The 57,396-nt window shown below is 71.0% G+C and carries 54 protein-coding genes (2 of these 54 cut by a window edge); 7 read left to right on the top strand and 47 right to left on the bottom strand.

Features of this window, described 5'->3' with window-relative positions:
• Positions 1-614, bottom strand: partial view of a methionyl-tRNA formyltransferase gene (gene fmt / locus LWJ43_RS28190; RefSeq protein ID WP_277334989.1) — the 5' portion only. 319 nt of this gene lie to the left of the window's left edge; the window shows 614 of its 933 coding nt (coding positions 1-614); its start codon is at positions 612-614; the stop codon falls past the left edge of the window.
• Between the two features lie 268 nt (positions 615-882).
• Between fmt and LWJ43_RS28185 the strand changes: the two genes are divergently transcribed.
• Complete coding sequence (locus LWJ43_RS28185; RefSeq protein WP_277334988.1) at positions 883-1,395, top strand: hypothetical protein; 513 nt, start codon at positions 883-885, stop codon at positions 1,393-1,395.
• Between the two features lie 108 nt (positions 1,396-1,503).
• Here the strand turns inward: LWJ43_RS28185 and LWJ43_RS28180 are convergent, their stop codons facing one another.
• From LWJ43_RS28180 to pyrR, 14 genes are all read right to left on the bottom strand, one after another.
• A complete protein-coding gene (locus LWJ43_RS28180; RefSeq protein WP_277334987.1) occupies positions 1,504-3,648 on the bottom strand; it encodes a primosomal protein N' in 2,145 nt (714 codons plus the stop codon).
• 115 nt (positions 3,649-3,763) lie between these two features.
• The gene (gene metK / locus LWJ43_RS28175) at positions 3,764-4,987 is read right to left on the bottom strand and encodes a methionine adenosyltransferase (RefSeq protein ID WP_277334986.1); all 1,224 of its coding nucleotides are present in this window, start codon (positions 4,985-4,987) and stop codon (positions 3,764-3,766) included.
• A 240-nt stretch (positions 4,988-5,227) separates the two neighbouring features.
• Positions 5,228-6,430 carry a bifunctional phosphopantothenoylcysteine decarboxylase/phosphopantothenate--cysteine ligase CoaBC gene (gene coaBC, locus LWJ43_RS28170; protein ID WP_277334985.1) on the bottom strand — a complete coding sequence of 401 codons (1,203 nt, stop codon included), beginning with the start codon at positions 6,428-6,430 and terminating at the stop codon, positions 5,228-5,230.
• 176 nt (positions 6,431-6,606) lie between these two features.
• Positions 6,607-6,879, bottom strand: coding sequence for a DNA-directed RNA polymerase subunit omega (gene rpoZ / locus LWJ43_RS28165; protein ID WP_003970369.1), 273 nt, complete (start codon positions 6,877-6,879; stop codon positions 6,607-6,609).
• A 108-nt stretch (positions 6,880-6,987) separates the two neighbouring features.
• The gene (gmk, locus tag LWJ43_RS28160) at positions 6,988-7,605 is read right to left on the bottom strand and encodes a guanylate kinase (protein ID WP_277334984.1); all 618 of its coding nucleotides are present in this window, start codon (positions 7,603-7,605) and stop codon (positions 6,988-6,990) included.
• A 38-nt stretch (positions 7,606-7,643) separates the two neighbouring features.
• A complete protein-coding gene (locus LWJ43_RS28155; protein WP_014157387.1) occupies positions 7,644-7,967 on the bottom strand; it encodes an integration host factor in 324 nt (107 codons plus the stop codon).
• Positions 7,968-8,212: 245 nt separating this feature from the next.
• The gene (pyrF, locus tag LWJ43_RS28150; RefSeq protein ID WP_277334983.1) at positions 8,213-9,052 is read right to left on the bottom strand and encodes an orotidine-5'-phosphate decarboxylase; all 840 of its coding nucleotides are present in this window, start codon (positions 9,050-9,052) and stop codon (positions 8,213-8,215) included.
• Positions 9,049-10,158, bottom strand: coding sequence for a quinone-dependent dihydroorotate dehydrogenase (locus LWJ43_RS28145; protein WP_277334982.1), 1,110 nt, complete (start codon positions 10,156-10,158; stop codon positions 9,049-9,051). Before LWJ43_RS28145 ends, pyrF begins: the two co-directional genes overlap by 4 nt.
• A gap of 60 nt (positions 10,159-10,218) precedes the next feature.
• A complete protein-coding gene (gene carB, locus LWJ43_RS28140) occupies positions 10,219-13,527 on the bottom strand; it encodes a carbamoyl-phosphate synthase large subunit (protein WP_277334981.1) in 3,309 nt (1,102 codons plus the stop codon).
• On the bottom strand, positions 13,520-14,662 hold the full coding sequence (gene carA / locus LWJ43_RS28135) for a glutamine-hydrolyzing carbamoyl-phosphate synthase small subunit (RefSeq protein WP_277334980.1): 1,143 nt from the start codon (positions 14,660-14,662) through the stop codon (positions 13,520-13,522). Before carA ends, carB begins: the two co-directional genes overlap by 8 nt.
• Positions 14,659-15,273 carry a PH-like domain-containing protein gene (locus tag LWJ43_RS28130; RefSeq protein WP_277334979.1) on the bottom strand — a complete coding sequence of 205 codons (615 nt, stop codon included), beginning with the start codon at positions 15,271-15,273 and terminating at the stop codon, positions 14,659-14,661. Before LWJ43_RS28130 ends, carA begins: the two co-directional genes overlap by 4 nt.
• On the bottom strand, positions 15,270-16,556 hold the full coding sequence (locus tag LWJ43_RS28125; protein WP_277334978.1) for a dihydroorotase: 1,287 nt from the start codon (positions 16,554-16,556) through the stop codon (positions 15,270-15,272). Before LWJ43_RS28125 ends, LWJ43_RS28130 begins: the two co-directional genes overlap by 4 nt.
• A gap of 2 nt (positions 16,557-16,558) precedes the next feature.
• Complete coding sequence (locus LWJ43_RS28120) at positions 16,559-17,575, bottom strand: aspartate carbamoyltransferase catalytic subunit (RefSeq protein WP_277334977.1); 1,017 nt, start codon at positions 17,573-17,575, stop codon at positions 16,559-16,561.
• A gap of 91 nt (positions 17,576-17,666) precedes the next feature.
• Complete coding sequence (pyrR, locus tag LWJ43_RS28115) at positions 17,667-18,251, bottom strand: bifunctional pyr operon transcriptional regulator/uracil phosphoribosyltransferase PyrR (RefSeq protein WP_277334976.1); 585 nt, start codon at positions 18,249-18,251, stop codon at positions 17,667-17,669.
• A 221-nt stretch (positions 18,252-18,472) separates the two neighbouring features.
• On the opposite strand from pyrR, the gene bldD reads away from it, so the two are divergent.
• Complete coding sequence (bldD, locus tag LWJ43_RS28110; RefSeq protein ID WP_014157378.1) at positions 18,473-18,973, top strand: transcriptional regulator BldD; 501 nt, start codon at positions 18,473-18,475, stop codon at positions 18,971-18,973.
• Between the two features lie 160 nt (positions 18,974-19,133).
• On the opposite strand, the gene nusB is transcribed toward bldD, so the two are convergent.
• The 14 genes from nusB to LWJ43_RS28040 form a co-directional block, all read right to left on the bottom strand.
• Positions 19,134-19,565: a transcription antitermination factor NusB gene (gene nusB / locus LWJ43_RS28105; RefSeq protein WP_277334975.1), complete on the bottom strand. Its 432-nt coding sequence runs from the start codon at positions 19,563-19,565 to the stop codon at positions 19,134-19,136.
• Positions 19,566-19,567: 2 nt separating this feature from the next.
• Positions 19,568-20,134 carry an elongation factor P gene (gene efp / locus LWJ43_RS28100; RefSeq protein WP_014157376.1) on the bottom strand — a complete coding sequence of 189 codons (567 nt, stop codon included), beginning with the start codon at positions 20,132-20,134 and terminating at the stop codon, positions 19,568-19,570.
• 73 nt (positions 20,135-20,207) lie between these two features.
• On the bottom strand, positions 20,208-21,314 hold the full coding sequence (locus LWJ43_RS28095) for a M24 family metallopeptidase (RefSeq protein ID WP_277334974.1): 1,107 nt from the start codon (positions 21,312-21,314) through the stop codon (positions 20,208-20,210).
• An 89-nt stretch (positions 21,315-21,403) separates the two neighbouring features.
• Positions 21,404-22,228: a Pro-rich N-terminal domain-containing protein gene (locus tag LWJ43_RS28090; protein WP_277334973.1), complete on the bottom strand. Its 825-nt coding sequence runs from the start codon at positions 22,226-22,228 to the stop codon at positions 21,404-21,406.
• A 107-nt stretch (positions 22,229-22,335) separates the two neighbouring features.
• Positions 22,336-22,779, bottom strand: a complete 444-nt coding sequence (gene aroQ / locus LWJ43_RS28085) for a type II 3-dehydroquinate dehydratase (protein WP_277334972.1) — start codon at positions 22,777-22,779, stop codon at positions 22,336-22,338.
• A complete protein-coding gene (gene aroB, locus LWJ43_RS28080; RefSeq protein ID WP_277334971.1) occupies positions 22,776-24,422 on the bottom strand; it encodes a 3-dehydroquinate synthase in 1,647 nt (548 codons plus the stop codon). Before aroB ends, aroQ begins: the two co-directional genes overlap by 4 nt.
• The gene (aroC, locus tag LWJ43_RS28075; protein ID WP_277334970.1) at positions 24,419-25,603 is read right to left on the bottom strand and encodes a chorismate synthase; all 1,185 of its coding nucleotides are present in this window, start codon (positions 25,601-25,603) and stop codon (positions 24,419-24,421) included. Before aroC ends, aroB begins: the two co-directional genes overlap by 4 nt.
• A gap of 176 nt (positions 25,604-25,779) precedes the next feature.
• The gene (locus LWJ43_RS28070) at positions 25,780-26,235 is read right to left on the bottom strand and encodes a serine/threonine protein kinase (RefSeq protein WP_277334969.1); all 456 of its coding nucleotides are present in this window, start codon (positions 26,233-26,235) and stop codon (positions 25,780-25,782) included.
• A gap of 106 nt (positions 26,236-26,341) precedes the next feature.
• The gene (locus LWJ43_RS28065) at positions 26,342-27,172 is read right to left on the bottom strand and encodes a shikimate dehydrogenase (RefSeq protein ID WP_277334968.1); all 831 of its coding nucleotides are present in this window, start codon (positions 27,170-27,172) and stop codon (positions 26,342-26,344) included.
• Positions 27,169-28,971: an endolytic transglycosylase MltG gene (mltG, locus tag LWJ43_RS28060; RefSeq protein WP_277334967.1), complete on the bottom strand. Its 1,803-nt coding sequence runs from the start codon at positions 28,969-28,971 to the stop codon at positions 27,169-27,171. Before mltG ends, LWJ43_RS28065 begins: the two co-directional genes overlap by 4 nt.
• 100 nt (positions 28,972-29,071) lie before the next feature.
• Positions 29,072-29,536, bottom strand: coding sequence for a Holliday junction resolvase RuvX (ruvX, locus tag LWJ43_RS28055; protein ID WP_277336014.1), 465 nt, complete (start codon positions 29,534-29,536; stop codon positions 29,072-29,074).
• Between the two features lie 17 nt (positions 29,537-29,553).
• Entirely contained in the window at positions 29,554-32,223 is a 2,670-nt protein-coding gene (gene alaS / locus LWJ43_RS28050) for an alanine--tRNA ligase (protein WP_277334966.1), read from the bottom strand.
• Positions 32,223-32,519, bottom strand: a complete 297-nt coding sequence (locus tag LWJ43_RS28045; RefSeq protein WP_277334965.1) for a DUF6167 family protein — start codon at positions 32,517-32,519, stop codon at positions 32,223-32,225. Before LWJ43_RS28045 ends, alaS begins: the two co-directional genes overlap by 1 nt.
• A 7-nt stretch (positions 32,520-32,526) precedes the next feature.
• Entirely contained in the window at positions 32,527-32,976 is a 450-nt protein-coding gene (locus LWJ43_RS28040; RefSeq protein WP_277334964.1) for a DUF948 domain-containing protein, read from the bottom strand.
• Positions 32,977-33,217: 241 nt separating this feature from the next.
• On the opposite strand from LWJ43_RS28040, the gene LWJ43_RS28035 reads away from it, so the two are divergent.
• Positions 33,218-35,443 (top strand): ATP-binding protein, encoded by a 2,226-nt coding sequence (locus LWJ43_RS28035; RefSeq protein WP_277334963.1) that lies wholly within the window; start codon positions 33,218-33,220, stop codon positions 35,441-35,443.
• A gap of 12 nt (positions 35,444-35,455) precedes the next feature.
• On the opposite strand, the gene rpsD is transcribed toward LWJ43_RS28035, so the two are convergent.
• A complete protein-coding gene (rpsD, locus tag LWJ43_RS28030; protein ID WP_014157362.1) occupies positions 35,456-36,070 on the bottom strand; it encodes a 30S ribosomal protein S4 in 615 nt (204 codons plus the stop codon).
• 188 nt (positions 36,071-36,258) lie between these two features.
• On the opposite strand from rpsD, the gene LWJ43_RS28025 reads away from it, so the two are divergent.
• A complete protein-coding gene (locus LWJ43_RS28025; protein WP_277334962.1) occupies positions 36,259-36,960 on the top strand; it encodes a DUF2470 domain-containing protein in 702 nt (233 codons plus the stop codon).
• A gap of 10 nt (positions 36,961-36,970) precedes the next feature.
• On the opposite strand, the gene LWJ43_RS28020 is transcribed toward LWJ43_RS28025, so the two are convergent.
• The 4 genes from LWJ43_RS28020 to LWJ43_RS28005 all read right to left on the bottom strand — a co-directional run bounded on the left by LWJ43_RS28020 (position 36,971) and on the right by LWJ43_RS28005 (position 41,433).
• Complete coding sequence (locus tag LWJ43_RS28020; RefSeq protein ID WP_277334961.1) at positions 36,971-38,344, bottom strand: replication-associated recombination protein A; 1,374 nt, start codon at positions 38,342-38,344, stop codon at positions 36,971-36,973.
• 44 nt (positions 38,345-38,388) lie between these two features.
• Complete coding sequence (locus tag LWJ43_RS28015; RefSeq protein WP_277334960.1) at positions 38,389-39,024, bottom strand: vitamin K epoxide reductase family protein; 636 nt, start codon at positions 39,022-39,024, stop codon at positions 38,389-38,391.
• 444 nt (positions 39,025-39,468) lie between these two features.
• Positions 39,469-40,731, bottom strand: a complete 1,263-nt coding sequence (gene hisS, locus LWJ43_RS28010) for a histidine--tRNA ligase (protein WP_014157358.1) — start codon at positions 40,729-40,731, stop codon at positions 39,469-39,471.
• 15 nt (positions 40,732-40,746) lie between these two features.
• On the bottom strand, positions 40,747-41,433 hold the full coding sequence (locus LWJ43_RS28005; RefSeq protein WP_277334959.1) for an MBL fold metallo-hydrolase: 687 nt from the start codon (positions 41,431-41,433) through the stop codon (positions 40,747-40,749).
• Between the two features lie 149 nt (positions 41,434-41,582).
• On the opposite strand from LWJ43_RS28005, the gene LWJ43_RS28000 reads away from it, so the two are divergent.
• The 3 genes from LWJ43_RS28000 to LWJ43_RS27990 all read left to right on the top strand — a co-directional run bounded on the left by LWJ43_RS28000 (position 41,583) and on the right by LWJ43_RS27990 (position 44,428).
• Positions 41,583-42,371, top strand: coding sequence for a peptidylprolyl isomerase (locus LWJ43_RS28000; RefSeq protein ID WP_277334958.1), 789 nt, complete (start codon positions 41,583-41,585; stop codon positions 42,369-42,371).
• Between the two features lie 189 nt (positions 42,372-42,560).
• A complete protein-coding gene (locus tag LWJ43_RS27995; protein ID WP_277334957.1) occupies positions 42,561-43,790 on the top strand; it encodes a DUF349 domain-containing protein in 1,230 nt (409 codons plus the stop codon).
• 179 nt (positions 43,791-43,969) lie between these two features.
• The gene (locus LWJ43_RS27990; RefSeq protein WP_277334956.1) at positions 43,970-44,428 is read left to right on the top strand and encodes an ALF repeat-containing protein; all 459 of its coding nucleotides are present in this window, start codon (positions 43,970-43,972) and stop codon (positions 44,426-44,428) included.
• Positions 44,429-44,480: 52 nt separating this feature from the next.
• Here LWJ43_RS27990 and LWJ43_RS27985 read toward each other — a convergent pair whose 3' ends face one another.
• The 13 genes from LWJ43_RS27985 to LWJ43_RS27925 all read right to left on the bottom strand — a co-directional run.
• Positions 44,481-47,138, bottom strand: coding sequence for a RelA/SpoT family protein (locus tag LWJ43_RS27985; RefSeq protein WP_277334955.1), 2,658 nt, complete (start codon positions 47,136-47,138; stop codon positions 44,481-44,483).
• Positions 47,139-47,306: 168 nt separating this feature from the next.
• The gene (locus LWJ43_RS27980) at positions 47,307-47,864 is read right to left on the bottom strand and encodes an adenine phosphoribosyltransferase (protein ID WP_277334954.1); all 558 of its coding nucleotides are present in this window, start codon (positions 47,862-47,864) and stop codon (positions 47,307-47,309) included.
• Positions 47,861-48,961: a protein translocase subunit SecF gene (gene secF / locus LWJ43_RS27975; protein ID WP_277334953.1), complete on the bottom strand. Its 1,101-nt coding sequence runs from the start codon at positions 48,959-48,961 to the stop codon at positions 47,861-47,863. The genes LWJ43_RS27980 and secF overlap by 4 nt, the downstream gene beginning before the upstream one ends.
• 1 nt (position 48,962) lies before the next feature.
• Positions 48,963-50,723: a protein translocase subunit SecD gene (gene secD, locus LWJ43_RS27970; protein ID WP_277334952.1), complete on the bottom strand. Its 1,761-nt coding sequence runs from the start codon at positions 50,721-50,723 to the stop codon at positions 48,963-48,965.
• Positions 50,724-50,870: 147 nt separating this feature from the next.
• Positions 50,871-51,347, bottom strand: coding sequence for a preprotein translocase subunit YajC (gene yajC / locus LWJ43_RS27965; protein WP_277334951.1), 477 nt, complete (start codon positions 51,345-51,347; stop codon positions 50,871-50,873).
• 167 nt (positions 51,348-51,514) lie between these two features.
• Positions 51,515-52,600 (bottom strand): Holliday junction branch migration DNA helicase RuvB, encoded by a 1,086-nt coding sequence (ruvB, locus tag LWJ43_RS27960; protein ID WP_014157349.1) that lies wholly within the window; start codon positions 52,598-52,600, stop codon positions 51,515-51,517.
• A gap of 105 nt (positions 52,601-52,705) precedes the next feature.
• A complete protein-coding gene (gene ruvA / locus LWJ43_RS27955; protein WP_277334950.1) occupies positions 52,706-53,332 on the bottom strand; it encodes a Holliday junction branch migration protein RuvA in 627 nt (208 codons plus the stop codon).
• Positions 53,329-53,862: a crossover junction endodeoxyribonuclease RuvC gene (ruvC, locus tag LWJ43_RS27950; RefSeq protein WP_147962341.1), complete on the bottom strand. Its 534-nt coding sequence runs from the start codon at positions 53,860-53,862 to the stop codon at positions 53,329-53,331. Before ruvC ends, ruvA begins: the two co-directional genes overlap by 4 nt.
• Before the next feature lie 115 nt (positions 53,863-53,977).
• Complete coding sequence (locus tag LWJ43_RS27945) at positions 53,978-54,730, bottom strand: YebC/PmpR family DNA-binding transcriptional regulator (RefSeq protein WP_277334949.1); 753 nt, start codon at positions 54,728-54,730, stop codon at positions 53,978-53,980.
• A 61-nt stretch (positions 54,731-54,791) separates the two neighbouring features.
• Positions 54,792-55,424 (bottom strand): pyridoxal 5'-phosphate synthase glutaminase subunit PdxT, encoded by a 633-nt coding sequence (pdxT, locus tag LWJ43_RS27940; RefSeq protein ID WP_277334948.1) that lies wholly within the window; start codon positions 55,422-55,424, stop codon positions 54,792-54,794.
• 6 nt (positions 55,425-55,430) lie between these two features.
• Positions 55,431-56,351, bottom strand: a complete 921-nt coding sequence (pdxS, locus tag LWJ43_RS27935) for a pyridoxal 5'-phosphate synthase lyase subunit PdxS (RefSeq protein ID WP_277334947.1) — start codon at positions 56,349-56,351, stop codon at positions 55,431-55,433.
• A gap of 194 nt (positions 56,352-56,545) precedes the next feature.
• Complete coding sequence (locus tag LWJ43_RS27930) at positions 56,546-57,091, bottom strand: hypothetical protein (protein ID WP_277334946.1); 546 nt, start codon at positions 57,089-57,091, stop codon at positions 56,546-56,548.
• Between the two features lie 100 nt (positions 57,092-57,191).
• Positions 57,192-57,396, bottom strand: partial view of a glycosyltransferase family 4 protein gene (locus LWJ43_RS27925; protein WP_277334945.1) — the final stretch only. 956 nt of this gene lie beyond the right edge of the window; the window shows 205 of its 1,161 coding nt (coding positions 957-1,161); the start codon falls outside the window, past its right edge; the stop codon is at positions 57,192-57,194.

Below are 57,396 nucleotides of genomic sequence, written 5' to 3'. Positions count from 1 at the left end.
ATCTTGGGCGCCAGGGTGACGCCCTCGGCGGGCTGCGGGACGGCGTGCAGGGTGCCGTCCTCGATGCCGTCCATGGTCGCCGCGAGCAGCCCTGCTCCGGCGAAGGCGAGGCGGGTGAGCAGATCGCCGCTGGTGTCGGTGGGCCGGACCTCCTCGGTCAGGACGCCGTACACCGGTCCCGAGTCCAGGCCCTCCTCGATCAGGAAGGTCGACGCGCCGGTGACCTCGTCGCCGGCCATCACGGAGTGCTGCACGGGCGCGGCGCCGCGCCAGGCGGGCAGCAGCGAGAAGTGCAGGTTGACCCAGCCGCGCGCGGGGACGTCGAGCGCCACCTTGGGAAGCAGGGCGCCGTAGGCGACGACGGGGCAGCAGTCCGGCGCGATCTCCCGCAGCCGTGCCAGGAACTCCTCGTCGCGCGGCTTGGCCGGCTTGAGGACCTCGATGCCCGCCTCCTCGGCCCGTTCGGCCACCGGGCTGGCGACCAGCCGGCGCCCCCGTCCGGCCGGGGCGTCGGGGCGCGTCACCACGGCGGCCACCTCGTGGCGGCCGGAGGCGATCAGGGCGTCCAGGGCGGGAACGGCGACCTCGGGGGTGCCTGCGAAGACGAGCTTCATGGGTGGCGGACTGCCTCTCGGGCGGAACGTACGTGGCGAGCAGCACACCAGTCTAGGGGTGCCCCCGCTCTCCCGCCCGGCCCGCCCCGGCTGTCCGGGCCCGGCGGACAGGGGGCGTACGCAGGTCCGCGCGCCCCCGCCCGGACGCGCATACGCCCCTCATGCGTGACCACATGGCCGGGTGACGCGTTGGTCAAGTGAGATTGACCGAAGTGGACCGCCCCCGTGCGATCCGATCCCTTTCAACGCCGGTTCGAAAGGCTTGTTCATGGCCGACCACGCAACCCACGACGCCCAAGCGCGTGCCAGCCTGCACCTGTTGGTGCGGGACATCGAGCGCGTCCGGCGGCAGGTGGACGCGCTGCGTACCCTCACCGCGCAGCTGGGCAACGTCTACCGTCCCCGCCGCACGGGCCCTTCCGCGGGCTTCGTCGTCTACGGCAGGGCGCCCGCCCCGACGGTCCGGCTCGCCCAGGAACTGCGCGACAGCGTCGAGACGCTGGTCACGGCCGCGGTGGACTTCGACCGCTCGCTGGGCTTCTCGTGGGACGCGGTGGGCTCCGCCCTCGGGGTCACCAAGCAGGCGGTGCACCGCCGGTACGGCGCCCGCCGCGCCACTCCTCAGCCGGCGACGGCCGACGCGGCGCCGGACACCACGACCCGCTCGGTGCCGACGGCTCCGGACTCCGCCCCGGCGGTGCCCGTCGTGCCCGCTGCCCGCTCGATGCCACCGCAGCCGTCGGACCGTCCCGGCGCGTTCCCCGGTCCGCGCAACGGCTGAGGACGGCGACGGAGACCTTTGCCGGGCCCGTCCGGCGGCCGAGGACGCTCGGCCGCCGGACGGGCCCGTTCTCCGCCGCGTTCCCTGCGCCCGTCCCGCTCGGCGGTGTCAGCCGATGTCCGGCGGATCGATCCTGATCCGGACGGGGTCCCCGGTGCCCCTGGCCGTCCGTGCCGCCTGCGCCGCCTTCAGCGCGGAGGCCAGCGCCGCTCCCCGCCCCGGCGGGACCCTGACCAGCGCCCGCTCCCAGGTCTCACCGGGTGGGGCGTCCCCCTGTCTGCGGGGCCTGCCCGGGGTGCCTGCCGGTACCGGCACCGGGCCGAGCACCTGCGCCTCCGGCGGCAGGTCCGCACCGGCGAGGTAGGCGGCCACCGCCTCCGGGGGCCCGGTCACCGAAGCCATCCTGGACACCGGCGGGAATCCGAGCTCCGCGCGCTCGGCGAGTTCACGGCGGGCGTGGCCGACCGGGTCCCAGCGGACCAGTGCCTGCACCGGCGCCAGCGTCGGCTCGGCCATGATCACCACCGTGCCGCCCTCCGGCCGGCCACGCACCAGTGCGGCGGCGGCCGTCCAGCGCCGCAGCGCCTCCTCCCCGGCCCGAAGGTCGGGGCGGCCGACCATCGCCCAGCCGTCCAGCAGCAGCGCCGCCGCGTAACCACCCTCGGCGACCGGCTCGGCGCCGGGGGTGCTGACGACCAGGGCGGGCGCGCCGGGCACGGAGTCCAGCACATGGTCCCGGCCGGACGTCCGCACCGGGACGGCGGGAAACGCCCGTCCCAGCTCCTCGGCGGTCCGCCGGGCTCCGACGATCCGGGCCCGCAGCCGTACGCCGCCGCAGGCAGGACAGTTCCATGCCGTCTCGGCCCGCCCGCACCAGGCGCAGTTGAGGTCCTGCTGGTCAGGGGCCTGCAGCGGCCCCGCGCAGTGCCGGCACCGGGCGGGCTCACGGCACCGCTCGCAGGACAGCCTGGGTGCGTAACCCCGGCGAGGCACCTGCACGAGGACGGGACCGCTGCGCAGGCCGTCCCGGACGGTCTGCCACGCCAGGCTGGGCAGGCGCGCCGAGCGTGCCGCGCCGTCCCGCGCGAGCTCCCCGTCGCCGACGGTGCGCACGAGGGGTGCGGCGATCCGCAGCTGCTCCCGGTCCGCCCGCAGGGGCAGGGCCCAGCCGTTCTCGACCAGCTGGGCGGCCTCCACCGTGCAGTTCGTGCCGCCCAGCAGGAAGCCGCAGCGACCGTGCGCCGCCCGCAGTTCCAGGACCTCCCTGACGTGTGGGAAGGGCGCGTTGTCGTCGCTGTGGCTGGAATCACCGTCGTCCCAGAGGGCCACGAGGCCCAGATCGGCGACCGGGGCGAACATCGCGGCCCTGGTCCCCACCACCGCGCGCACGGAGCCGCGCCGGACCGCCAGCCACTGCCGGTAGCGCTTCTCGGGCCCGGAGTCGGCGGTCAGCAGCGCGTGCCGCCCCTCCCCCAGCACCTCGGTGAGAGCCGCGTCGACCCGCCCGGCGCTCCGGCCGTCCGGTACGACGACGAGCGCGCCCCGGCCCGAGGCCAGGGTCGCGGCCATGGCACGGGCGATCTCCTCGGGCCAGTGCGGTCCGGGGAGCGCGGTCCACACGGCGCGTGGCGCGCCGCCCTCCGCCAGCGCACGCAGGAATCCGGGGCCTTGGGCGTACCGCTCCCACGTGCCGGGCGAGGGGGCGGGGGGCGGAGGCAGGGGGGCGGGCGACGGCTTGCCCTCGGCGCGTCCGTTCCGCGGGGGCACGGCGAGCTGCAGTACGTCGGCGAGACTGCCGGCGTAGCGGTCGGCCACGGCCCGCGAGAGCTCCAGCAGCTCCGGGCCGAGCACCGGCTCGGGCGAGACGACGTAGGCGAGGGCCGCCAGGGCTCCCTGGTAGTCCGAGGAGGCACGGCGCTCGATCAGGAAGCCGTCGATCAGCCCGCCGCCCTCGCGCCTCCCGCCGCGGACCTGACGTCCTCCGGCCCCGAACCGCACCCGGACGCGGACGCCCGGCCGGGCCTCCGCGTCGAGTTCCTCGGGGACGGCGTAGTCGAAGTACTGGTCGAGGTGGAGCGCGCCCTTGTTCACCAGGACACGGGCGACCGGCAGGTCCTCGGCGAGGGGGGCGCCCCGCCAGGTGCGCGGCTTGGCCCGCGGGACCTTGGCCCGGCGCACCGTCTCCCGGATGAGCGCAAGCTGCTCCGGCGCCCCGGACCCGGGCTCCTCGGACTGCTCGTCGTCGCTGCTCACAGCCACATTCCTACCAGACACCACTGACACGCCCCGGGCCTCCGCAAGGGCGCACACGCCGGGGCCCGGACACCTCGTACGGTGTCCGGGCCCCGGCGTGAGAACTTCCGGCGTGCTACAGCCCCGCCGCCTCGCGCAGCGCGTCCACGCGGTCGGTCCGCTCCCAGGTGAAGTCGGGGAGCTCGCGGCCGAAGTGCCCGTACGCCGCGGTCTGGGCGTAGATCGGGCGGAGCAGGTCGAGGTCGCGGATGATCGCGGCCGGGCGGAGGTCGAAGACCTCGCCGATGGCGTGCTCGATCTTCTCCGTGTCCACCGCGGCGGTACCGAAGGTCTCGACGAAGAGGCCCACCGGCTCGGCCTTGCCGATCGCGTAGGCGACCTGGACCTCGCAGCGCGTGGCGAGCCCGGCCGCGACGACGTTCTTGGCGACCCAGCGCATGGCGTAGGCGGCCGAGCGGTCGACCTTGGACGGGTCCTTGCCCGAGAAGGCGCCGCCGCCGTGGCGGGCCATGCCGCCGTAGGTGTCGATGATGATCTTGCGGCCGGTGAGGCCGGCGTCGCCCATCGGGCCACCGATCTCGAAGCGGCCGGTCGGGTTCACCAGCAGGCGGTAGCCCTCGGTGTCCAGCTTGATGCCGTCCTCGATGAGCTGGTTCAGGACGTGCTCGACGACGAACTCGCGGATGTCGGGCGCGAGCAGCGAGTCCAGGTCGATGTCGGAGGCGTGCTGCGAGGAGACGACGACCGTGTCGAGGCGGACGGCCTTGTCACCGTCGTACTCGATGGTGACCTGGGTCTTGCCGTCGGGGCGCAGGTAGGGGATGGTCCCGTTCTTGCGGACCTCGGAGAGCCGGCGCGAGAGGCGGTGCGCGAGGTAGATCGGGAGGGGCATCAGCTCGGGCGTCTCGTCGCAGGCGTAGCCGAACATCAGCCCCTGGTCGCCGGCGCCCTGCTTGTCGAGCTCGTCCTCGGCTTCCCCTCGCGAGGCGCCCTCGACGCGCTTCTCGTACGCGGTGTCGACGCCCTGGGCGATGTCCGCGGACTGCGCGCCGATGGACACCGAGACCCCGCAGGAGGCTCCGTCGAAGCCCTTCTTGGAGGAGTCGTAGCCGATCTCCAGCACCTTGTTGCGCACGAGGTTGGGGATATCGGCGTAGGCCTTGGTCGTGACCTCACCCGCGACATGCACCAGACCGGTGGTGATCAGGGTCTCGACGGCGACGCGCGAGGTGGGGTCCTCGGCCAGGAGGGCATCGAGAATCGTGTCGCTGATCTGGTCAGCGATCTTGTCGGGGTGGCCCTCGGTGACGGACTCCGAGGTGAAGAGGCGGCGGGACACATCGCTCCCTGGGGTTGCAGCGGCTGCTGGCTGATCATTGATGGAACTCCGGGAGCTGCGCCCGGCACATTCCGTCGACCAGTTTATCGGTCAGTTCCGGTGATTGGGTCACGCGTCTCGCCCCTTGGGAGGTCTGTGACCTGCGGCACTGTTGACGGCGGTACGACAATCACCCCATTTCCGGTAGTGAGACACGGCCGTTCGTCGTGAGGCCTCCCGTTTGAGCGGCGCCTACGCAATCTAACGGAAACGTGCCGCCGCCAGGTCCCATACGGTGTCGGCGAGTGCTTCCTTGGGTCCGTACGGCACAGCGGTCTCGCCGCCGTCGGCGCCGAGCACGACCGCCTCGTTCTCCTCGGACCCGAAGGTCTTGCGCTCCCCCACCTCGTTCACGACGAGAAGATCACATCCCTTGCGGCGGAGCTTCTCGCGTCCGTTGGCGAGGACGTCGTCGGTCTCGGCGGCGAATCCGACGACGATCTGGCCGGGCCGGGCCCGGTCGGCGGCGACCTCGGCGAGGATGTCCGGGTTGCGGACGAGTTCGACGGGAGCCGGCTCCTGGCCGTCCTTCTTCTTGATCTTCCCTGCCGCGTAGGCGGCGGGCCGGAAGTCGGCGACCGCCGCCGCCATCACCACCACGTCGGCGTCGGCGGCCGCCTTCAGCACGGCCTCGCGCAGTTGGACGGCGGTTCCGGCACGCACGACGTCGGCGCCCGCGGGATCGGGGAGCCCCGTGTTGGCCTCGATCAGCGTCACCCGGGCGCCACGCGCGACGGCGGTACGGGCGAGGGCGTAGCCCTGCTTGCCCGAGGACCGGTTGCCCAGGTAGCGCACCGGGTCGAGCGGCTCGCGGGTGCCACCCGCGCTGATCACCACGTGCCGGCCCACGAGGTCGGGGGCGACGGGACCGCGGGTGAGCACCCGCCGGCAGACCTCGAAGATCTCCCCGGGGTCCGGCAGCCTGCCCTTGCCCGTGTCCACACCGGTGAGCCTGCCGACGGCCGGCTCGATGACGACGGCACCGCGGCGGCGCAGGGTGGCGACGTTCTCCTGGGTGGCGGGGTGCTCCCACATCTCGGTGTGCATCGCGGGCGCGAAGACGACCGGGCAGCGCGCGGTGAGCAGGGTGTTGGTGAGGAGGTCGTCGGCCAGGCCGTGGGCGGCCTTGGCGAGCATGTCCGCGGTGGCCGGGGCGACCACGACGAGATCCGCCGCCTGCCCGATCCGGACGTGCGGCACCTCGTGCACGCTCTCCCACACCTCGGTCGACACGGGGTTCCCGGAGAGGGCCGACCAGGTGGCCGCCCCGACGAAGTTCAGCGACGCCTCGGTCGGTACGACCCGTACGTCGTGGCCGGACTCGGTCAGCCTGCGGAGCAGTTCGCACGCCTTGTACGCGGCGATGCCACCGCTGACCCCCAGGACGACCTTCGGCTTCTCCACTGCGTCTCCCCGCACTCGTGTCTCCGCGCACTCGCGTGCGGCCTCATGACGTACGCCCCCATGCTGCCTCACCGTCGCGGATCCGTTCCGGCGGGCCCGGGACCGGACACACCACAGGCCCGGCGGTCGCGGCCGCCGGGCCTGTGGTGAAGGTGCTTTTCCTGCGTGCCGCCTGCTTACTGCGCGGGGCCCTCGATGGCCTCGGAGGTCAGCAGACCCGCGTTGATCTCGCGGAGCGCGATCGAGAGCGGCTTCTCGTGCACGTGGGTGTCGACGAGCGGACCGACGTACTCGAGGAGGCCTTCACCGAGCTGCGAGTAGTACGCGTTGATCTGGCGCGCGCGCTTGGCCGCGTAGATCACGAGGCTGTACTTCGAGTCGGTGGCCTCGAGGAGCTCATCAATCGGCGGGTTGATGATGCCCTCGGGCGTGGTGATGGAAGAGGACACTCTCTGCCTTCCGAAGGGGATAGAGATCAAAGAGATCTTTGATCATGCTGGTTCCGCAGTGGTGCTCTGCGTCCGCGGAGGTGTGTGGACCGTCTGGACCCGTTGAGGTCAGCCGTCACTGCCGCGGAGGCCGGAAGCCTGCAGCATCAACGTTAGCAGCTCGCGTGCGACGTCCTCGACGGAGGTGTTGACGAGCGTCGTGTCGAACTCCGACTCGGCGGCCAGCTCGACCTTCGCCGCCGCGAGTCGGCGCTCGATCACGTCGGGCGCCTCCGTCCCGCGACCGGTGAGCCGGCGCACCAGCTCGTCCCAGCCGGGCGGCGCGAGGAAGACGAGCTGCGCCTCGGGCATCGACTGGCGGACCAGTCGCGCGCCCTGCAGGTCGATCTCCAGCAGCACCGGCTCGCCCGCCTCCAGGCGGTCGAGCACGGCCCGGCGGGGCGTGCCGTAGCGGTTGCCCGCGAACTCGGCCCACTCCAGCAGCTCGCCGTTGGCGACCAGCTTGTCGAACTCCCCGTCGTCCACGAAGAAGTAGTGGACGCCGTTGCGTTCGCCGGGGCGCGGCTTCCGGGTCGTCGCCGACACCGAGAGCCAGACCTCGGGGTGAACCGTGCGCATATGAGCGACGACCGTGCTCTTGCCGACCCCGGAGGGGCCGGAGAGCACGGTCAGCCGCGGACGTACGTCCGGGGGTACGGGGGACGTCCCCCGGGATGTTGCAGCCATGGGGCGATTATCCCCGTTCTCAGGAGTGCCTGAGAACGTCAGGCGGCGCTGCCGCCGAACTCACGCTCCAGGGATGCGATCTGGTTGGAGCCGAGACCCCGGACCCGGCGGCTCTCGGAGATGCCGAGCCGCTCCATGATCTGCTTGGCGCGGACCTTGCCCACGCCCGGCAGGGACTCGAGAAGAGCGGAGACCTTCATCTTGCCGATGACGTCGTTCTCCTGGCCCTGCTTGATGACCTCATGGAGCGAGGCGCCGGAGTGCTTGAGTCGATTCTTGACCTCGGCCCGCTCCCGGCGAGCCGCGGCGGCCTTTTCGAGCGCGGCTGCGCGCTGTTCAGGGGTAAGGGGCGGAAGAGCCACGCCTACGTCACCTCGGATGTCGATCTGTCGGATACGGACCGGCGCGGAGCCTGGATGGCTCCACACCTGGTGAGCAACGAACAACGTGTACTCGTTGGCTCTCGACGGAGACTAGCGGCCAAGGCCGCCTGAGTCAGCGAGAACAGACGAAAAGTCCTGGTCAGCTGACACCGACCCGGACATTTGACGCATAACAACCCGGTTTTCTGGTCAGGATTCCGTCAACAGGCTGTTACGTGGCATGGTCAGCTATCCGGGACGGCCGTTCGGACCTCGTCCGCGAACCGTCCGGCGGCTTCGCGCAGCCCTGAAGCGTCCGGTCCGTGACGCAGCACGCCCCGGCTCACGCTCGGCACCACGTTGCGCACCGCGGCGCCGAAGACCCGGGGAAGATCCGCGGGCGTGGCGCCCTGGGCGCCGATGCCGGGTGCGAGGAGCGGACCGTTGATCGACAGGTCGGCTCCCGTGTCCCCGAGCGTGGCGCCGACCACGGCCCCGACGGAGCCGAGCGGGGTCGCGCCCGCGTTCTCGGCGGCCATGTGGTCGAGCATCAACTGGGCCAGCGAGCGCCCGTCGGCGGCGGTGGCCCGCTGGACCTCCGCGCCCTCCGGGTTGGAGGTCAGGGCGAGCACGAAGACACCGGCCCCGGAGGCCTCGGCGGCGTCCAGCGCCGGGCGCAGCGAGCCGAAGCCGAGGTACGGCGAGACGGTGACCGCGTCGGAGAACAGCGGCGAGTCCTTGTCGAGGTACGTGGCGGCGTAGGCGCCCATCGTGGAGCCGATGTCGCCCCGCTTGGCGTCCATGAGCACGAGGGCCCCGGCCGCGCGGGCCTCCTCGACCGCCTTCTCCAGGACCGCGACGCCCCGCGAGCCGAAGCGCTCGAAGAACGCGGACTGCGGCTTGAGCACGGCGACCCGGTCGGCCAGCGCCTCGACGACCGTACGTGTGAAGCGTTCGAGGCCGGCGACGTCGTCGTTCAGGCCCCAGGAGCTGAGCAGGGAGGCGTGCGGGTCGATGCCGACGCAGAGCGGCCCGCGGGTGTCCATGGCGTGGCGCAGACGTGCGCCGAAGGGTTCAGGGGTCACTGCATGACCTTCCGTGTCTCGGCGCCGACGGCCTCGGAGAGGGTGGCGTACGGCGAGGCGGCCAGCCGGGCGGCCAGTCCCTTGTGGATCGCCCGGGCGTAGAACGGGCCCTCGTAGATGAAGGCGCTGTAGCCCTGTACGAGCGTGGCACCGGCCAGGATGCGCTGCCAGGCGTCCTCGGCGTTCTCGATGCCCCCGACGCCCACCAGGGTGATCCGGGTCCCCACGCGGGCGTACAGGCGGCTCAGGACCTCCAGGGAGCGCTCCTTGAGGGGCGCGCCGGAGAGCCCGCCGGTCTCCCGGACCAGGTCGGCGGGGGACCTCAGGCCGAGGCCGTCGCGGGCGATGGTGGTGTTGGTGGCGATGATGCCGTCCAGACCGAGCTCGACGGCGAGGTCGGCGACCGCGTCGACGTCCTCGTCCGCGAGGTCCGGGGCGATCTTGACCAGCAGCGGGACGCGCCGGTCGGTGACGGTGCGGTCGGCGGCCTCGCGCACGGCGGTGAGCAGCGGGCGCAGCGCCTCGGTCGCCTGGAGGTTGCGCAGACCGGGCGTGTTGGGCGACGAGACGTTCACCACGAGGTAGTCGGCGTGGGCGGCGAGCCGCTCGGTGGACTTCACGTAGTCGCCCACGGCCTCGGTCTCGGGGACCGTCTTGGTCTTGCCGATGTTGACGCCGACGGTCGTGCGGAAGACGGGGGTGCGGGCGGCGAGGCGCTCCGCCACGGCCGCCGAGCCCTCGTTGTTGAAGCCCATGCGGTTGATCAGCGCACGGTCCGCGACCAGGCGGAACAGCCGCTTCCTGGGGTTTCCGGGCTGCGGCTCGCCGGTGACCGTGCCGATCTCGATGTGGTCGAACCCGAGCATGGACATGCCGTCGATGGCGACGGCGTTCTTGTCGAAGCCGGCGGCGAGACCGAAGGGGCCGTGCATCCGCAGCCCGAGGGCCTCGGTGCGCAGCTCCTCGTGGCGGGGGGCGAGCGCGGCGGCGACGAAGGTGCGCAGCACGGGGGTGCGGGCGGCGAGGCGGATCCACCGGAAGGCCAGGTGGTGGGCCTGCTCCGGGTCCATCCGCTTGAAGACCAGCTGGAAGAAGAGTTTGTACATCACGGTGTCCTCATGAAGAGGGGGACACCGTTTCCGGTGTCCCCCTGCTGGGCCTGGCTGCTAGTCGCGGGCCGCGGTCAGATGTTCCGCGTGTTCCTGGAGGGAACGTACGCCGACACCGCCGTGGTTCAGCGCGTCGATGCCCTGGACGGCGGCGGCGAGCGCCTGGACCGTGGTCAGGCACGGCACGGACCGGGCGACGGCCGCGGTGCGGATCTCGTAGCCGTCGAGCCGGCCGCCCGTCCCGTACGGCGTGTTGACGATGAGGTCGACCTCGCCGTCGTGGATCAGCTGGACGATCGTCTTCTCGCCGTTCGGGCCCTCGCCCTCGGAGAGCTTGCGCACGACCGTGGCGTTGATGCCGTTGCGCTTGAGGACCTCGGCGGTGCCGGAGGTGGCCATCAGCTCGAAGCCGTGGGCGACCAGCTCGCGGGCCGGGAAGATCATCGTGCGCTTGTCCCGGTTGGCGACCGAGATGAAGGCACGGCCCTTGGTGGGCAGCGGTCCGTAGGCGCCGGCCTGCGACTTGGCGTACGCCGTGCCGAAGACGGAGTCGATGCCCATGACCTCACCGGTGGAGCGCATCTCCGGGCCGAGGACCGTGTCGACGCCGCGGCCCTGGATGTCGCGGAAGCGCGACCAGGGCATGACGGCCTCCTTGACGGAGATCGGCGCGTCCAGCGGCAGGGTGCCGCCGTCGCCGGTCTTCGGCAGCAGGCCCTCCTCGCGCAGCTCGGCGACGGTGGCGCCGAGCGAGATGCGGGCGGCGGCCTTCGCGAGCGGGACCGCGGTCGCCTTCGAGGTGAAGGGGACGGTCCGGGAGGCGCGCGGGTTGGCCTCGAGGACGTAGAGGATGTCTCCGGAGAGCGCGAACTGGATGTTGATCAGTCCGCGGACCCCGACTCCCTTGGCGATGCCCTCCGTGGAGGCCCGCAGCCGCTTGATGTCGTAGCCGCCGAGCGTGATCGGGGGCAGCGCGCAGGCGGAGTCGCCGGAGTGGATGCCGGCCTCCTCGATGTGCTCCATGACGCCGCCGAGGTAGAGCTCGGTGCCGTCGTAGAGCGCGTCGACGTCGATCTCGATCGCGTCGTCGAGGAAGCGGTCGACCAGGACCGGCCGGGTGGGGCTGATCTCGGTGGACTCCTCGATGTACGAGGAGAGGCGGGTCTCGTCGTAGACGATCTCCATGCCGCGGCCGCCGAGCACGTACGACGGGCGTACGAGGACGGGGTAGCCGATCTCGTCGGCGATGGCCTTGGCCTCGGCGAAGGTGGTGGCGGTGCCGTGCTTCGGGGCCGGCAGCCCGGCCTCGGCGAGCACGCGGCCGAAGGCGCCGCGGTCCTCGGCGGCGTGGATCGCCTCCGGGGGCGTCCCCACGACGGGAACACCGTTGTCCTTGAGCGCCTGCGAGAGGCCGAGCGGGGTCTGGCCGCCGAGCTGGACGACGACGCCGGCGATCGGGCCCGCCAGCGACTCGGCGTGCACGATCTCCAGGACGTCCTCGAGCGTGAGCGGCTCGAAGTAGAGCCGGTCGGAGGTGTCGTAGTCCGTGGAGACGGTCTCGGGGTTGCAGTTGACCATCACGGTCTCGTAGCCCGCGTCGTGCAGGGCGAACGAGGCGTGGACGCACGAGTAGTCGAACTCGATGCCCTGGCCGATGCGGTTCGGGCCGGAGCCGAGGATGATCACCGCCGGCTTGGTGCGGGGCGCGACCTCGCTCTCCTCGTCGTAGCTGGAGTAGAAGTACGGCGTCTTCGCGGCGAACTCGGCGGCGCAGGTGTCGACCGTCTTGTAGACCGGGCGGATTCCGAGGGCGTGCCGGACCTCGCGTACGACGTCCTCGCGCAGGCCGCGGATCTCACCGATCTGGACGTCGGAGAAGCCGTGCCGCTTGGCCTCGGCGATCAGCTCGGCGTCCAGGCGCTCGGCGGCGGCCAGCTCGTCGGCGATCTCCTTGATCAGGAAGAGCTGGTCGACGAACCAGGGGTCGATCTTCGTGGCGTCGAAGACCTCCTCCTGGGTGGCGCCGGCGCGGATAGCCTGCATCACGGTGTTGATGCGGCCGTCCGTGGGGCGGACCGCCTCGGCGAGCAGCTCGGCCTTGTCGCCGGGCTCGCCGGTGAAGGCGAACTGCGAGCCCTTCTTCTCCAGGGAGCGCAGCGCCTTCTGCAGGGCCTCGGTGAAGTTGCGGCCGATCGCCATGGCCTCGCCCACCGACTTCATGGTGGTGGTGAGGGTGGAGTCGGCGGACGGGAACTTCTCGAAGGCGAAGCGGGGCGCCTTGACGACGACGTAGTCGAGGGTCGGCTCGAAGGAGGCCGGTGTCTTCTCGGTGATGTCGTTCGGGATCTCGTCGAGCGTGTAGCCGACGGCCAGCTTGGCGGCGATCTTGGCGATCGGGAAGCCGGTGGCCTTGGAGGCGAGCGCGGAGGAACGGGAGACGCGCGGGTTCATCTCGATGACGATGACCCGGCCGTCGGTGGGGTCGATGGCGAACTGGATGTTGCAGCCGCCGGTGTCGACCCCGACCTCGCGGATGATCGCGATGCCGACGTCGCGCAGCCGCTGGTACTCACGGTCGGTGAGCGTCATCGCCGGGGCGACGGTGATCGAGTCACCGGTGTGGACGCCCATCGGGTCGAAGTTCTCGATGGAGCAGACGACCACGACGTTGTCGTTCTTGTCGCGCATCAGCTCCAGCTCGTACTCCTTCCAGCCGAGGATGGACTCCTCCAGGAGCACCTCGGTGGTCGGCGAGAGCGTGAGGCCCTGTCCGGCGATGCGGCGCAACTCCTCCTCGTCGTGGGCGAAGCCGGAACCGGCGCCGCCCATGGTGAAGGAGGGGCGGACGACGACGGGGTAGCCACCGAGGGTGTCGACACCGGCGATGACGTCGTCCATCGTGTGGCAGATGACGGAGCGGGCGGACTCGCCGTAACCGATCTTCGCCTTGACGGCCTCGACGACGCCCTTGAAGAGGTCGCGGTCCTCGCCCTTGTTGATGGCCTCGACGTTGGCGCCGATGAGCTCGACGCCGTACTTCTCCAAGACACCGTTCTCGTGCATGGAGATCGCGGTGTTCAGCGCGGTCTGGCCGCCCAGGGTGGGGAGCAGCGCGTCGGGGCGCTCCTTGGCGATGATCTTCTCGACGAACTCGGGGGTGATCGGCTCGACGTATGTGGCGTCGGCGATCTCCGGGTCGGTCATGATCGTCGCCGGGTTGGAGTTCACCAGGATGACGCGCAGGCCCTCGGCCTTGAGCACGCGGCACGCCTGGGTGCCGGAGTAGTCGAACTCGGCGGCCTGCCCGATGACGATCGGGCCGGAGCCGATGACCAGGACGGACTGGATATCGGAGCGCTTAGGCACGCTGGCCCTCCATCAGGGTGACGAAACGGTCGAAGAGGTACGCGGCGTCGTGCGGGCCCGCGGCTGCTTCGGGGTGGTACTGGACGCTGAAGGCCGGCTGGTCGAGCAGCTGGAGTCCTTCGACGACCTGGTCGTTCAGGCATACGTGGGAGACCTCGGCGCGGCCGAACTCCGTGTCGGAGACCTTGTCGAGCGGAGCGTCGACGGCGAAGCCGTGGTTGTGCGCGGTGACCTCGACCTTGCCGGTCGTGCGGTCCTGCACGGGCTGGTTGATGCCGCGGTGGCCGTACTTCAGCTTGTAGGTGCCGAAGCCGAGCGAGCGGCCCAGGATCTGGTTGCCGAAGCAGATGCCGAAGAGCGGGGTCTTCCGCTCCAGGACGCCGCGCATGACGGAGACCGGGTGGTCGGCGGTGGAGGGGTCGCCGGGGCCGTTGGAGAAGAACACGCCGTCGGGCTCGACCGCGTACACGTCCTCCAGGGTGGCGGTGGCGGGCAGGACGTGCACCTCGATGCCGCGCTCGGCCATGCGGTGCGGGGTCATGCCCTTGATGCCGAGGTCGATCGCCGCGACGGTGAACCTCTTGGTGCCGACGGCGGGGACGACGTACGTCTCCTTGGTGGCGACCTCGGCCGCGAGGTCCGCGCCGCTCATCTCGGGCGCCTGGCGCACCTTGGCGAGCAGTATGCCCTCGTCCTGGACGGCGTTGCCGGAGAAGATGCCGACGCGCATCGCGCCGCGCTCACGCAGGTGGCGGGTGAGCGCGCGGGTGTCGATGCCGCTGATGCCGACGACGCCCTGGCTCGCGAGCTCCTCGTCCAGCGACCGGCGGGAGCGCCAGTTGGACGGCACCCGGGCGGGGTCGCGCACGACGTAGCCGGAGACCCAGATGCGGCCCGACTCGGGGTCCTCGTCGTTCACGCCGGTGTTGCCGACGTGCGGGGCCGTCATGACGACCACCTGGCGGTGGTAAGAGGGGTCGGTCAGCGTTTCCTGGTAGCCGGTCATACCGGTCGAGAACACCGCCTCGCCGAAGGTCTCCCCCACGGCCCCGTAGGCGCGGCCGCGGAAGGAGCGGCCGTCCTCCAGGACGAGTACGGCGGGAGCTTTTCCGGCTCCCCGGGTGGAGATCGTCATCGTGCGGTGCCTTCCGTCGTGCTGGTGGTGGTGCTGGTGAGGTGGTCGCCGGCCGTGCCGGCGAGGTGGTTGACGGCGTCGACCCACGCCTGGTGCCCGGCCGCGTGGTCGGAGCGGAAGCCCGAGTCGATCAGCTGGTCGCCGTGCGCCCAGGTGATGACCAGCAGGCCGCCCTCGGGGAGGACCTTGCCGGCGAGCGCCTTGTCGAGCCTGGCCTCGCGCAGGGCGGCGGCCGGCACGAAGAAGTCGGCCGCGCCGGGGCGTACGACGTCGAGGCCCTGCGCGGTGAGGGTCAGCTCGACGCGGCTGCGGGTGCCGAGGCCGTGGGCGACGATCCGGTCGAGCCACTGCCCGGCCGTGGTCGAGGCGTGGTAGCGGCCGGTCAGTGTGAGCAGGGTCTCGCCGTCCGTGAACCCCTCCGGGGTGGCGGGGAGCTCAGGGAGCCCGGACTGGAGGCTTCCGCGCCACTTCCATCCCTGGCGCATCAGCCAGTAGACGAAGGCGATGAAGACGAGCAGTCCGACGACCCAGCTGATGCGGGCGGACCAGTCCGTCACGTCGGCCGACTTCTGCTCGGCGGCCAGTAGGTACAGGGAGTTGAGAGTTGTCACGCGAGCTTCCCGTCGACGACCGTGGCACGGCCCCGCAGGAAGGTGTGGGTCACTCGGCCGGGCAGCTCGCGACCCTCGTACGGAGTGTTGCGGCTGCGGGAGGCGAAGCCCGCGGGGTCCACGGCTCCACGGTATGCCGGATCGACCAGAGTGAGGTTGGCGGGCTCACCCGCCGAGACGGGCCGGCCGTGTCCCTCGAGCCTGCCGATGGCCGCGGGGCGGCGGGACATGCGGTCGGCGACGCCCGCCCAGTCGAGGAGCCCGGTGTCCACCATCGTCTGCTGGACCACGGAGAGCGCGGTCTCCAGGCCCACCATGCCCATGGCCGCGGCGGCCCACTCGCAGTCCTTGTCCTCGTGCGGGTGCGGCGCGTGGTCGGTGGCCACGCAGTCGATGGTGCCGTCGGCGAGGGCCTCGCGCAGGGCCATGACGTCGGCCTCGGTGCGCAGCGGCGGGTTCACCTTGTAGACCGGGTTGTAGGTCCGCACGAGTTCGTCGGTGAGCAGCAGGTGGTGCGGGGTCACCTCGGCGGTGACGTCCCAGCCCTTGGACTTGGCCCAGCGCACGATCTCCACGGAGCCGGCGGTCGACAGGTGGCAGATGTGCACGCGGGAGCCGACGTGGGCGGCGAGGAGCACGTCGCGGGCGATGATCGACTCCTCGGCGACCGCGGGCCAGCCGCCGAGACCGAGCTCGGCCGAGACGACGCCCTCGTTCATCTGGGCGCCCTCGGTGAGGCGGGGCTCCTGGGCGTGCTGGGCGACGACCCCGTCGAAGGCCTTCACGTACTCCAGCGCGCGGCGCATGATCACCGCGTCGTCGACGCACTTGCCGTCGTCGGAGAAGACCTTCACCCCGGCGGCGGAGTCGTGCATGGCGCCGAGCTCGGCGAGCTGCTTGCCCTCCAGGCCGACGGTGACGGCGCCGACGGGCTGCACGTCGCAGTAGCCGGACTCCTTGCCGAGCCGCCAGACCTGCTCGACGACGCCGGCGGTGTCGGCGACGGGGAAGGTGTTGGCCATGGCGTGGACGGCGGTGAAGCCGCCGACGGCGGCCGCCTTGGTGCCGGTGAGGACGGTCTCGGAGTCCTCGCGTCCGGGCTCACGCAGATGGGTGTGCAGGTCCACGAGGCCGGGCAGCAGGACCTGGCCGGCCGCCTCGATCACGGTGGCGCCCTCGGCGTCGAGCCCGGTGCCGGTGGCGACGATGTTCTCGCCCTCGATGAGGACGTCCTGCGGCTCTCCGCCGAGGACCTTCGCGCCGCGGATAAGGATCTTGCTCATGGTTACTTGTTCTCCTCGGTACGGGCGGCGGCGGACGGCAGGGCGGTCTCGGAACCGCCCAGCAGCAGGTACAGGACGGCCATGCGGGTGGAGACGCCGTTCGCGACCTGCTCGACGGCGGTGCAGCGGTCGGAGTCCGCGACCTCGGCCGTGATCTCCATGCCGCGGACCATCGGGCCGGGGTGCATCACGATGGCGTGCTCGGGCATCCTCGCCATGCGCTCGCCGTCCAGGCCGTAGCGCCGGGAGTACTCACGCTCGGTCGGGAAGTAGGCGGCGTTCATCCGCTCACGCTGCACACGGAGCATCATGACCGCGTCCGACTTCGGCAGCACGTCGTCGAGGCGGTAGTTGACGTCACAGGGCCACTGCTCGACGCCGACCGGCACGAGGGTGGGCGGCGCCACCAGGGTGACGTGCGCCCCGAGCGTGTGCAGCAGGTGGACGTTGGAGCGGGCGACGCGGCTGTGCAGGATGTCGCCGACGATCGTGATCCGGCGGCCTTCGAGGTCGCGGCCGATCCCCGCGTCGGGCCCGACCAGCCGGCGGCGCATCGTGAACGCGTCGAGGAGCGCCTGGGTGGGGTGCTCGTGCGTGCCGTCACCGGCGTTGACGACCGCGCTGTCGATCCAGCCCGAGGTCGCGAGGCGGTACGGGGCACCGGAGGCGCCGTGCCGGATGACGACGGCGTCGGCGCCCATGGCCTCCAGGGTCAGGGCGGTGTCCTTGAGGGACTCGCCCTTGGAGACGGACGAGCCCTTGGCGGAGAAGTTGATGACGTCGGCGGAGAGGCGCTTGGCGGCGGCCTCGAAGGAGATCCGCGTCCGGGTCGAGTCCTCGAAGAAGAGGTTGACGACCGTTCGTCCACGCAGGGTGGGGAGCTTCTTGATCGGCCGGTCCGCGACCCTGGCCATCTCCTCGGCGGTGTCGAGGATCAGGACGGCGTCGTCGCGGGTGAGGTCTGCGGCCGAGATCAGGTGACGGGGGGTTCGGGGGGTGTCCCCGGGAGGGCGCAGCATCTGAGTGTCTCCGTGAAGGGTGGAGGGATCAGGCAGGCGGGCGTGCCGGAGCAGCCGTGCGGCCGGAGGGCGCGCACGGGACGGGACTCGGCTACTGCTCGCCCGCCGGAACGGTCTGCTTGACACCGAGCAGCACGGCGTCGCGGCCGTCCTCCTCGGCGAGCTGGACCTTGACCGTCTCCCGCAGCGACGTGGGGAGGTTCTTGCCGACGTAGTCGGCACGGATCGGCAGTTCGCGGTGGCCGCGGTCGACGAGGACCGCGAGCTGCACGGCACGCGGACGGCCGATGTCGCCGAGCGCGTCGAGTGCGGCGCGGATCGTGCGCCCGGAGAAGAGCACGTCGTCGACCAGGACGACGAGACGGTTCTCGATGCCCTCACCGGGGATGTCGGTGCGTGCGAGGGCGCGCGCCGGGCGCATCCGCAGGTCGTCGCGGTACATCGTGATGTCGAGTGACCCGACCGGCGTCTTCCGGCCGGTGATCTCCTCGAGCTTTTCGGCCAGCCGGCCGGCGAGGAAGACCCCCCGTGTGGGGATGCCGAGCAGCACCACGTCGTCGGCGCCCTTGGCGCGTTCGACGATCTCGTGGGCGATTCGGGTCAGTGCCCGGGCGATGTCGGGAGCCTCGAGAACGGGGCGTGCCGCATTGCCGGTGTGGTCATGCTGTGCGTCCATAAGAAACGGACCTCCTTCTCCGCCTCACTGGACGGACGTTAAAGGACGTCGAAATTGCGTCATCCACGTTACCAGGGCTTGCGTGAGGCCCTGGCCCCGCCCCCAGGAGGTGGCAGCCCGGACCTTTCGGCTTGACGCAGCCATGTAACGCTGCGTAACCTCACAGTGAGTTACCAGCCACGCGGCCCAGCCGCAGAATGTTCCAGCGTCCGGGGAGCCTTATGTCCAGCGAATACGCAAAGCAGCTCGGGGCCAAGCTCCGCGCCATCCGCACCCAGCAGGGTCTTTCCCTCCACGGCGTGGAGGAGAAGTCGCAGGGCCGCTGGAAGGCCGTCGTGGTCGGTTCCTACGAGCGCGGGGACCGCGCCGTGACCGTGCAGCGCCTTGCCGAGCTGGCCGACTTCTACGGCGTCCCGGTGCAGGAGCTGCTGCCCGGCACGACCCCCGGTGGCGCCGCGGAGCCGCCGCCGAAGCTGGTCCTCGACCTGGAGCGCCTGGCCCACGTGCCGCCGGAGAAGGCCGGACCGCTGCAGCGCTACGCCGCGACGATCCAGAGCCAGCGCGGTGACTACAACGGCAAGGTGCTCTCGATCCGCCAGGACGACCTGCGCACCCTCGCCGTCATCTACGACCAGTCGCCGTCCGTGCTCACGGAGCAGCTGATCAGCTGGGGCGTGCTGGACGCCGACGCGCGTCGCGCGGTCGCCCACGACGAGGGCTGACCGGCACCGCGAAGAGACGTACCGCCGGGTCGGCGGGGCCTCGGGCCCCTGCCGGCCCGGCGTTTTCGTGTCCCGGCGCACCCGGCCCCACGGTCCGGACACGCCGAAGGCCCACGGTCGGTACGACCGTGGGCCTTCGTGCGGCTCGACGCCGCCGGGATCACTGCTCCCGGCGGAGATTCGCCTTGAGGTCCTTGAACCGGGCCAGCAGGCCGTTCACGAAGGCCGGGGAGTCGTCCGTCGAGAACTCCTTGGCCAGCTGGACCGCCTCGTCGATCACCACGGCGTCCGGGGTCGAGTCCATCCAGATCAGCTCGTACGCGCCGAGCCTCAGGATGCTCCGGTCGACGACCGGCATGCGGTCGATCTCCCAGTCCACGGCGTAGGTGACGATGAGGTCGTCGATCCGGTCCGCGTACTGCGCGTACCCCTCGACCAGCTCCATCGTGAATTCGCCGACCGGCGGCTGACGGTCGTCGGTCCGCGAGAGCCGTACCCAGTCCGCGAGGACCGTCTGCACGGACTCGCCGCGCTGGTCGGCCTCGAAGAGGATCTGGAAGGCGCGCTTGCGGGCCTTGTTCCGGGCAGCCACGGTTAGCTGTTCACCCGGCCGAGGTAGTCGCCCGAGCGGGTGTCGACCTTGATCTTCTCGCCGGTGGTGATGAAGAGCGGGACACCGATCTCGTAGCCGGTCTCCAGGGTGGCGGGCTTGGTGCCACCGGTGGAGCGGTCGCCCTGCACACCCGGGTCGGTGTGCTGGATGGTCAGCTCGACCGCGGCGGGCAGCTCGACGTAGAGCACCTCGCCCTCGTGCTGGGCGACGGAGGCGGTGAAGCCCTCGATCAGGAAGTTGGCGGCGTCGCCGACGGACTTGCGGTCGACCATGAGCTGGTCGTACGTGTCCATGTCCATGAAGACGAAGTACTCGCCGTCCATGTACGAGAACTGCATGTCACGGCGGTCGATGGTGGCCGTCTCGACCTTCACGCCGGCGTTGAACGTCTTGTCGACGACCTTGCCGGAGAGCACGTTCTTGAGCTTGGTGCGCACGAAGGCAGGGCCCTTGCCGGGCTTGACGTGCTGGAACTCGACGACGGACCAGAGCTGGCCTCCGTCGAGCTTGAGCACCAGGCCGTTCTTGAGGTCGTTCGTGGAAGCCACGGTTGCGGAATCTCCTGGACTGAAGCTGGTGGACGACAAAGGATGCGCGCCGGAGTCCCCGTCAAGGGTTCTCCTACAGCGCGAGCAGCTCCTTGGTCGTAATGGTGAGTAGCTCGGGTCCGCCGTCCGCCTCGGGGCGCACGACGAGCGTGTCATCGATCCGGACACCGCCCCGGCCCGGGAGGTGGACCCCCGGTTCGACGGTGACCGGCACGCAAGCGTCCAGTTTACCCATGGCTGTCGGTGCCAACTGCGGGTCCTCGTCGATTTCGAGTCCGACACCGTGCCCGGTGCTGGGCGGGAGGCCGTCCGAGTGGCCCGCCGAGTCGAGGAGATGGCGGGCCGCGCGGTCCACGTCGCGGTAGGCGGCTCCGGGGAGCAGGGCCTCCCGTCCGGCCCTCTGAGCGGCGAAAACAAGGTCGTAGAGCTCGATCTGCCAGTCCGCGGGGCTGGTGCCGATGACGAACGTCCGGCCGATCTCGCAGCGGTATCCGCGGTAGTTGGCACCCAGGCAGACGGAAAGGAAATCACCTTCCTCGACCCTGCGGTCGGTGGGCCTGTGACGGCCCTGCCCCGAGTGGGGGCCCGTGCCGACGGAGGTGGGGAAGGCGGGGCCGTCCGCACCGTGGTCCACCAGCCGGCGCTCCAGTTCCAGGGCGAGGTGGCGTTCGGTGCGCCCCACCAGGATGGATTCGAGTAGCTCGCCGAGGGCCTGGTCGGTGATCTCCGCGGCGATCCGCAGGCAGGCGATCTCCTCCTCGTCCTTCACGAGGCGCAGCTGCTCGACGGTGCTGCCGAGGTCGCCCAGTCGCAGGCCCGGGGCGACGGCGGTCATCGCGCGGTGGCGGGCGACCGTCAGGTCGTGCTCCTCGACCGCCAGGGAGTCGGTGTGCAGGCCGCCGGCGAGGCCGGCCGCCGCGACGACCGGGTCGCCGTCGGTCTCCGGCAGGACGGTCAGTCGCAGCTGTTCGTCGGGGCGCCCGTGGGCGGGGTCCCCGACCGGTGCCCGGGGGCAGAGCAGGACGTCCTCGCCGGGGCCGAGCAGCAGCACGGCTCCGGGCGGTGCCCCGCCCGCGAGATAGCGGACGTTGGCGGGGCGGGAGACCAGGGCGGCCGCGGATCCGGCGGCGGCGAACCGGTCCCGCAGCAGCCCGCGTCGGACGGCGTACACCTCTGACATGTTTCCGAGCCTACGAGCGCGTGCCGGGCCCCGCCCGGTCAGCGCACCCGACCGGGAACGGTGGGCCCCGGCCGGGAACGGTCGGGCCGCTACCAGGCGGGCGGGCTGGCTATGGAGCGGGCCAGCACGTCGTCGAGGACCCGGGCGGTCGTCTCGACGTCGTAGGTGGAGTTGTCGATGATCGGCAGGCCGGAGCCGTACCAACCGGCCATGCGGCCGTGGATCCGGGCGACCTCCTCGTCGGAGAGCCTGCGGTTCCCGCTGCGGGCCGCGTTGCGCTCCAGGACGACCTCCAGACCGGGCAGGAGGACCACGGGCAGGAGCCCGGGGCCCACATGGCGCTTCCAGCCGCCGAGACCGACGACGGGCCGGTCGGGGAAGACCGCGTCGTCGAGGATGCAGGAGATGCCGTTGGCGAGGAAGTTACGGGCGGCGAAGCCGCAGGTGCGCCGGGCCAGCCGGTACTGGGCCTCGGAGTGGTCGTTCCACCCGGCCTGGGGATCGGCGAAGCCGGAGCAGACCCACTCGCGGACGTCGTCCAGGGACACGTGCGCGGTGGGGACGCGGCGGCGGCCCGCCCAGAGCTTGGCGACCGTGGTCTTGCCCGCTCCGGCGGGACCGATGAGGAGCACGGCCAGGGTCGCGGCGCCGGTGCCGGGCTCCGCGGGGGGCGCGGGCAGCGGGACGGGGCCGCCGGGCGGCAGCTGGACGTGCCCGGTGGTCTCCCTGGAGGGCGGGAGCGGGACCTGCTGAGGACCGTGCGGCCGGTGCGCCGGCGGCTGATGGCCGGGCGCCATGGGCGGAAGGGGCGGCCCCGCGGGGCCGGGGTTGCCTGAGTGCTGGGCCTGCGTCGTCCACGGCCCGTTCCCGGAACCCCGGGGCGGCGGCAGCGGGGCCCCCACAGCGTGCTGCATCCGGTGCCACTCCGTCTCGTACAGGCATTTGGCGCTGATCGACGGCAACCGTACCTTCCCCGGCCGCCACGCGGTGAACGGGCGGGGAAGGTACGCAGTGCCCGGTGTCAGTCCGTCAGTTCGTCGGCGAGGGCCCGCAGGGCGAGCCGGTAGGAACCGATCCCGAACCCCGCCACGGTGCCGGTGGCCACCGGGGCGACCACCGAGGTGTGGCGGAATTCCTCCCGTGCGTACGGGTTCGAGATGTGCACCTCGATCAGCGGGGCGGTGCGCTGGGCCGCCGCATCGCGCATCCCGTACGAATAGTGCGTGAAGGCGCCCGGGTTGAGGACGACCGGAATCGAACCGTCTGCCGCCTCGTGGAGCCAGCGGATCAGTTCGCCCTCGTCGTTGGTCTCGCGGACCTCGACGTCGAAGCCGAGCTCCTTGCCGAGGGCCTGGCAGGTGTCCACGAGACCGGCGTAGGAGGTCGCCCCGTACACGTCGGGCTCGCGGGAGCCGAGACGGCCGAGGTTCGGTCCGTTGAGCACGAGGACCCTGCGGGCCGTCATGCGGAGACCTCCCCGTAGGCGGCGAGCAGGACGGCCGGGTCGGGGCCCTCCAGGACGGTGGGCTTGCCGATGCCGTCCAGGACGATGAAGCGCAGCAGGTCGCCCCGGGACTTCTTGTCGACCTTCATGTTCTCCAGGAGCTTGGGCCACTGGTCACCGCGGTAGGTGAGCGGCAGCCCGACGGACTCCAGGACGGCGCGGTGCCGGTCGGCGGTGGCGTCGTCGAGACGTCCGGCGAGCCGGCCCAGCTCGGCGGCGAACACCATGCCGACGGAGACGGCCGCGCCGTGGCGCCACTTGTAGCGCTCGTTCTTCTCGATGGCGTGGGCGAGGGTGTGCCCGTAGTTGAGGATCTCCCTGAGTCCGGACTCCTTGAGGTCGCTGGAGACGACCTCGGCCTTGACCCGGATGGAGCGCTCGATCAGCTCCGCGGTGTGCGGTCCGGCGGGCGAACGCGCGCCTTCCGGGTCCGCCTCGACGAGGTCGAGGATCACGGGGTCGGCGATGAAACCGGCCTTGATGATCTCGGCCATGCCGGAGACGTAGTCGTGGACGGGCAGCGAGTCCAGCGCGGCGAGGTCGCAGAGCACCCCGGCGGGCGGGTGGAAGGCACCGACGAGGTTCTTGCCCTCGGCGGTGTTGATGCCCGTCTTCCCGCCGACCGCCGCGTCGACCATGGCGAGCACGGTCGTCGGGACGGCGATCCAGCGGACCCCGCGCAGCCACGACGCGGCGACGAAGCCGGCGACGTCGGTGGTGGCGCCGCCGCCGACGCCGACGATGACGTCGGTGCGGGTGAAGCCGGTCTGGCCGAGTGCCTTCCAGCAGTAGGCGGCGACCTCGACGGTCTTGGCCTCCTCGGCGTTCGGCAGCTGGATCGCGATGGCCTCGTAGCCCTGGGCCGCGAGGTCCTCACGGACCGCCTCACCGGTCTCGGCGAGGGCCTCGGGGTGCAGGACGGCGACCCGCTTGGCCCGGTCGCCGATGAGGTTCGGCAGCTCGCCGAGGAGTCGGCGGCCGACGAGCACCTCGTACGGGTCGGTGCCTGCCGTGCCGGCGATCTGGATACGGGTGGTGCCCTGCTCGGTCATCGTGTGGTTCTCCTGGCCGTCCGGCACGGTCGCGGCCGTCCGCTCCGGCAGTCCTGTTGCGTCGAGGACCGCCTGGGCGACCTCTTCGGGGGTGCGTTCGTCGGTGGCCACGGTCGCCCCGGCCACTTCCTCGTACAGATGGCGCCTGGCGTCCATGAGTTCCCGCCACTGCCGCCTCGGGTTGACGGCGAGCAGGGGGCGGGCGGTGTTCAGCCCGACCCTCCTGACCGCCTCGTCGACGTCCATCGACAGGTAGACGACCCGGTGGCCGGCGAGGAGCCCGCGGGTGGATTCGTCGAGCACGGCGCCGCCGCCGAGCGCGAGGACGCCTGGGTGCCCGGCTACCGCGTCCCGTACGGCCTCGCGCTCCAGGGCGCGAAACCGCTCCTCGCCCTCGTCGAAGAAGATGTCCGCGATCGACTTGCCGGCCGTGGCCACGACGTCCGCGTCGGTGTCGCGGTAGGTGGTCCCGAGCCGGTCGGCGAGGAGTTCGCCCACGGTCGACTTGCCGACCCCCATCGGGCCGACCAGGACGATCAGCGGGGCGCTCACCGGATCTGGAGGTGGGAGAGGTACGACTGCACGTTGCGGTGGGTCTCGGCCACGCTGTCGCCGCCGAACTTCTCCGCGACCGCGTCGGCCAGCACCAGGGCGACCATCGCCTCGGCGACGATCCCGGCCGCCGGGACGGCGCACACGTCGGAACGCTGGTGGTGCGCCTTGGCCGCCTCGCCGGTCACGACGTCGACGGTGGCGAGCGCGCGGGGCACGGTCGCGATGGGCTTCATGGCGGCGCGGACCCTCAGCAGCTCACCGGTGGTCAGCCCGCCCTCGGTGCCGCCGGAACGGCCGGAGGTACGCCTGATGCCGTCCGGGGTGGCCACGATCTCGTCGTGCGCCTTGGAGCCGGGCACCCGGGCGAGGTCGAAGCCGTCGCCGACCTCGACGCCCTTGATGGCCTGGATGCCCATGAGAGCGGCGGCGAGGCGGGCGTCGAGCCTGCGGTCCCAGTGGACGTGCGAGCCGAGACCGACGGGGACGCCGTAGGCGAGCACCTCGACGACTCCCCCGAGGGTGTCGCCGTCCTTGTGGGCCTGGTCGATCTCCTCGACCATCGCCTTCGACGCGTCGGCGTCCAGGCAGCGCACCGGGTCGGCGTCGAGCCGCTCGACGTCGGAGGGCTTCGGGTAGACACCGTAGGGCGCCTTGGCCGCGGCCAGCTCGACGACGTGGGAGACGATCTCGATGCCCGCGGTCTCCTTGAGGTAGGAGCGGGCGACGGCGCCCAGGGCGACGCGGGCGGCGGTCTCCCGGGCGCTGGCGCGCTCCAGGACCGGGCGGGCCTCGTCGAAGCCGTACTTCTGCATGCCCGCCAGGTCGGCGTGACCGGGGCGGGGACGGGTCAGCGGGGCGTTGCGCGCCTGCTCGGCCAGCACGTCGGGGTCGACCGGGTCGGCCGACATCACCTGTTCCCACTTGGGCCACTCGGTGTTGCCCACCATGACGGCGACGGGCGATCCCATGGTCAGGCCGTGCCGGACACCGCCGAGAAAGGTGACCTCGTCCCGCTCGAACTTCATCCGGGCGCCGCGCCCGTAACCGAGCCGTCGCCTGGCGAGCGCGTCCGCCACCATCTCCGTGGTGACGGGGATACCGGCGGGAAGACCCTCCAGCGTCGCCACCAGTGCGGGGCCGTGCGACTCTCCGGCGGTCAGCCAGCGCAACCTGCTCAACGGTGCTCCTCATGCTCGCGCCTGTAACTGCGACGGCGCGACCGGGTGCGCGGCCCTGGCCCGCCGCCCCCGATCCTCCCACGATCAGGGACGATTCCCTGCCGCCGGTCCAGGGGGCGGACGCCGCGGTCCCGTCTCCCGAGGCTGGGAGACGGGACCGGAGCCGGTGCGGATCGTCAGCCGCAGTTCGAGTAGGTGCTGGTGTGGTACCAGTCGCGGATGCTGGAGGCGCCGATCTCCTGGTAGTGCGCCCAGAAGCGGACGCACTTGCCCGGGGCGTTCAGATACACCGGACCCGCGTGGTACTTGTAGTCGTTGTCGTCCTTCTTCAGCGAGCCGCCCTCGGCCTGGATGCCCGCGCCGAGCCCGGTCGCCGTGCCGTAGTAGGCACCCGCGTTCTCGTGCTTGACGGTGACCACGCAGTTGTTGCCGGTGGACGAGCTGTACAGCAGGAAGACCGTTACGTTCTGCCCCAGGCCGAGCGAATACTGCCGCTGCACGTAGTAGCTCGACCCGCAGGCCGAAACGGCCTTCTGGGCGGGCGTGGACGCACTGGCGACCCCGGTCCCGGTCACGAGCAGTGCGAACGCGGCGACAACTATCGCGGCTGCTCTGGCAATTGGTCTGCGCATGGAACCCTCCCCGGCAGCACGCTCGTGCCGCCTCCGCCGAGGAGCGTAGTGAAAATGCGCACCCGCGGGGCGGGAGCGGATCGATCAGGCCATCAACTGGCGAGAACTAGTGACTCTGTGCCGCGAGCGCCGCCTCGCCCGCCGCGCGCATGACGGCGAGCGGTGCGTCCAGGCCGGTCATCTGCTCGACCTGCAGGACGGCCTGGTGCACCAGAAGGTCGAGACCTCCCACGACACCCGCTCCGGTCGCCGCCCAGCGCGAGGCCAGCGCCGTCGGCCAGGGGTCGTAAAGGACGTCGAAGAGCGTGCCGGGCGCCGAGGGGACGGCTCCGGCGAGGGCGTCCGTGGTGCCGGTCGGCGTAGTGGCGATCACCAGGGGCGCGCGCAGGGCCTCATCGGCCTCGGCCCAGTCCGCGATCCTGACGTCGACGCCGAGGCGTGCGCCCCAGCCGCGCATCTCGTCGGCCCGAGCCGCGCTGCGCACATACGCCGTGACGGGCCCGGTGCAGATCTCGGCGAGGGCTGCCAGCGCGGAGGAAGCCGTGGCACCGGCGCCCAGGACGGCGGCCGATTCCACCTTCTCGACCCCGCGTTCACGCAGCGCCGCGACCATCCCGGGGATGTCCGTGTTGTCTCCGAGGCGGCGGCCGTCCTCGGTGAGGACGACGGTGTTGACGGCCTCCACCGACGCCGCCGTGTCACTGATCCCGTCCAGCAGCGGAATGATCGCCCGCTTCAACGGCATGGTCAGGGAGAGCCCCGCCCAGGACCGGTCCAGCCCGTCGACGAAGCCGGGCAGCGCCGCCTCGTCCACGTCGAAGCGGTCGTAGGACCAGCCCTCCAGGCCGAGCGCGGCGTACGCGGCGCTGTGCAGGGCCGGCGAGAGGGAGTGGGCGACGGGCGAACCGAGGACTGCGGCCCTGCGGGTGATACTCACTGGTTGGCCTTGTTCTCTTCGTACTTCGCGCGGTTGCGCTCATGCTCCGCATTCGTCACCGCGAACAGTGTCTTGTCCTCGGTTACGGAGACGAAGTAATACCAGGGGCCGTCTGCCGGACTGATCGCCGAGTGCAGAGCATCCGCGCCCGGGTTGGAAATCGGGCCGAGCGGCAACCCCTTGATTTTGTACGTGTTGTACGGATCGTCGATCTCCCTCAACGCGTCGACGGCGCCCACATCCAACGTGCTCTCAGCCCGGATGTAGTTGATTGTCGAGTCGAATTCCAGCCTACCGACGGTTTCGAGGTTTTCCGGCTTCAGGCGATTGTAGACCACCCTGGAAACCTTGTCGAAGTCGTGCTTGTACTTGCCCTCCTTCTGGACAAGGCTTGCTACGGTGATGACGTCGAGCGGCGATTTCAAGTTGAGCTTTTTCGCGTTCTGCTCAAGGTCAAGCTTCCCGTATTCCTTGGTGGCCCGGGCCACCATCTTCTTCAGCACGTCCTCGGGCTTGGCACCCTTGGGGACGGCGTACGCTGCCGGGAAAAGGAAGCCCTCAAGCGGGTCCTTTGCCTGAGGGTCGCCGTCCGCCCACGCAGGCAACCCGAGACTTTCGGCCTTCGCCTTCGCGACACCTGCCGTCGTGCCCGCTTTCAACTCGAGCCTCTTGTCGATCTTGGCATAAATCTCGGTCGAGATGGAGCCCTCCGGGAAGACCAGAGAATTCTGACTCTTCGGGTTCAGCATCAATTCGATGGCACTGTCGGCAGACATCTCCTTTTTCAGGAGATAAACGCCTGCTTGCAGGGACCCCCCCTTGGGGTTCCCGTTCTGTGCGGAGACGAAAGCATCGACGGACTTCACGACGCCCGCTTTCTTCAAAATGCTCGCGATCTCGTTACCCAGGGCGCCGTCCGGGATCTCCACCTCGACCGAGCCCGTGCCGCTGCCCTCGTAGTCGGGCGCCGCGCCGAACTGGCTCTGGTAGTACGAGTAGCCGACGTAGCCCACCCCGCCGAGCCCACCGACGAGGACCGCCGCGACACCCAGGCAGGCGCAGCCGTTGCGGCTCTTCTTCTTGCCCTTGCCGCGGCGCTCGCCCCCGCCCCTGCGGGACTCGCGTGGGTCGTCGTCGTGGTCGTCCTCGGCGTCGTCCCGCTCCCTGGACCGGGAGTCGCGGCCGTCGGCCGGCTCGTCGGCACCGGTGAAGAAAGGATGCGTCTCCTCCTGCGGCACCTCCGGATCCCAGTCCGGGCTGTTCTGCTGCGCGGGCTCCTCGCGGCGCCCCGGGGGCTGCGGCGGCGGATAGGCCTCGGGGGTTCCGTAGTGGTCACCCTGGTCGCCGTAGCCGCCGGGGGCGTTGCCGTACGGGGGCTGCTGCTGGGCCCCGTACGGCATCGCCGCCTGCTGGCCCGTGTCCCAGCCACCGTCGTACTGCGGCTGCTGGGGCTGGGCGTAAGGATCCTGCGGGGAGCCGTACTGCTGGTGCTGCTGACCGTACAGATCCTGCTGGTGCTGTTGCGGCTGCGCGTACGGGTCCTGCGGCTGCTGCTGGTACGGGTCCTGCGGCTGCTGCGGCTGCTGCGGCTGCGCGTAAGGGTCCTGCTGGTAGCCCTGCTGGGCATACGGGTCCTGTGCGTAGTGCTGCTGCCCGCCGTCGTACTGGCCCTGGTCGGACTGCTGGCCTTCGTACTGGCTCCGGCCGTGGGCGGCCTGGTGGCCCCACCCCTGGTCCCCGTACAAGGGGTCCTCGGGATGCCACGGTTCGGAGCCGGGGCCCCGGCCATACTCAGTCATCGATCCCCTTGAGCCGCGAGACGACGCTCCGTCTCTTCGCTTTGCTGTGCGGTGTCTGTTCGAACACCGCCGCATCGCGCGGAACGTTACCGTATCGCGATCAGACAACCACTTCGACGCCCTCGCCCGGGGCGGTGCCTGACGCCCGTTCGGACTCCAGAGCGTTCTGGAGGATCACCACAGCGGCAGCCTGGTCGACGACAGATCGGCCCTTCTTGGACTTCACGCCCGAAGCGCGCAGCCCCTGAGTGGCGGTCACTGTGGTCATCCTCTCGTCCACGAGACGCACGGGGACGGGCGCGATCGCACGGGCGAAGACCTGCGTGAAGGCACGGACCTTCGCCGCCGCCGGGCCCTCGCCGCCGCCCAGCGAACGGGGCAGACCGACGATGACCTCGATCGGCTCGTACTCCTCGACGATCTGGCCGAGCCGCCGGTGGGCGGCCGGGACGTCACGTCCCGGCACGGTCTCCACCGGCGTGGCGAGGATCCCGTCGGGGTCGCACGAGGCGACCCCGATACGGGCGTCACCGACGTCGACGGCGAGTCGGCGTCCACGGCGCATCTGCGGCACGTCGGGCGTCACGCGGTCTCGGTGACGAGGCGTTCGACGGCCGCCATGGCGTCGCCGACGGCGGCCGGGTTCTGGCCGCCGCCCTGGGCGACGTCGGGCTTGCCGCCGCCACCGCCCCCGAGGGTCTTCGCGGCGGTGCGCACCAGGTCGCCGGCCTTGAGGCCGCGCTCACGGGCCGCCTCGTTGGTGGCGATGACCGTCAGCGGACGGCCGTTGGCGGTGGTGAACAGGGCCACGACGGCCGGACGGCCGCCCTGGATGCGCCCGCGCACGTCGAGGACCAGCTTCCGCAGGTCGTCCGCAGTGGTGCCGTCCGGCACCTGCCCGGTGACGAGGGCGACGCCGCGTACGTCCCTGGCCGTCTCCACGAGCCCGGCGGCGGCCGCCAGGACCTTCTCCGCGCGGAACTTCTCGATCTCCTTCTCGGCGTCCTTCAGCTTGCCGAGCATGCCGGAGATCTTCTCGGGGAGCTCCTCGGGACGGCCCTTGAGCAGTTCCTGGAGCTGGGCGACGACCGTGTGCTCCTTGGCGAGGAAGTTGTACGCGTCCACACCGACGAGCGCCTCGACGCGGCGCACACCGGAGCCGATCGACGACTCACCGAGCAGCTTCACCAGGCCGAGCTGGGAGGTGTTGCGGACGTGCGTGCCGCCACACAGCTCCTTGGAGAAGTCGCCGATGGTGACGACGCGGACCCGCTCGCCGTACTTCTCGCCGAACTCGGCGATGGCGCCCTGCTTCTTGGCGTCGTCGATGGACATGACCTCGGCCTGGACGTCGAGCTCCCGGGCGAGGACCTCGTTGATCTTCTGCTCGACGTCGGTCAGGACCGTGCCGGGTACGGCGGCGGGCGAGCCGAAGTCGAAGCGGAAGCGTCCGGGCGAGTTCTCCGAGCCGGCCTGCGCGGCCGTCGGGCCGAGCGCGTCGCGCAGCGCCTGGTGCGTGAGGTGCGTGGCGCTGTGGGCGCGGGCGATGGCGCGGCGGCGGGTGTTGTCGATGGCGGCGTAGGCGGAGGCGCCGACCGTCACCTCGCCGACCTGGACCGAGCCCTTGTGTACCGAGACACCGGGGACCGGCTGCTGTACGTCGCGGACCTGGATGACGGCGCCGCTGTCGAGCCTGATCCGGCCCTGGTCGGCGAGCTGGCCGCCGCCCTCGGCGTAGAACGGGGTGCGGTCGAGGACGACCTCGACCTCGTCGCCCTCGGAGGCGGCGGGCGAGGAGACCCCGTCGACGAGCAGCCCGACGATCTTCGACTCGCCCTCGACGGACGTGTACCCGATGAACTCGGTGACGCCGGAGTTGTCGGCGACCTCGCGGTAGGCGGACAGGTCCGCGTGACCGGTCTTCTTGGCCTTGGCGTCGGCCTTGGCCCGGTCCCGCTGTTCCTTCATCAGCCGGCGGAAGCCGTCCTCGTCGACCGAGAGGCCCTGTTCGGCGGCCATCTCCAGCGTGAGGTCGATCGGGAAGCCCCAGGTGTCGTGGAGCAGGAACGCCTTGTCGCCGGCCAGGACCTGGCCGCCGGCGGCCTTGGTCTCGGTGACGGCGGTGTCGAGGATGTTCGTGCCGCCCTTGAGGGCCTTGAGGAACGCGGCCTCCTCGGCGAGGGCGACCGTCTCGATGCGCTTGCGGTCGGTGATCAGCTCCGGGTACTGCTGCCCCATGGTGTCGACGACGACGTCGACGAGCTCACGGACGACCGGGCCTGTGGCGCCCATCAGGCGCATGTTGCGGATGGCGCGGCGCATGATGCGGCGCAGGACGTAGCCGCGGCCCTCGTTGCCGGGGGTGACGCCGTCACCGATGAGCATCACCGAGGTGCGGACGTGGTCGGCGACGACGCGGAGGGAGACGTCGGAACCCTGGTCGGCGCCGTAGCGCACGCCGGTGAGCTCGGTGGCCTTGTCCATGACGACGCGCAGGGTGTCGGTCTCGTACATGTTCTGTACGTCCTGCAGGATCATGGCGAGCCGCTCGAGGCCGAGCCCCGTGTCGATGTTCTGCGACGGCAGGTCGCCGAGGATCGGGAAGTCCTCCTTGCCGTCGCCTGCGCCGCGCTCGTACTGCATGAAGACCAGGTTCCAGATCTCCACGTAGCGCTCGTCGTTGACTGCGGGGCCGCCCTCGACGCCGAACTCGGGGCCGCGGTCGTAGTTGATCTCGGAGCAGGGGCCGCAGGGGCCGGGGACGCCCATGGACCAGAAGTTGTCCTTCTTGCCCAGGCGCTGGATGCGCTCGGCCGGGACGCCGATCTTCTCGCGCCAGATCTGCTCGGCCTCGTCGTCGTCCAGGTAGACCGTGATCCACAGGCGCTCGGGGTCGAGGCCGAAGCCGCCGTCCTCCACGGAGTTCGTGAGCGCCGCCCAGGCGAACTCGATGGCGCCTTCCTTGAAGTAGTCACCGAAGGAGAAGTTGCCGCACATCTGGAAGAACGTGCCGTGCCGGGTGGTCTTGCCGACCTCTTCGATGTCCGGGGTCCGGACGCACTTCTGCACGCTGGTGACGCGCGGGGCGGGCGGCTTGACCTCGCCGAGGAAGTACGGCTTGAAGGGAACCATGCCCGCGGGGACCAGCAGCAGAGTCGGGTCGTCCGCGATGAGCGACGCCGAAGGCACGACGGTGTGACCGCGCTCCTCGAAGAAGCTCAGCCAGCGGCGGCGAATTTCAGCCGACTCCATTAGTGGTCCTCATTCCGGTTGTTCGGGTTGTAGGGAAGTGTGCGGTGGGCGACGAGTTCGGGGTCGGCCGCGGCCTCGATACCGAGGGCCCCGCCCAGTTCGGCCTCGCGCCTGACCATGCCCTCACGCACGTCGAGGGCGAAGTCCTTCAGCTTGTGACCCGCCTCGATCGCCTTGTCCGCGGCCTGCGCCGCGAGGCTCTCGGGGGCCAGCTGCCGGATCTTGCGGTTGACCTTGGTGGTGGCCCAGACACCGGCGGCTGCGCCGGCGGTGAACCAGAACGTACGGCGGAACATCGCTGGGTCAGTCCTTCTGTCCGCGGGAGCTTCGGCCGTTCCGCTTCCTGTCGCGGGCGGACGGCACGGTTCGGCCGACGATCACGGCGCGGCGGGAGGTCCGGCGGTCCGGTTCCGGGTCGGCCGCGCTACGGCGGCCGAGAGCCTGCCGCACCCCGTAGCCGAACGCGGCCACCTTCACGAGCGGGCCGCCGAACGTCGAGGCGACGGTGGTGGAGAGCGCGGAGGCGTTGGAGGTGACCTCCTGGACGTCGCTCGCGATGGCGTCGACCTTGTCGAGCTGGGTCTGCGCGGAGCGCAGCGTGGCGGAGGCGTCGGCGAGCAGCGGGACCGCCTGCTCCGTCACGTCCGCCACCAGCGCGGTGGTCGCCCTGAGCGTCTGGGCCAGTCTCACCAGTACCACGGCGAGGAAGGAAACCAGGATCGCCCAGAAGACAGCCACCAGGATGCCGGCCACCTCTCCACCGGACACAGTGCACCGCTCTCTGCTCGTCGCCCACATCGGCGGGGACCTCTCCCCGCCGGTATCTGCCTGTCACCGGCCGGCCGGTGCGTCCTGCCACCTCTGCCGATCGTCGTCCCCCCGAGCCTATCGCGCCGGGCGTCACGCGCCGTACCGCATTGTGGGGCGGGCGGTGCGGGTGCCGGAGGCGGGGAGATTGTACGGAGAGCTTATGTGCCAGTACTCTGCGTGTTTCATGCGACGCCCTCAGCGCCCCTCCCCCACGCCCGACGACATGGAGCCCGTCCCCGTACGCGGAAATCTCCCGGCGGAGCTCAACACCTTCGTGGGACGCGACGCCGAACTGACCGAACTGGAGTCGCTCCTGGGCGAGTCCAGGCTCGTCACGGTCGTGGGGGTCGCCGGGGTCGGAAAGACCCGTTTCGCCGTACGGACCGCTGCCCTGGTGGAGAAACGGTACTGCGACGGGGTGTGGCTCGCAGAGCTGTCGGGCGTCCACGATCCCGGACTGCTCGTGCACACCCTGGTCGACGCCCTGGGGCTCACCGACCACACCAGCAGGTCGCCTCGCGAGGTGCTGGCCCGGCACTGTGCGGACCGCCGCCTGCTGCTCGTCGTCGACGGTTTCGAGCATCTCGCGGGACCGTGCGCCGATGTCGTACGGGAACTGCTGCGCCGGGCACCCGGTCTGCAGGTGCTCGCGGCCGGCCGCAAGCCGCTGCGGGTGGACGGCGAACTCACCTTCCCGCTGATGCCGATGACGGACGACGACGCCCTGGAACTCTTCGTCCGGCGGGCGGCGGCGGTACGCCCGGGCTTCCGGCCGACGGACGGCGAGCGGGACACCGCCCGGGAGCTCTGCCGCAGGCTCGACGGCATCCCGCTGGCCCTGGAGCTCGCCGCCGGACGGCTGCGGGCCCTGACGACGGAGCAGGTGCTGCAGCGTCTCGACGACCGCTTCCGGCTGCTCACCGGGGGCAGTCCGAGCGCACTGCCCCGCCATCAGACGCTGCGTACGGCCATCGGCTGGAGCCATGAGCTGTGCGATCCCGGGCAACGGCTGCTGTGGGCGCGGCTCTCGGTGTTCGCCGGGCAGTTCGACCTGGAGGCCGTCGAGTACATCTGCAGCGGCCCGGACCTGCCCGCCGACTCCGTGCTCGACGTGCTGGACGAACTGCTGGCGCAGTCCGTGGTGCTGCGCGAGGACTCGGCCGCCGGCAGCCGCTACCGGCTGCTGGACACCGTGCGGGAGTACGGCGCCGAGTGGCTGCGGGCGACCGGGGACGCCGGCCGGCTGCGCCGCAGGCACCGGGACTGGTACCTGGGCCTCGCGACGTGGTGCGAACTCGACTGGTTCAGCCCCAGGCAGGCGGAGGCCGCGGCCCGGATCGACAGCGAGCTGCCCAATCTCCGCCGCGCGATGGAGTGTTCGATGGAGAACCCGGAGGAGGTGCATCTCGCGCAGTACCTGGCGGGCACGCTGTGGTTCTACTGGGCGGGCTGCGGGCGCCTCGCCGAGGGCCGCCACTGGCTGGACCACGTCCTGGAGGAGGAGTCCCCCTACGACCACTCCCGGCTGAAGGCCCTCTGGGTGCTCGGTCACGTCGCGGTGCTGCAGGGCGACCCGGTGGGGGCGGTGTCGGCCCTGCAGGAGTGCCGCGAGGAGGGGGAACGCTCGGGGGACGCCACCGCTGTGGCCTACGCCGTGCACCGCACGGGCTGCCTCTCGATCGTCACGGACGACCCGGCACGTGCCGAGGAACTGCTGCGCGAGGCGCTCGGGCGCTACCGGGAGATCGGCGAGCTGAACAGCAACGTGCTGATGGCGCAGGTCGAGCTGGGCATGGCCGTGGCGTTCCGCGGTGACCTGGAGGCGGCCGCGGCGATCTGCGACGAGGTCCGTGAGATCTGCGAGGACCACGGCGAGCGGTGGGCCCTTGCCTACGCGCTGTACGTCCTGGGCTACGTGGCGCTGCGGTCCGGGCCGAGCGGACGGGCGCGCCGGATGCTCGGGGAGTCGCTGTCCATCGCGCACACCTTCCACGACCTGCTTGGCACGGTCCTCTCCCTGGAGCTGCTGGCCCTCGTCACCGCGACGGAGGGCGACGGTGCCGAGGCCGCGGTGCTGCAGGGGGCGGCGGACCGGATCTGGCCCTCGGTGGGCCTGCCGCTGTTCGGCTCCACCCACTACGGCAGACCGCGGGCGGAGTGCGAGGAACGGGCGAGGGCGCAGCTCGGCGACGCCACGTACGACGTGGAGCGGCTCTCGGGCCGCCGGCTGGACGCGCAGGCCGCGGTGGCACGGGCGCTCCGGGCCGGTCCGGACGACAGGGCGGCCTCGGCCGGAGCGCCCGGGGCGGGGGTGGCCGAAAGCGGAACGCCCGGGACCGGGACGGCCGGGGAGACGCGAAGGCCCGCCGCCTCCCGTACACCAGGGAGGGGCGGGCCCGAGCTCGGTTGAGCTACGCCTGCGTCAGCGGGCGTAGTACTCGACGACGAGCTGCTCGTCGCAGATGACCGGGATTTCCTTGCGGTTCGGGTCACGGTCCAGGCGGAAGGCCAGGGCCTTCAGGTTCACCTGGAGGTAGCGCGGGGTCTCGCCGTCGGTGTCGTAACCACCCTCACGGGCCACCTGGAAGGGGACCTTGGAGCGGCTGCGCTCGCGGACCTGCACGACGTCGTCGGGGCGCACGCGGAAGGACGGCTTGTCGACCTTGCCACCGTTGACCTCGATGTGGCCGTGGACGACCATCTGACGGGCCTGGTAGATGGTGCGGGCGATGCCCGAACGCAGGACCAGGGCGTCGAGGCGGCGCTCGAGCTCGACGACCAGCGCCTCGCCCGTCTTGCCCTCGGCCTTACGGGCGCGGTCGTAGGCGCGCGCCATCTGGCGCTCGCTGATGTCGTACTGCGCACGCAGACGCTGCTTCTCGAGCAGACGGACCTTGTAGTCCGAGTTCTGCTTGCGGCCACGGCCGTGCTCGCCCGGCGGGTAGGGGCGGGCTTCGAAGTACTTGACAGCCTTCGGCGTCAGGGCGATGCCGAGGGCACGCGACTTCTTGACCTTGGGACGCGACTGGTTAGGCACGTTCTCCAGACCTCCGTTGTAGGTTAGGTTAGGCTTACCTTACTCAAGGAGATCGCATGTCTCGCCCTGGGAACACCACACACATCACGGACAGCACAGACAGCGGCAGCACACCTGAAGGTGCTGCTACGACGGAAGGCCGATCTGATCGTGGTCAGCCGCGTCCCAGCGGGCTTGAAAACACTCGGATGCCGTCAGCAGCCGAGCGCACACGAACTCTCGTACAGAGTACCTGCTCCGCCGTGCTGCTCGTACCGGGGCTGTCGGTGCTCCCCACGGACCACCTGATCCCCGACAGCAGGAGCATCGGCCCCGAGGGGGACCTGTTCCTCGGATTCCCCGCGGATTCACCGGTCGTACGGGCCGCCACGCACGCCCAGGGCGACGAGCTGACCGCTGTGCTCGAGATCACCGATGTCGCTCCGGTCTCCGTCCCCCACCGGATCCGCGGACGCGCCCGGGTCGCCGGCTGGCTCACCGCCGTGCCGGGGCTCGCGCAGCCCGGCCGGATGATGCTCCGGCTGGAGACCGGGGAGGCGTCGGTCGACGACCTGTGGGGCTTCGAGGAGGTGGAGCCTGAGGACTTCCGGGACGCCGTCGCCGACCCGCTGGTCGGCCACGAGGCCGAGCTGCTCCAGCATCTGCACGCCGCCCACGGCGAGCAGATGGCGACCTTGTCCGCGTTGCTGGGCGACCGGGGCGAGTGCGGCTGCGCCGAGCACCGGCTCGACGCCGTCCCGGTCTCGGTCGACCGGTTCGGCCTCCGGGTGCGGTTCGTCGAGGACGGCGACGCGTGCTTCGACGCCCGGTTCGAATTCCCTGGTCCGGTACGGGACGTCAGCGAGCTGCGCCGGGCGATGCACACCCTCTTCGAGGCTGCGGCCTGCTGAGCCGTCGCCGTCACGCGGACTCCGGACCGCCCCGCTCACCGCGGCCGAGCCGCTCACGGACCCGTTCGGCCACGTCGGCGTAGCGCGCCTCCGCGCCGTACCGCGTGGGTTCGTAGTAGCGCCTGCCGCGGACGGCGTCCGGGGCGTACTCCTGGGCGGCGATGCCGCCGGGGACGTCGTGCGGGTAGACGTAACCCTGGGCGTGGCCCAGCTTGGCGGCGCCCTTGTAGTGGCCGTCGCGCAGATGGGCCGGGACCGGGCCCGCGAGTCCCCGGCGCACGTCCTCCTGTGCGGCGGAGATCGCCAGTGTCGCCGCGTTCGACTTGGGGGCGAGCGCCAGCGCGATCGTGGCGTGGCTCAGGGTGAGCGCCGCCTCGGGGAAGCCGATCATGGCGACCGCCTGGGCAGCCGCCACCGCCGTGGGCAGCGCCGTCGGGTCGGCGAGCCCGATGTCCTCGCTGGCGGAGATCATCAGCCGCCGGGCGATGAAGCGCGGGTCCTCCCCCGCCTCGATCATCCGGGCCAGGTAGTGCAGTGCGGCGTCCACGTCGGACCCGCGGATCGACTTGATCAGGGCGCTCGCCACGTCGTAGTGCTGGTCGCCGTCACGGTCGTACTTCACGGCGGCGCGGTCGACGGTCTCCTCGAGGGTCTCCAGCGTGATCTCGTCCTCGTGCTTGGAGAGTGCCGCGCCCGCGGCGGCCTCCAGCGCGGTCAGCACCCGCCTGGCGTCTCCCCCGGCGATCCGCAGCAGGTGCGCCTCGGCGTCCTCGGGAAGGGCGACCGCTCCGGCCAGCCCGCGCTCGTCGGCCAGGGCCCGGCGCAGCAGGGCGCGCAGGTCGTCGTCGCCGAGGGGCTCCAGCGTGAGGAGAAGGGAGCGCGACAGCAGGGGGGAGATGATCGAGAAGTACGGATTCTCCGTGGTGGCCGCGATGAGCGTGACCCAGCGGTTCTCCACGGCGGGGAGCAGCGAGTCCTGCTGGGCCTTGGAGAACCGGTGGATCTCGTCGAGGAAGAGGACGGTCTCCTTGCCGAAGCCGCCGGTGGCACGCCGCGCCCCCTCGATGACGGCCCGGACCTCCTTGACGCCGGCGGTGATCGCGGAGAGCTCGACGAAGCGCTTGTTGGTGGCCTTGCTGACCACGTACGCCAGGGTCGTCTTCCCGGTGCCCGGCGGGCCCCAGAGGATCACCGAGGAGGGTCCGGCGGGGCCGCCGCCGCCCTCGCCGACGAGGCGGCGCAGCGGCGAGCCCGGCTTGAGCAGGTGCTGCTGGCCGACGACCTCGTCCAGTGTGCGGGGGCGCATCCGGACAGCGAGGGGGCTGCTGGACGGGTCCTTCTCCTGGCGGTCTTCGGCTGCTGCGGTAAAGAGGTCGGGCTCCACGCAAGGAAGCCTATGTCACCCCACTGACAGGACCACCCGGTGCGTCAGCTGGTCCAGAAGTCCCACCAGCGGGTCAGGATCAGCATGCCGATGATCCCGATCCAGAGCACCGGCGGCACCCAGTGGAACTCGGTGAGGGTGTTCCGCAGCCAGGCGGGGGCGGGCAGGATGCCGTGCTTGATGTTGTGCGTGGTGACGTAGCAGAACATGAAGATCGTGGCTACCCAGGCCAGGCAGCACCACAGGCACAGCGAGTTGATGTTGTACAGCGACTGGTACTGCAGCCAGGTGCAGAAGCCGACGCCGAACAGCGTGCCGGCGTTGAGGCCGAGCCAGTACCAGGCGCGGAAGCGGGCACCTGCGAGGAGTGCCATGCCGATGCCGATGACCACCGAGTAGGTGGCGATGCCCAGCATCGGGTTGGGGAAGCCGAAGGCGGACGCCTGCTCGCTCTTCATGATGTTGCCGCACGCGACCACCGGGTTCAGGCTGCAGCCCGGGGTGAAGCTCGGGTCCTCGAGCAGCTTGAACTTGTCGATCGTGATCACCCAGGCGGCGAGCAGCCCGGCCGCTCCCGTGATCACCAGCAGCAGTGCGAGCGCGCGACTGCCGCCGAAGGTCTTCGCGCCGTGTTCCTCGTCCTGCTGTGAGGAGGGGTGGTCTACCGCTGCCATCGTCATATCGCCGTTCCATCACTGAGTAGCCGGCCGGGCATCGTCATTGTGCCGCACCGTCGGCACGGCCATCCGTTCGATGTGCATAAAGGTGTTCCCTGCCGGGGTCCCCGGTCAGGTGCTCGGGCGGGATCGCGTCACCGGCAACGTCGCGCGACCGGCCCGCGCGGACCCGGTGGGTGTCATGGCCGCCCGGCCGCGCCGCGGCGGTCCCGACCTGCGGCTCCCGTCCACCGGAGGGGCTGTGGGGCGCGGCTGGGCGGCTGGGAACGCTCAGGGGCGGTCCCGCCGTCTCGGACAACCTGGGGTCTCCCCCGATCGAGGCCACCCCGCAGGATGAATGCGCGCGCACCGGATTGACGCGGCCCCTCTCGGGCCGCGCGAACGGCACCGGACGCGACTGTGCCCGCCCGGACGGGCCGGGCGGGCACAGGCGGACGGGCCGTCGGCTCAGGCGAGCTTCGCCTGGATCACGGCCACCAGGTCACCGACCGCCACCGCTTCCTGCTCGCCGGACTCCATGTCCTTGAGCTGGACGTCGCCCTCGGCGAGGTCCCGCTCCCCGGCGACGACCGTGTAGCGGGCGCCGGAGCGGTTCGCGCTCTTCATGGCGCCCTTGAGGCCACGGCCGCCGAAGGCGAAGTCCGTCGCGACGCCGGCCTTGCGCAGTTCGGTGACGAGGCCGAAGAGCACGCGCCGCGCCTCCTCGCCGAGCGGCACCGCGTAGACGCTGGTCGAGGCGGGGATGTCGAGCTCGATGCCCTCCGCCTCCAGGGCGAGCACCGTGCGGTCCACGCCGAGGGCCCAGCCGACGGACGGCAGCGCGGGGCCGCCGATCATCTCGGAGAGGCCGTCGTAGCGCCCGCCGCCGCCCACCGCGGACTGGGAGCCCAGACCGTCGTGGACGAACTCGAAGGTCGTGCGGGTGTAGTAGTCGAGGCCGCGGACCAGCTTCTCGTCGTCCTCGAACGCGACGCCCGCCGCCGTCAGCAGGTCGCGGACCTCCTCGTGGTACGCCTTGCAGGCGTCGCAGAGGAAGTCGCGGAGCATCGGGGCGCCGGTCAGCTGCTTCTGGACGTCGGCCCGCTTGTCGTCGAGGACCCGCAGCGGGTTGATCTCGATGCGCCGGCGGGTCTCCTCGTCGAGGTCGAGGTCCCGCAGGAACGTCTGGAGCGCCTCGCGGTAGACGGGGCGGCACTCCTTGTCGCCCAGCGAGTTCAGCAGGATGCGGAACTGCGTGAGGCCGAGCGACCGGTACGCCTGGTCGGCGAGGATGATCAGCTCGGCGTCGAGCGCGGGGTCCTCCGTGCCGATGGCCTCGGCGCCCACCTGCGAGAAGTGGCGGTAACGGCCCGCCTGGGGGCGCTCGTAGCGGTAGTACGAACCCGAGTACCAGAGCTTGACGGGGAGGTTGCCGGCCTTGTGGAGGTTGGCCTCCAGCGCGGCGCGCAGCACGGACGCGGTGCCCTCGGGACGCAGCGCGAGCTTGTCGCCGCCCTTGGTCTCGAAGGCGTACATCTCCTTGGACACGATGTCGGTGGACTCGCCGACGCCCCGGGCGAACAGGGCGACGTCCTCGAAGCCGGGGGTCTCGATGTACCCGTAGCCGGAGTTCTTCAGGGGCGAGGAGATCGCCTCACGCACCGCGAGGAACTTCGCGGAGCGGGGCGGGGTCAGGTCGTACGTGCCCTTGGGGGCCTGGAAGGTGCTCACAGGTTTTTTCTCTCGTCACATTCCTCGGCGGGGCGCGTCCAGTCCGTGCAGGTACGGATTGGAGGCGCGCTCGCGGCCGATGGTCGTCTGGGGGCCGTGGCCGGACAGCACCACGGTCGAGTCGTCGAGCGGCAGGCACACACGGGCCAGGGACTCGAGCAGCTCGGCGTGGTCGCCGCCGGGCAGGTCGGTGCGTCCGACGGAGCCGGCGAAGAGCAGGTCGCCCGAGAAGAGGATCTGCGGCACGTCCGCGACCTCGGGCATCCGGAACGTCACCGACCCCTTCGTATGGCCCGGTGCGTGCGCGACGCCGAACTCCATGCCCGCCAGCTTCAGCGCCGCGCCGTCGGCCAGTTCCCTCACGTCGTCCGGCTCGCCGACGGTCAGCTCGCCCATCAGCGGCATCCCGATGGAGCGTCCCAGCGCCTTCTCGGGGTCGCTCATCATGTAGCGGTCCTCGGGGTGGATCCAGGCGGGGACGTCATGGGCTCCGCACACGGGGACCACCGAGGCGACGTGGTCGATGTGGCCATGGGTGAGGACGACGGCGACGGGCTTGAGCCGATGCTTCTTCAGCGCTTCCTCGACGCCCTGGGCGGCCTGGTGGCCCGGGTCGATGATCACGCACTCCTCGCCTGCGGCGGGGGCGACCAGATAGCAGTTGGTCCCCCAGGCCCCGGCGGGGAACCCGGCAATGAGCACGATCGTCCTTAGGTTTTTCGTCCGACGAGGAGGGCCGCGGAGGGGAACGCGGCAGACCAGAGACTACCGGCGCTCCTCATTCCACAGCTAACCCATATACCGTACGGGCATTCCAGGTCCGATCACACGACGCACAAGGAGACCATCCGGTGGTCAGCAGCGATCAGCGGCGACGGCAGCTCGCCCGGGAGAAGTTCGAGCGGCAGCAGCAGCGCCGGGAGGAAGCGCGCCGGAGGACCAGGCGTCTCACGGTGATCATCGCTTCGTCGGTGGCCGTGGTGGCGGTCATCGGGGCGGGCGCGTACCTCTCGCTCGACGGGGACGACACGAAGAACTCCGCGGACGCCGCCGCGAGCGCGAGCCCGACCCCGTCGCCCTCGGAGAGCGAGAGCAGTGCTCCCGAGCCCGCGATGGAGATCGACAAGAAGGCCTCGTACACGATGTCGCTCAGGACGAGCCAGGGCGACATCGGCATCGCGATGGAGGCGGCGAAGACCCCGCACACCACGAACTCGTTCAAGGCCCTGGCGGACAAGGGGTACTTCGACAACACGAAGTGTCACCGGCTGACCACGGAAGGCATCTTCGTCCTCCAGTGCGGCGATCCGAAGGGCGACGGCACGGGTGGCCCCGGCTACACGATCCCGGACGAGAATCTGACCGCGCTGGGCAAGGCGGGCGCCGACGGCTCCGTGACGTACCCCGCGGGCACCGTCGCGATGGCGAACACCGGCCAGCCGGGAACGGGCGGCAGCCAGTTCTTCCTGGTCTACAAGGACACCAAACTGCCGCCCAGCTACACGCCGTTCGGCACGATGGACGACGCGGGTCTGAAGGCCGTCAAGAAGGTCGCCGAGGCGGGTGTCGCCGAGGGGGCGGGTGACGGTGCTCCGAAGAAGACCGTCACGGTCGAGAAGGCGACGGTCGAGAAGGACTGACCGCGGGGACGGCCGCCCGGCGGGAGGTTCCCGGAGCGCACCGGAGAATTTCAGCCGCGCTGAGTGCGGACAGCCGGGTGGCCGGTCGCCTAGATTGGCGTTGTGCAGGGCGGGCGCTGCCCGCCCCAGGAAACTGTGGACGATGCACGGGGGGCGAACCCCCTCGATGCATCAGGTGGAGGAGGCGCTGTGAGCAGCGACCCGTGGGGCCGTGTCGACGAGACGGGCACCGTGTACGTGCGTACGGCCGAGGGCGAGCAGGTCGTCGGATCGTGGCAGGCCGGTTCCCCCGAGGAGGCACTGGCCTATTTCGAGCGCAAGTACGAGGGCCTGGTGGTCGAGATCGGCCTCCTCGAGCGGCGGGTGAAGACCACCGACCTGTCGGCGAAGGACGCCACGGCCGCGATCGATCACCTGCGCCAGCAGGTGGACGAGCACCACGCCGTCGGCGACCTCGCCGCGCTCGGCAAGCGGCTGGACGCGCTCGTCGCGACGGTCGACTCGCGGCGCGAGGAGCGCAAGGCCCAGAAGGCGAAGCAGACCGACGAGGCCCGTCAGGCCAAGGAGGCGCTCGTCGTCGAGGCCGAGGAACTGGCGCAGAGCGAGCAGTGGCGGTCGGCGGGTGAGCGTCTGCGGGCGCTCGTCGACACGTGGAAGGGGCTGCCTCGTCTGGACCGCAAGTCCGACGACGAGCTGTGGCACCGTTTCTCACACGCGCGTTCCGCCTTCTCCAAGCGGCGCAAGGCCCATTTCGCGGCGCTGGACGCCCAGCGTGAGGACGCCCGCAAGGTCAAGGAGAGGCTGGTCGCCGAGGCCGAGTCGCTCTCGGGCTCGACCGACTGGGGTACGACGGCCGCGCGTTACCGCGACCTGATGACCGAGTGGAAGGCGGCGGGCCGCGCCCAGCGCGAGGCCGAGGACGAGCTGTGGAACCGCTTCCGCGGCGCCCAGGACGTCTTCTTCGGTGCCCGCAGCGGTGTCTTCGCCGAACGCGACGCGGAGCAGGGCGAGAACCTCAAGCTCAAGGAGGAACTCGCCGCCGAGGCCGAGAAGCTGGTCCCGGTGAAGGATCTGAAGGCGGCCAGGGCCGCGTTCCGTTCCATCAACGAGCGCTGGGAGGCCATCGGCCACGTCCCGCGTGACGCCCGCCCGAAGGTCGAGGGCCGGGTGCAGGCCGTGGAGCGGGCTCTCCAGGAGGCCGAGGAGTCGGAGTGGCGCCGGACGAACCCGGAGGCGCGGGCACGCGCCGAGGGTATGACCGGTCAGCTCCAGGCGGCCGTCGACAAGCTGCGTACGCAGATCGACACGGCACGCGCCTCGGGCAACAACGCCAGGGCGGACAAGCTCTCCCGGGAGCTCGAGAGCCGTCAGCTTCTGCTGGACCAGGTGCTGAAGGGCCTGGAGGAGTTCGGCGGCTGAGGCCGCGTCGTTCCCGCGTGAGAGGGGCTCCCGTACGCGATGCGTACGGGAGCCCCTCTCGCGTGCGGACAGCGGCCGGGAGCGGTACAGCTTCTGTCAGACCCAGGCGCGATGATCTCCACGTCGGCACGCGCACGTGTGCCGGCACCGGGTTCACTACGACCTTGGGGCTGGTCACCATGAGACCCACCCGTGCCGCTCTGACCGTCGCAGCAACCGCCCTGGCCCCGGCGCTCCTTCTGGCCGGCCCGGCCTTCGCCGCCGGCCCCGTCTCCTCACCCGCGCCTGCGGCCGTGTCCCCGGCCGTCGTGGTCCTGGAGACCCCGGTGGACGAGATGTCCGACGACGACGTACGCGTCGCCCTCTCCCGCATACTCGCCGACCAGGACTCCGGGAGGAGGGTGATCCGCGAGGTCAACGCGCTCCTCGACTCCGGTACGCCGGACGAGATGCGCGCCTGGCTCGAGACCGGCTACCGCCTCGCCCAGGCCGAGGACGACCGCGTCGCCATCGTCAGCATCCTGAACCGCCCCGGCATAAGTGACGCGCTGCGCGCCGCCGTCCAGGAGGCCATCGACGGCACACCCGAGGAGATGCGCTACTTCCTGGAGTACGGCCGGTACGAGGTCGACGCGTAGGTCGTCGTGGACCCGCGGCCGGCAGGCTGAGCGCCTGCCGGCCGCGGCGTCCTCAAGGCCGCCGTGCCGAGGTGACCCGGTAGACGTCGTAGACGCCCTCCACGCCGCGTACGGCCTTCAGGACGTGTCCCAGGTGCTTGGGGTCGCCCATCTCGAAGGTGAAGCGCGAGGTGGCCACCCGGTCTCGGGAGGTCTGCACGGCCGCCGACAGGATGTTCACGTGCTGGTCGGACAGCACGCGGGTCACGTCGGAGAGCAGCCGCGAACGGTCGAGCGCCTCCACCTGGATGGCGACCAGGAAGACGGACGACTGCGTGGGCGCCCACTCGACGTCGAGGATCCGCTCGGGCTGCTGCGAGAGGGAGTCGACGTTGACGCAGTCCGCGCGGTGCACGGAGACGCCGCTGCCGCGGGTGACGAACCCGATGATCGGATCGCCGGGTACGGGCGTACAGCAGCGGGCCAGCTTGACCCAGACGTCCTCGACACCCTTGACCACGACTCCGGGATCCGCCTTGGCCCGGCGCTTGCTGCGCCCGTGCGAGGGCGGGGAGCTCTCCGCCAGGTCCTCGTTGGCCGCGTCCTCGCCACCGAGCGCCTGGACGAGCTTCTGGACGACGCCCGCCGCGGCAACGTGCCCTTCGCCGATCGCCGCGTACAGCGAGGAGATGTCGGGGTAGCGCATCTCGTGGGCCAGCGTGACCAGCGAGTCGCCGGTCAGGATGCGCTGGATCGGCAGATTCTGCTTGCGCATGGCCCGCGCGATGGAGTCCTTGCCCTGCTCGATCGCCTCGTCGCGCCGTTCCTTGGAGAACCAGGCGCGGATCTTGTTGCGTGCCCTGGGCGACTTGACGAACTGGAGCCAGTCGCGGGAAGGCCCGGCGCCGGCCGCCTTGGAGGTGAAGACCTCCACCAGGTCGCCGTTGTCGAGCGTCGACTCCAGCGGTACGAGCCGTCCGTTGACCCGTGCCCCTATGGTCCGGTGGCCGACCTCCGTGTGGACGGCGTACGCGAAGTCGACCGGCGTCGCGCCGGCGGGCAGCGCTATCACGTCGCCCTTCGGAGTGAAGACGAAGACCTCGTTGCGCGAGAGGTCGAAGCGCAGGGACTCCAGGAACTCGCTGGGGTCCTCGGTCTCCTTCTGCCAGTCCAGGAGCTGGCGCAGCCACGCCATGTCGTTGACCGTGTCCTGGCCGCGGCCGCCCGCGTGCTTGGGGACGTCGGTGCGGACCTTGGAGGCGCCCGCGACGGCCTCCTGCTTGTACTTCCAGTGCGCGGCGATGCCGTACTCGGCGCGGCGGTGCATGTCGAAGGTCCGGATCTGGAGCTCGACGGGCTTGCCGCTGGGACCGATCACCGTGGTGTGCAGCGACTGGTACATGTTGAACTTGGGCATCGCGATGTAGTCCTTGAACCGCCCGGGCACCGGATTCCACCGGGCGTGGACGGTGCCGAGCGCCGCGTAGCAGTCGCGGACCGTGTCGACGAGGACCCTGATGCCCACCAGGTCGTAGATCTCGGCGAAGTCGCGGCCCCGCACGATCATCTTCTGGTAGACGCTGTAGTAGTGCTTCGGCCGTCCGGTGACGGTGGCCTTGATGCGGGCGGCGCGCAGGTCGGCCTGCACCTCGTCGGTCACTATGGCGAGGTACTCGTCACGCTTGGGCGCGCGCTCGGCGACGAGACGGACGATCTCGTCGTACATCTTGGGGTAGAGGATCGCGAACGCGAGGTCCTCCAGCTCCCACTTGATGGTGTTCATGCCGAGGCGGTGGGCCAGCGGCGCGTAGATCTCGAGGGTCTCGCGGGCCTTCTTCTCCTGCTTCTCCCGCTTGAGGTAGCGCATGGTGCGCATGTTGTGCAGGCGGTCGGCGAGCTTGATGACGAGGACCCGGGGGTCCTTGGCCATGGCGACGACCATCTTGCGCACGGTCTCCGCCTGGGCGGCCTCGCCGAACTTGACCTTGTCGAGCTTGGTGACGCCGTCGACGAGGAGCGCGACCTGGTCGCCGAAGTCCTTGCGCAGGGTGTCCAGGCCGTACTCGGTGTCCTCGACCGTGTCGTGGAGCAGCCCGGCCATCAGCGTCGCCGGGTCCATGCCGAGCTCGGCGAGGATGGTGGTGACGGCCAGCGGGTGGGTGATGTACGGATCGCCGCTCTTGCGCTTCTGACCGCGGTGCCAGCGCTCGGCGACCTGGTAGGCGCGCTCGATCTGGCGCAGGGTCGAGGACTCGATCTTGGGGTCGTTGCCGCGGACGGTGCGCAGGAGGGGTTCGAGTACCGGGTTGTACGGGCTGGAGCGCTGTACGCCCAGTCGGGCGAGGCGGGCACGGACCCTGCTGGAGGAGCCGCCGGAGCGCGCGGGCGCGGCGGGCGGGGTGGCGGAGGGCCTGGCCGGGGGCTTCGCGGCGGGGGCCGGGGCCGGGGGCTTCTGCGCCGAGGGGCCGGAGCCGGGCTTCTCCTGGGGCGTGGGCTTCGTCCCGGAGGACGGTGCGGCCTTCGTGCCGGGAGGGGGCGTCGGCTTCGCCGTCGTGGCCGGGGCAGGGGCGGCGGGCGGCTGGGGGGCCGGAGCCTGGTCGGGGCCCTGCGTGTGCTCGCCGGGGGACCCGGAGGTGCCGGGCCCGTCGGGCTGCGTTCCCCCGGGCGTGGCGGAGGCCGCCGCGGGCCTATCGGGCTGCGGGGCGGCGACTGGCTGGGCCTCGTCTGGCAAGAGCGCTCCTCGTGCGGATCCGGGCTACCGGAAAGCCCATGGTATCGACCCCTGGGCAGGACCTCGCCCGGGGACTGCGGAACCCCCCACGACGCGGGACGGGTACCCGGATGTTCCCGGGTACCCGTCCTGTACGTCCCTACGCGCGCCACGCGGACGCGGCGCAGGTCAGAGGGTGATCAGAGCCTCCAGCGGGGCATCGCCCAGCCTCGCCCCGAGCCGGTCCCGGCCGGCGAGGAAGCCGAGCTCCATGAGGACCGACACCCCCGCGACCTGCGCACCGGCCCGCCGGATGAGCTCCAGCGACGCCTCGGCGGTACCGCCCGTGGCCAGGACGTCGTCGATGACCATGACCCGGTCGCCGGCGGACAGGTCCTCGGCGTGGATCTCGATCTCCGCCGTGCCGTACTCCAGCTCGTACGCCTGCCCCAGCGTGGCCCCGGGCAGCTTCCCGGCCTTGCGCACGGGGACGAACCCGAGCCCGGCCCGGACGGCCACCGGCGCGGCCAGGATGAAGCCGCGCGCCTCGAGGCCGACGACCTTGCTGGCCCCGTGCCGTACGCACAGCTCCACGAAGAAGTCGGTGAGCGCGGTGAAGGCGATCGGGTCCGCGAGCAGCGGGGTGATGTCCTTGAACAGCACTCCGGGCTTCGGATAGTCCGGTACGTCGCGGATCCGGCTGAGGAGGAGCTCCCGGGTCGCGTCGGTGACGCTCGTGGTGGTCATCGGCGGTTCCTCGGAGTCCGGCCGTGGCCCCCGGGCTGGCGGCGCTGACCGACGACGGCGCCCGCGGGCTCGGTGTCGTCCTCGGCCAGGTCGTCACGCTCGTCCTCGACGGACTCGCCCTTGGCGGCCGCTGCGGCCCGCTTGGCGAGGATCCGCTTCTTCAGTGCCTTTATCTGCGGCTCGCGCTCCTTGAGGTCGGCGACCAGCGGGGTGGCGATGAAGATCGAGGAGTACGCACCGGCGGCGAGGCCGACGAACAGCGACAGCGAGATGTCGTTCAGCATGCCCGCGCCGAGGACACCGCCGCCGATGAACAGCAGACCGGCGACCGGCAGCAGCGCGACGACGGTGGTGTTGATGGAACGCACCAGCGTGCCGTTGATGGAACGGTTCGCGATCTCGCTGTAGGTCCAGCGGGTCTGCTTGGTGATCCCGTTCGTGCCCTCCTTGAGGCTGTCGAAGACGACGACCGTGTCGTAGAGGGAGTAACCGAGGATGGTCAGCAGACCGATCACGGTGCCGGGGGTGACCTCGAAGCCGACGAGGGCGTAGACGCCGACGGTGATCGTGATGTCGTGGATCAGCGCGATGAGGGCGGCGACGGCCATGCGCCATTCGAAGGCGATGGCCAGGTAGACCACCACGAGGACCATGAAGATCCCGAGGCCCGCCCAGGCCTTGTTGGCGATCTGCTCGCCCCAGCTGGGTCCGACCAGGTCCGCGTTGATCTTCGCCTCGGGGATGCCGAGGTCCTCGGAGAGCTGGGCCTTGATCTGGTCGGCCTTCTTGGTGTCGACCTCGGTGATCTGGATCCGGAGCCCGCCGTTGCCGAGCTCCTGGACGATCGCCTCGTGGCCGGAGGCCGCGACCGCGTCCTCGTGGGCCTGGGAGACGGACACCTTGGCCTTGGTGTCGGTCGTGAAGACGGCACCGCCCTTGAACTCGATGCCCATGTTCAGGCCGCTGACCGCCAGGCCGAGGATGGCCGTGATGGTGATCAGGATCGAGACGCCGTACCAGATCTTGCGCTTGCCGATGAAGTCGTAACCGACCTCGCCACGGTAGAGCCGGGCGCCGAGATTGCCGAGTCGCGACATCTCACGCCTCCTTCGGGTGGTCGGTACGGGCGTTGACGCGGCGCGAGCGGCGCAGCGGCGGCTTTGCGCCGAGGCGCTTCGGGTCCAGTCCGGACCACGGGTGACCGCTGCCGAAGAACTTCGTGCGGGCCATCAGCGTCATGACGGGCTTGGTGAAGAGGAACACCACGACGACGTCGAGCAGGGTCGTGAGACCGAGCGTGAACGCGAAGCCCTGGACCTTGCCGACGGTGACGAGGAAGAGTACGGCCGCCGCGAGGAACGACACGAAGTCGGACACCAGGATGGTGCGGCGGGCACGGGGCCACGCGCGCTCGACGGCCGGACGGAGTGTGCGGCCCTCGCGGATCTCGTCACGGATGCGTTCGAAGTAGACGATGAACGAGTCCGCCGTGATACCGATCGCCACGATCGCACCGCAGACGGCCGGGAGGTTCAGCGCGAAGCCGATGGCCGGGCCGAGCAGCGCCATGATCGTGTAGGTCAGGATGCCGGAGGCCACCAGGCTGAGGAGCGCGATGAGCGCCAGGCCGCGGTAGTAGGCCACCAGGTAGATGACGACCAGGGCCAGTCCGATGGCGCCGGCGATGAGACCGGCCTCCAGCTGCTCGCCGCCGAGTGCGGCGGTGACCGTGGTGACGGTGTCCTCGCTGAAGGACAGCGGGAGCGCGCCGTAGGACAGGACGTTGGCCAGGTCCTCCGCGGACTGCTGGGTGAAGCTGCCGGAGATCTCGGCGCTGCCGCTGAGGGTCTCGTTCACCTGGGGTGCGGAGACGACCTCACCGTCGAGGGAGATCGCGAACTGGTTCGCCGGGGACTGCTGGGCCGACAGCTTCTTGGTGATCGTCTGGAACTTCTTGGAGCCCTTGTCGGTGAACTCCATGGAGACGAGCCAGATGCCGCGCTGCTGGTCGAACTGGGCCTTCGCGTCGTCGACGTCCGTACCGGAGACCTCGGCCGGGCCGAGGAGGTACTTGGCGTCTCCCTCGGAGCTGCACGCGACCGTGGGGTCACCGGGCTTGACACCGTCGCCGGCGGCCGCGCGGGCAGCCTTGTCGGTGCAGTCGAGCTCGGTGAACTTCTTCTGGAGCGCCGCGGTGGCCGCGTCGGGCGTCTCGGTGGCCGCGGGGGCGTCCGGCTTCGCGGCGCCGGAGGCGCTGCCGGAGGGTGTCGGCGTCGCGTCCTTCTTCAGGGCGTCGGTGACGGCACGGCCCTGGGTGGTGGCGCCGTCCGAGGGCGTCGCCTTCGAACTCGAGGCCGTCTCCGGGTCGCTCGCCTTCGCACTGGGCGTGGCGCTCGGCTTCCCGGAACCGCTCGCGGACGGGCTCGCGGAACCTTCGGGGGTCGGCGTGCCGGCGGCGACCGTCAGCACGGGCCGGAAGTAGAGCTGGGCGGTCGTGCCGACCTGCTCCCGGGCCTGCGCCGAATTCGTCCCCTTGGGGATGTTGACGATGATGTTCGATGCGCCCTGGGTCTGAACCTCGGCCTCGGAGACACCCAGACCATTGACACGGCGTTCGATGATGCTGACCGCGGTGTTCATGTTGGTCTCGTTGATCGCCTCGGGCTTGCCGGGCTGACTCTTCGCCTTGAGGGTGATCGACGTGCCGCCTGCCAGGTCGATACCCAGCCGGGGCGTGGTGTGACCGGACAGGAACATCCCGCCGGTCAGAGCGACCATGGCGATGAGGATCAGTGCCAGGGCACGGCCCGGCCTGCCCTGTCCACCGGATGCGCCCCGGCCTTTCTTCGGTGCTGCCACCTTTTCGTTTCTCCCTGTCCAACCGCCCCGCGCCGGGTGCGCGCCCGAGCGGCCACTGAGTGATGTGGGGACCCGACCCCGCAGAAGGGCCCACGGCCCGCGAGACGCCGGACACCCGCAGGCATCCGGCGTCCGGGGATCGTGGAACTACTTCGCGTCGCCCTCGCCGTCGGCCTTGGCGTCCTTGACCTCGGAGCCCTTGGCCTCGGTGTCCTTCGGCTCGGCGTCGTCCTCGGCCTTCTTGCCCAGGTCGATCTTCGCGACCTCGTCGTCCGCGGACTCACCGGCGGTGAGCGAGGAGGCGTCGTCGGGCACGATCGTGCCCTCGCCCTCCAGCTCGTCGTCGCCGTGGACGATGCGGTTGTACTCCGCGTCGTCCAGGACGGCACCGATGGAGTTCTTCGCGTAGACGGCGTGGACGCCGGGCGCGACCTCGAGGAGAACCGTGTCTTCCTGAATCTCCTTGACGGTGGCGTACATGCCCCCGATCGTCCGGACGCCGGTACCGGGCTGCATGTCGTTGCGCATCTGCGCAGCCGCCTGCTGCTTCTTCTTGGCGGACCGGGTCATCAGGAACATGGCCCCGATGAGCACGATGAAGGGGAGGAGGGTCACGAGACTCACGGGACGGAACTTCCTTCGCACGACCACGCTGGTTGACGCGGCCTGGTCTACGGGGGTGGGTACACCGACCTGTACGGGCGGCATCGGCGGAGTCTAAGCGAGTCCGCATCATTGGAACAACGTCCAGCATGGCACCGTGGTTCCCCTGCTGGCCAACCTGTCCTGCGTCACGCCCCGAACAGGCCCTGTTGTCCCTTTGCGCCGTGCTGCGGAGGCACGAGTCCGAGGTGCGCCCACGCCGCGGGGGTCGCGACCCTGCCGCGCGGGGTCCTGGCGAGCAGCCCTTCCCTGACGAGGAAGGGCTCGGCGACCTCCTCGACGGTCTCGCGCTCCTCCCCCACGGCCACGGCGAGGGTGGAGAGACCGACTGGGCCTCCTCCGAAGAGCTTCAGCAGGGCGCCCAGCACCGCGCGGTCCAGCCGGTCGAGTCCCCGGGCGTCGACCTCGTACACCCGCAGGGCGGCGGCGGCGATGTCCCGGTCGATCCGCCCCTCCGCCTTGACCTGGGCGTAGTCACGGACACGGCGCAGCAGGCGGTTGGCGATGCGGGGGGTGCCCCGGGAGCGCCCGGCGATCTCGGCGGCGCCCGCGGTGTCTATGGCGACGTCGAGCAGGCCGGCGGAGCGGTGGATGACCCTCTCCAGCTCGGTGGGGGCGTAGAACTCCATGTGGCCGGTGAAGCCGAAGCGGTCGCGCAGCGGGGGCGGCAGCAGGCCCGCCCTGGTGGTGGCGCCGACGAGGGTGAAGGGCGGCAGCTCCAGCGGGATGGCCGTGGCTCCGGGGCCCTTGCCGACGATGACGTCGACCCGGAAGTCCTCCATCGCCATGTAGAGCATCTCCTCGGCGGGCCGCGACATCCGGTGGATCTCGTCGAGGAAGAGGACCTCACCCTCCTGGAGGGAGGAGAGGATCGCCGCGAGGTCTCCCGCGTGCTGGATCGCGGGGCCCGAGGTGATGCGGATCGGGGCGCCCATCTCGGCCGCGATGATCATGGAGAGGGTGGTCTTGCCCAGGCCGGGGGCACCGGAGAGCAGGACGTGGTCGGCGGTGGCGCCCCGGGCGCGGGCGGCCTTGAGGACCAGGTCGAGCTGTTCGCGCACCTTCTCCTGGCCGACGAATTCGTGGAGGTCCTTCGGGCGCAGGGCGGCCTCGACCGCGGTGTCCTCACCGTCCGCGCCGGCGTCGACCAGGCGGTCGTCCAGCCGCTCGTCGGTGAGGTCGCCGGTGTCGGGCCCGGTCTCGTCCCAGTTCATCTCGTCAGTCCCGCCTCGGGTGTTTCGGTGCCGGTCCGTGCGGTGTTCCGGCCGGCGTACGGGGCGCGCGGGCCCCTGGGGTCGGCGCGCGCGGTCGACCTGGGGTCAGCGCGCGCGGTTGAGCGTCTGCAGGGCTGCGCGGAGCAGCTGGGACACGGGTGCCTGGCCGCCCTGGGCGAGCGCCGCCTCGGCCTGCGGTGTCACGGCGGTCACCGCCTCGTCGGCCTCCCGGGTGGCGTAGCCGAGGCCGATGAGGGCGGCCTGCAGCTGGTCACGCCAGGAGGAGCTGACGGCTGCGCCGATGCCCTGCTGCCCGATGTGCGCGCCGACGGGTTCGCCGAGCCGGTCCTTGAGTTCGAGGAGGAGCTTCTGGGCGCCCTTCTTACCGATGCCGGACACGGCGGTGAGCGCCTTCTCGTCGCCGGTGGCGACGGCGATGCGCAGGGCGTCGGGGCTGTGGGTGGCGAGCATCGCCTGGGCGAGCCGGGGGCCCACACCGCTGGCGGTCTGGAGCAGCTCGAAGACCTGCCGCTCGTCGTCGTCCGCGAAGCCGTAGAGGGTGAGGGAGTCCTCCCGGACGACCAGGGAGGTGGCCAGCCGGGCGTCCTTGCCGATCCGCAGTCCGGCGAGGGTGTCGGGGGTGCACTGGACGGCCATGCCGATGCCGCCGACCTCGATCACGGCCGTGGTCGGGGCGAGGGCGGCCACCGGGCCGGAGACGAAGGCGATCATGCGGTACGGCCTTTCAGCGTGCGATGGGCGGCGACGGCCTGCTGCAGTCGGTTCTGCGCGGGTGCGCGCCAGATGTGGCAGATGGCGAGGGCGAGGGCGTCGGCGGCGTCGGCGGGCTTCGGGGGTGCGTCGAGCCGCAGCAGCCGGGTCACCATCGCCCCGACCTGCGCCTTGTCGGCGCGTCCCGATCCGGTGACGGCCGCCTTGACCTCACTGGGCGTGTGCAGGGCGACGGGGATGCCGCGACGGGACGCGCAGAGCATCGCGACCGCGCTGGCCTGGGCCGTACCCATGACCGTGCGGACGTTGTGCTGGGCGAACACCCGCTCCACCGCCACGAACTCGGGACGGTGTTCGTCGAGCCACTGCTCGATGCCCCGCTCGATGGCGACCAGCCGGTGGCCGAGCTCCGCGTCGGCCGGGGTCCGCACGACGCCGACGCCGACCATGGTGAGCGGCCGGCCGGCGACGCCCTCGACGACTCCGACACCGCACCGGGTCAGCCCCGGGTCCACGCCCAACACCCGCACGAAAGGGCCCCCTCCGCCACTCGGTCACCTGTTCCCGCAGGCTATCGGGTCCCACCGACAACGCGACGGGCCGACGGGGTGTGTCCCGTCGGCCCGTCGGTGTGACGCGCCGTTCTCAGGCGTCGACCTTCTCCATGACCTCGTCGGAGACGTCGAAGTTGGCGAAGACGTTCTGCACGTCGTCGCTGTCCTCGAGCGCGTCGATCAGCTTGAAGATCTTGCGCGCGCCCTCTTCGTCCAGCTCGACCTGCATGGTCGGGACGAAGTTGGCCTCGGCCGAGTCGTAGTCGATGGAGGCCTCCTGCAGCGCGGTGCGGACCGCGACCATGTCGGTGGCCTCGCTGAGCACCTCGAACGTGTCACCGAGGTCGTTGACCTCCTCGGCACCCGCGTCGAGCACGGCACCGAGCACGTCGTCCTCGGACAGCTCGCCCTTGGGGACGATCACGACGCCCTTGCGGTTGAACAGGTACGAGACCGAGCCCGGGTCCGCCATCGATCCGCCGTTGCGGGTCATGGCGACACGGACGTCGGACGCGGCACGGTTGCGGTTGTCGGTGAGGCACTCGATGAGCACCGCGACGCCGTTCGGGCCGTAGCCTTCGTACATGATCGTCTCGTAGTCGGCGCCACCGGCCTCGAGGCCGGCGCCGCGCTTGACCGCCGAGTCGATGTTCTTGTTCGGGACCGAGCTCTTCTTGGCCTTCTGGATGGCGTCGAAGAGGGTCGGGTTACCGGACACGTCGGCGCCACCCGTACGGGCCGCGACCTCGATGTTTTTGATCATCTTCGCGAAGAGCTTGCCGCGCTTGGCGTCGATCACGGCCTTCTTGTGCTTCGTCGTAGCCCATTTAGAGTGGCCGGACATCTGCCTTCTCCTTCGCGTCACCAAAATCGATCCGAACCCGAGAGATCCTACCGGGATCGGATCAGCCCACGGCGCGCACCATGTCGGTGAAGAGCGCGTGCACGCGGTGGTCCCCGGTCAGCTCCGGGTGGAACGACGTCGCCAGCGCGTTTCCCTGGCGTACGGCCACGATATGTCCGCCGTGCACCGCGAGGACCTCGGCGCGGGCGCCGACCGACTCCACCCAGGGGGCCCGGATGAAGACGCCCTCGACGGGTCCGCCGGGCACCGCGTCCATCTCGACGGCCGCCTCGAAGGACTCGTTCTGCCGCCCGAAAGCGTTACGGCGCACGATCATGTCGATGCCGCCGACCGTCTCCTGGCCGGGCACGGGGTCTCCCCCGCCCGAACGGAGTCGAGAGCTCGGGGAAGGGTTGAGGATCTTGTCGGCCAGCAGGATCATCCCGGCGCAGGTCCCGTACACGGGCATCCCCGAGGCGACCCGCTCGCGCAGCGGCTCCAGCATCCCGAAGATCACCGCCAGCTTGGACATCGTGGTGGACTCGCCGCCGGGGATGACGAGCCCGTCGACCTCGGCGAGCTCCTCGGGCCGCCTGACCGGCCTGGCCAGGGCGTCCGCCACGGCCAGGGCGGTCAGGTGTTCCCGCACGTCGCCCTGGAGTGCCAGGACTCCGATGACAGGGGTGTCGGTCATCGGTGCTTACCAGCCGCGGTTGGCGTAGCGCTCGCCCTCGGGCAGCGTGTCGCAGTTGATGCCGACCATGGCCTCGCCCAGGTTGCGCGAGGCGTCCGCGATGACCTTCGGGTCGTCGTAGAAGGTGGTGGCCTTCACGATGGCGGCGGCACGCTTGGCCGGGTCGCCGGACTTGAAGATGCCGGATCCCACGAAGACGCCCTCGGCGCCGAGCTGACGCATCAGGGCCGCGTCCGCCGGGGTGGCCACGCCACCGGCCGAGAACAGCACGACGGGCAGCCGGCCGAGCTCGGAGACCTCCTTGACCAGCTCGTAGGGGGCGCGGAGCTCCTTGGCGGCGGCGTACAGCTCGTTGTTGTCGTAGCCGCGCAGCCGGGCGATCTCGTTCTTGATCTGGCGGAGGTGGCGCACGGCCTCGACGACGTTGCCCGTGCCCGCCTCGCCCTTGGAGCGGATCATCGCGGCGCCCTCGGCGATCCGGCGCAGGGCCTCGCCCAGGTTGGTGGCGCCGCAGACGAACGGGGTGGTGAAGGCGAACTTGTCGCTGTGGTTCACCTCGTCGGCCGGGGTGAGCACCTCGGACTCGTCGATGTAGTCGACGCCGAGGGACTGGAGGACCTGGGCCTCGACGAAGTGGCCGATGCGGGACTTGGCCATGACGGGGATGGAGACGGCCCCGATGATCTCCTCGATCATGTTCGGGTCCGACATCCGGGCCACGCCGCCGTCCTTGCGGATGTCGGCCGGGACCCGCTCCAGGGCCATGACGGCCACGGCGCCCGCGTCCTCGGCGATCTTCGCCTGCTCGGCGTCGACGACGTCCATGATCACGCCGCCCTTGAGCTGCTCGGCCATGCCGCGCTTGACTCGGGCGGTGCCGGTGGCCGGGGTCTCGGCGGACTGCGGGGTGCTGGGAAGCGTGGACACGGATCGACCTCACTGGGGTGGAGAAGACAACGGGGTGCTGCGTCTCCGAGCAAACGCCCCGGGAGCAGTCCACAGCAAGGGCCAATGAACACCCCGTGGACCGGTCCGTACGTCCCGGGGGCCGCGGGCGGCCGGATCACCCCTCTGCCGGGGCCGGTCCGCCCACAGTCGGTGCGCCTGTCCGTCGCCGGCCGTCAGCTGCCGGGCCGGTCCGCCAGGGCCACCGGCGGCTCGTCGTCCATCTCGAAGGCGAGCGGGAACGGCGCGTGGCCGGCGAGCCGGAGCAGTCGCACCGTCCGGTGCCTGCGCAGCGCGCGGGCGGCCCGCACCGCGTCGTTGTGGAAGCGGCGCGCCATCGGTACCCGGCGTACGGCGGCGGCCAGTTCCCCGGCCGCGTCCTCGCCCCCCGGGAACTCCTTCACCGCGTCGACCTGTGCCGCCTCGCCGAAGACGGCCCGCAGGGCGGTGCTCAGCTCGCTCTCGGCGACCTCGCGCTGCTCCTCCTCGGCCTGCCGCGCGGCGTGCGCCGCCTCGTACAGCACGATCGACGCGGCGGGGTCCAGGACCCCGGACGTGGCCAGTTCCTGGGTGACCGACGCGCGGCGCAACAACTGGGCGTCGAGCGCCGCCCGGGCCGCGTCGATACGGGCGTGGAGCCGGTCGAGCCGTCCGGCGGTCCAGCTGAGGTACAGGCCGATCGCGAAGAGCGCGACGACGGTCCAGATGAGGATTTCGATCACGGGCGGCAAGGCTACCGTCGGTGGCTGCGGTGCGGACCCGCCGGTACGGGCCGGGCCCGCCTGCCACCCGGACCCGCGCCACGGGCCGGGCGGGGCCCGCTCAGTCCCTCGCGAGGCCGAAGCGCGCGCGGAGGCCTGTGCGTTCGTCGGTGTCCACGGCCGCCGCCCCGTCCGTCACCGTCTCGTACACCGACAGGATGTCCGCGCCGACCGTCGTCCAGTCGAAGCGGCGCACGTGCGCGCTGCCGCGTTCCCGCAGACCCTCGCGCCGCTCCTGGTCTCCCAGCAGCCGGATCGCGGCCGCG

Source organism: Streptomyces sp. JH34 (genome assembly GCF_029428875.1).
Lineage (GTDB): Bacteria > Actinomycetota > Actinomycetes > Streptomycetales > Streptomycetaceae > Streptomyces.
The sequence above is the reverse complement of the archived record's forward strand: the minus strand, read 5'-3'. Positions and strand labels throughout refer to the sequence as shown.

What these genes read in the sequence shown, in the direction of transcription:
- LWJ43_RS28185 (WP_277334988.1), top strand. Translation starts at nt 883, where the DNA reads ATGGCCGACCACGCAACCCACGACGCCCAAGCGCGTGCCAGCCTGCAC.
- gmk (WP_277334984.1), bottom strand. Translation starts at nt 7,605, where the DNA reads ATGGCTGCAACATCCCGGGGGACGTCCCCCGTACCCCCGGACGTACGT.
- LWJ43_RS28145 (WP_277334982.1), bottom strand. Translation starts at nt 10,158, where the DNA reads ATGTACAAACTCTTCTTCCAGCTGGTCTTCAAGCGGATGGACCCGGAG.
- carA (WP_277334980.1), bottom strand. Translation starts at nt 14,662, where the DNA reads ATGACGATCTCCACCCGGGGAGCCGGAAAAGCTCCCGCCGTACTCGTC.
- LWJ43_RS28125 (WP_277334978.1), bottom strand. Translation starts at nt 16,556, where the DNA reads ATGAGCAAGATCCTTATCCGCGGCGCGAAGGTCCTCGGCGGAGAGCCG.
- LWJ43_RS28120 (WP_277334977.1), bottom strand. Translation starts at nt 17,575, where the DNA reads ATGCTGCGCCCTCCCGGGGACACCCCCCGAACCCCCCGTCACCTGATC.
- pyrR (WP_277334976.1), bottom strand. Translation starts at nt 18,251, where the DNA reads ATGGACGCACAGCATGACCACACCGGCAATGCGGCACGCCCCGTTCTC.
- bldD (WP_014157378.1), top strand. Translation starts at nt 18,473, where the DNA reads ATGTCCAGCGAATACGCAAAGCAGCTCGGGGCCAAGCTCCGCGCCATC.
- LWJ43_RS28095 (WP_277334974.1), bottom strand. Translation starts at nt 21,314, where the DNA reads ATGTCAGAGGTGTACGCCGTCCGACGCGGGCTGCTGCGGGACCGGTTC.
- LWJ43_RS28090 (WP_277334973.1), bottom strand. Translation starts at nt 22,228, where the DNA reads ATGCAGCACGCTGTGGGGGCCCCGCTGCCGCCGCCCCGGGGTTCCGGG.
- aroQ (WP_277334972.1), bottom strand. Translation starts at nt 22,779, where the DNA reads ATGACGGCCCGCAGGGTCCTCGTGCTCAACGGACCGAACCTCGGCCGT.
- LWJ43_RS28070 (WP_277334969.1), bottom strand. Translation starts at nt 26,235, where the DNA reads ATGCGCAGACCAATTGCCAGAGCAGCCGCGATAGTTGTCGCCGCGTTC.
- mltG (WP_277334967.1), bottom strand. Translation starts at nt 28,971, where the DNA reads ATGACTGAGTATGGCCGGGGCCCCGGCTCCGAACCGTGGCATCCCGAG.
- ruvX (WP_277336014.1), bottom strand. Translation starts at nt 29,536, where the DNA reads ATGCGCCGTGGACGCCGACTCGCCGTCGACGTCGGTGACGCCCGTATC.
- alaS (WP_277334966.1), bottom strand. Translation starts at nt 32,223, where the DNA reads ATGGAGTCGGCTGAAATTCGCCGCCGCTGGCTGAGCTTCTTCGAGGAG.
- LWJ43_RS28045 (WP_277334965.1), bottom strand. Translation starts at nt 32,519, where the DNA reads ATGTTCCGCCGTACGTTCTGGTTCACCGCCGGCGCAGCCGCCGGTGTC.
- LWJ43_RS28035 (WP_277334963.1), top strand. Translation starts at nt 33,218, where the DNA reads ATGCGACGCCCTCAGCGCCCCTCCCCCACGCCCGACGACATGGAGCCC.
- LWJ43_RS28025 (WP_277334962.1), top strand. Translation starts at nt 36,259, where the DNA reads ATGCCGTCAGCAGCCGAGCGCACACGAACTCTCGTACAGAGTACCTGC.
- LWJ43_RS28015 (WP_277334960.1), bottom strand. Translation starts at nt 39,024, where the DNA reads ATGACGATGGCAGCGGTAGACCACCCCTCCTCACAGCAGGACGAGGAA.
- LWJ43_RS27990 (WP_277334956.1), top strand. Translation starts at nt 43,970, where the DNA reads ATGAGACCCACCCGTGCCGCTCTGACCGTCGCAGCAACCGCCCTGGCC.
- LWJ43_RS27980 (WP_277334954.1), bottom strand. Translation starts at nt 47,864, where the DNA reads ATGACCACCACGAGCGTCACCGACGCGACCCGGGAGCTCCTCCTCAGC.
- secF (WP_277334953.1), bottom strand. Translation starts at nt 48,961, where the DNA reads ATGTCGCGACTCGGCAATCTCGGCGCCCGGCTCTACCGTGGCGAGGTC.
- ruvB (WP_014157349.1), bottom strand. Translation starts at nt 52,600, where the DNA reads ATGAACTGGGACGAGACCGGGCCCGACACCGGCGACCTCACCGACGAG.
- ruvA (WP_277334950.1), bottom strand. Translation starts at nt 53,332, where the DNA reads ATGATCGCCTTCGTCTCCGGCCCGGTGGCCGCCCTCGCCCCGACCACG.
- LWJ43_RS27945 (WP_277334949.1), bottom strand. Translation starts at nt 54,730, where the DNA reads ATGTCCGGCCACTCTAAATGGGCTACGACGAAGCACAAGAAGGCCGTG.
- pdxT (WP_277334948.1), bottom strand. Translation starts at nt 55,424, where the DNA reads ATGACCGACACCCCTGTCATCGGAGTCCTGGCACTCCAGGGCGACGTG.